Annotated in this window: 47 protein-coding genes (1 of these 47 running past the window's edge); 27 read left to right on the forward strand and 20 right to left on the reverse strand. The window is 61.5% G+C overall.

Going from position 1 to position 57671, the window contains the following annotated elements; genetic code table 11:
* Positions 1 to 175 precede the first annotated feature (175 nt).
* From Q0792_RS19535 to Q0792_RS19565, 7 genes are all read right to left on the reverse strand, one after another.
* Complete coding sequence (locus Q0792_RS19535) at positions 176 to 1132, reverse strand: glycosyltransferase (RefSeq protein ID WP_298845043.1); 957 nt, start codon at positions 1130 to 1132, stop codon at positions 176 to 178.
* The gene (locus Q0792_RS19540; protein ID WP_298845046.1) at positions 1129 to 1974 is read right to left on the reverse strand and encodes a sulfotransferase; all 846 of its coding nucleotides are present in this window, start codon (positions 1972 to 1974) and stop codon (positions 1129 to 1131) included. Before Q0792_RS19540 ends, Q0792_RS19535 begins: the two co-directional genes overlap by 4 nt.
* On the reverse strand, positions 1971 to 2939 hold the full coding sequence (locus tag Q0792_RS19545; RefSeq protein WP_298845051.1) for a glycosyltransferase family 2 protein: 969 nt from the start codon (positions 2937 to 2939) through the stop codon (positions 1971 to 1973). The genes Q0792_RS19540 and Q0792_RS19545 overlap by 4 nt, the downstream gene beginning before the upstream one ends.
* A 5-nt stretch (positions 2940 to 2944) precedes the next feature.
* Positions 2945 to 4432 (reverse strand): hypothetical protein, encoded by a 1488-nt coding sequence (locus tag Q0792_RS19550; RefSeq protein ID WP_298845054.1) that lies wholly within the window; start codon positions 4430 to 4432, stop codon positions 2945 to 2947.
* A 54-nt stretch (positions 4433 to 4486) separates the two neighbouring features.
* On the reverse strand, positions 4487 to 5272 hold the full coding sequence (locus Q0792_RS19555) for a WecB/TagA/CpsF family glycosyltransferase (RefSeq protein WP_298845057.1): 786 nt from the start codon (positions 5270 to 5272) through the stop codon (positions 4487 to 4489).
* A gap of 127 nt (positions 5273 to 5399) precedes the next feature.
* Positions 5400 to 6470, reverse strand: coding sequence for a glycosyltransferase family 4 protein (locus tag Q0792_RS19560; RefSeq protein ID WP_298845060.1), 1071 nt, complete (start codon positions 6468 to 6470; stop codon positions 5400 to 5402).
* Between the two features lie 109 nt (positions 6471 to 6579).
* On the reverse strand, positions 6580 to 7269 hold the full coding sequence (locus Q0792_RS19565) for a hypothetical protein (protein ID WP_298845062.1): 690 nt from the start codon (positions 7267 to 7269) through the stop codon (positions 6580 to 6582).
* A gap of 376 nt (positions 7270 to 7645) precedes the next feature.
* On the opposite strand from Q0792_RS19565, the gene Q0792_RS19570 reads away from it, so the two are divergent.
* The 4 genes from Q0792_RS19570 (at position 7646) to Q0792_RS19585 (ending at position 12312) form a co-directional block, all read left to right on the forward strand.
* Positions 7646 to 7906, forward strand: coding sequence for a hypothetical protein (locus Q0792_RS19570; RefSeq protein WP_298845065.1), 261 nt, complete (start codon positions 7646 to 7648; stop codon positions 7904 to 7906).
* The gene (locus tag Q0792_RS19575) at positions 7906 to 8979 is read left to right on the forward strand and encodes a hypothetical protein (RefSeq protein ID WP_298845068.1); all 1074 of its coding nucleotides are present in this window, start codon (positions 7906 to 7908) and stop codon (positions 8977 to 8979) included. Before Q0792_RS19570 ends, Q0792_RS19575 begins: the two co-directional genes overlap by 1 nt.
* A complete protein-coding gene (locus Q0792_RS19580) occupies positions 8979 to 10982 on the forward strand; it encodes a PKD domain-containing protein (protein WP_298845071.1) in 2004 nt (667 codons plus the stop codon). Before Q0792_RS19575 ends, Q0792_RS19580 begins: the two co-directional genes overlap by 1 nt.
* A 70-nt stretch (positions 10983 to 11052) precedes the next feature.
* Positions 11053 to 12312 carry a glycosyltransferase gene (locus Q0792_RS19585; protein WP_298845074.1) on the forward strand — a complete coding sequence of 420 codons (1260 nt, stop codon included), beginning with the start codon at positions 11053 to 11055 and terminating at the stop codon, positions 12310 to 12312.
* A 4-nt stretch (positions 12313 to 12316) separates the two neighbouring features.
* Here the strand turns inward: Q0792_RS19585 and Q0792_RS19590 are convergent, their stop codons facing one another.
* Positions 12317 to 13324: an acyltransferase gene (locus tag Q0792_RS19590; protein WP_298845076.1), complete on the reverse strand. Its 1008-nt coding sequence runs from the start codon at positions 13322 to 13324 to the stop codon at positions 12317 to 12319.
* Positions 13321 to 14253 carry a glycosyltransferase gene (locus Q0792_RS19595; RefSeq protein ID WP_298845079.1) on the reverse strand — a complete coding sequence of 311 codons (933 nt, stop codon included), beginning with the start codon at positions 14251 to 14253 and terminating at the stop codon, positions 13321 to 13323. The genes Q0792_RS19590 and Q0792_RS19595 overlap by 4 nt, the downstream gene beginning before the upstream one ends.
* A 230-nt stretch (positions 14254 to 14483) precedes the next feature.
* Between Q0792_RS19595 and Q0792_RS19600 the strand changes: the two genes are divergently transcribed.
* From Q0792_RS19600 to Q0792_RS19640, 9 genes are all read left to right on the forward strand, one after another.
* Positions 14484 to 15803: a nucleotide sugar dehydrogenase gene (locus Q0792_RS19600; protein ID WP_298845081.1), complete on the forward strand. Its 1320-nt coding sequence runs from the start codon at positions 14484 to 14486 to the stop codon at positions 15801 to 15803.
* Positions 15804 to 15945: 142 nt separating this feature from the next.
* Positions 15946 to 16788 carry a 2OG-Fe(II) oxygenase gene (locus Q0792_RS19605; protein WP_298845083.1) on the forward strand — a complete coding sequence of 281 codons (843 nt, stop codon included), beginning with the start codon at positions 15946 to 15948 and terminating at the stop codon, positions 16786 to 16788.
* 122 nt (positions 16789 to 16910) lie between these two features.
* Positions 16911 to 18515 carry a VPLPA-CTERM-specific exosortase XrtD gene (gene xrtD, locus Q0792_RS19610; protein WP_298845086.1) on the forward strand — a complete coding sequence of 535 codons (1605 nt, stop codon included), beginning with the start codon at positions 16911 to 16913 and terminating at the stop codon, positions 18513 to 18515.
* A 103-nt stretch (positions 18516 to 18618) separates the two neighbouring features.
* On the forward strand, positions 18619 to 19962 hold the full coding sequence (locus tag Q0792_RS19615; RefSeq protein ID WP_298845089.1) for an oligosaccharide flippase family protein: 1344 nt from the start codon (positions 18619 to 18621) through the stop codon (positions 19960 to 19962).
* Between the two features lie 6 nt (positions 19963 to 19968).
* Entirely contained in the window at positions 19969 to 20781 is an 813-nt protein-coding gene (locus Q0792_RS19620; RefSeq protein WP_298845091.1) for a sulfotransferase, read from the forward strand.
* Positions 20759 to 21718, forward strand: a complete 960-nt coding sequence (locus Q0792_RS19625; RefSeq protein WP_298845094.1) for a glycosyltransferase — start codon at positions 20759 to 20761, stop codon at positions 21716 to 21718. Before Q0792_RS19620 ends, Q0792_RS19625 begins: the two co-directional genes overlap by 23 nt.
* Positions 21718 to 22656, forward strand: a complete 939-nt coding sequence (locus Q0792_RS19630) for a glycosyltransferase (protein WP_298845096.1) — start codon at positions 21718 to 21720, stop codon at positions 22654 to 22656. The genes Q0792_RS19625 and Q0792_RS19630 overlap by 1 nt, the downstream gene beginning before the upstream one ends.
* A complete protein-coding gene (locus tag Q0792_RS19635) occupies positions 22653 to 23573 on the forward strand; it encodes a glycosyltransferase (RefSeq protein ID WP_298845099.1) in 921 nt (306 codons plus the stop codon). Before Q0792_RS19630 ends, Q0792_RS19635 begins: the two co-directional genes overlap by 4 nt.
* Before the next feature lie 2 nt (positions 23574 to 23575).
* Positions 23576 to 24472, forward strand: coding sequence for a glycosyltransferase (locus Q0792_RS19640; protein ID WP_298845102.1), 897 nt, complete (start codon positions 23576 to 23578; stop codon positions 24470 to 24472).
* A 109-nt stretch (positions 24473 to 24581) separates the two neighbouring features.
* Here the strand turns inward: Q0792_RS19640 and Q0792_RS19645 are convergent, their stop codons facing one another.
* Positions 24582 to 25577 (reverse strand): replication initiator protein A, encoded by a 996-nt coding sequence (locus Q0792_RS19645; RefSeq protein WP_298845105.1) that lies wholly within the window; start codon positions 25575 to 25577, stop codon positions 24582 to 24584.
* A gap of 483 nt (positions 25578 to 26060) precedes the next feature.
* Here Q0792_RS19645 and Q0792_RS19650 point away from each other — a divergent pair, with 483 nt between their 5' ends.
* Both Q0792_RS19650 and Q0792_RS19655 read left to right on the forward strand, forming a co-directional pair.
* A complete protein-coding gene (locus tag Q0792_RS19650; RefSeq protein ID WP_298845108.1) occupies positions 26061 to 27518 on the forward strand; it encodes an AAA family ATPase in 1458 nt (485 codons plus the stop codon).
* A 12-nt stretch (positions 27519 to 27530) separates the two neighbouring features.
* Positions 27531 to 28526, forward strand: a complete 996-nt coding sequence (locus Q0792_RS19655) for a ParB N-terminal domain-containing protein (protein WP_298845112.1) — start codon at positions 27531 to 27533, stop codon at positions 28524 to 28526.
* Between the two features lie 85 nt (positions 28527 to 28611).
* Here the strand turns inward: Q0792_RS19655 and Q0792_RS19660 are convergent, their stop codons facing one another.
* Positions 28612 to 31836, reverse strand: coding sequence for a right-handed parallel beta-helix repeat-containing protein (locus Q0792_RS19660; protein WP_298845115.1), 3225 nt, complete (start codon positions 31834 to 31836; stop codon positions 28612 to 28614).
* A 503-nt stretch (positions 31837 to 32339) separates the two neighbouring features.
* Positions 32340 to 33767, reverse strand: a complete 1428-nt coding sequence (locus Q0792_RS19665; RefSeq protein ID WP_298845118.1) for a mannose-1-phosphate guanylyltransferase/mannose-6-phosphate isomerase — start codon at positions 33765 to 33767, stop codon at positions 32340 to 32342.
* 218 nt (positions 33768 to 33985) lie between these two features.
* Here Q0792_RS19665 and Q0792_RS19670 point away from each other — a divergent pair, with 218 nt between their 5' ends.
* Positions 33986 to 35671 carry a PQQ-dependent sugar dehydrogenase gene (locus tag Q0792_RS19670; protein ID WP_298845121.1) on the forward strand — a complete coding sequence of 562 codons (1686 nt, stop codon included), beginning with the start codon at positions 33986 to 33988 and terminating at the stop codon, positions 35669 to 35671.
* A gap of 79 nt (positions 35672 to 35750) precedes the next feature.
* On the opposite strand, the gene Q0792_RS19675 is transcribed toward Q0792_RS19670, so the two are convergent.
* The gene (locus Q0792_RS19675) at positions 35751 to 37079 is read right to left on the reverse strand and encodes a UDP-glucose/GDP-mannose dehydrogenase family protein (RefSeq protein WP_298845124.1); all 1329 of its coding nucleotides are present in this window, start codon (positions 37077 to 37079) and stop codon (positions 35751 to 35753) included.
* Positions 37080 to 37236: 157 nt separating this feature from the next.
* Here Q0792_RS19675 and Q0792_RS19680 point away from each other — a divergent pair, with 157 nt between their 5' ends.
* Entirely contained in the window at positions 37237 to 38181 is a 945-nt protein-coding gene (locus tag Q0792_RS19680; protein WP_298845127.1) for a phosphotransferase, read from the forward strand.
* 12 nt (positions 38182 to 38193) lie between these two features.
* Here Q0792_RS19680 and Q0792_RS19685 read toward each other — a convergent pair whose 3' ends face one another.
* Positions 38194 to 39036, reverse strand: a complete 843-nt coding sequence (locus Q0792_RS19685) for a sulfotransferase domain-containing protein (RefSeq protein WP_298845130.1) — start codon at positions 39034 to 39036, stop codon at positions 38194 to 38196.
* Between the two features lie 180 nt (positions 39037 to 39216).
* On the opposite strand from Q0792_RS19685, the gene Q0792_RS19690 reads away from it, so the two are divergent.
* From Q0792_RS19690 to rfbC, 3 genes are all read left to right on the forward strand, one after another.
* On the forward strand, positions 39217 to 40185 hold the full coding sequence (locus tag Q0792_RS19690) for an FkbM family methyltransferase (RefSeq protein WP_298845133.1): 969 nt from the start codon (positions 39217 to 39219) through the stop codon (positions 40183 to 40185).
* A 44-nt stretch (positions 40186 to 40229) separates the two neighbouring features.
* Positions 40230 to 41255 carry an NAD-dependent epimerase/dehydratase family protein gene (locus Q0792_RS19695; RefSeq protein ID WP_298845135.1) on the forward strand — a complete coding sequence of 342 codons (1026 nt, stop codon included), beginning with the start codon at positions 40230 to 40232 and terminating at the stop codon, positions 41253 to 41255.
* 88 nt (positions 41256 to 41343) lie between these two features.
* Positions 41344 to 41907, forward strand: a complete 564-nt coding sequence (gene rfbC / locus Q0792_RS19700; protein ID WP_298845181.1) for a dTDP-4-dehydrorhamnose 3,5-epimerase — start codon at positions 41344 to 41346, stop codon at positions 41905 to 41907.
* A gap of 12 nt (positions 41908 to 41919) precedes the next feature.
* Here the strand turns inward: rfbC and Q0792_RS19705 are convergent, their stop codons facing one another.
* On the reverse strand, positions 41920 to 44040 hold the full coding sequence (locus Q0792_RS19705) for an HAD-IIIC family phosphatase (protein ID WP_298845139.1): 2121 nt from the start codon (positions 44038 to 44040) through the stop codon (positions 41920 to 41922).
* A 131-nt stretch (positions 44041 to 44171) separates the two neighbouring features.
* On the reverse strand, positions 44172 to 44774 hold the full coding sequence (locus Q0792_RS19710) for a class I SAM-dependent methyltransferase (RefSeq protein WP_298845142.1): 603 nt from the start codon (positions 44772 to 44774) through the stop codon (positions 44172 to 44174).
* A gap of 457 nt (positions 44775 to 45231) precedes the next feature.
* Between Q0792_RS19710 and rfbB the strand changes: the two genes are divergently transcribed.
* The 3 genes from rfbB to rfbA are packed head-to-tail and all read left to right on the forward strand — an operon-like array spanning position 45232 to position 47996.
* A complete protein-coding gene (gene rfbB / locus Q0792_RS19715; protein ID WP_298845145.1) occupies positions 45232 to 46272 on the forward strand; it encodes a dTDP-glucose 4,6-dehydratase in 1041 nt (346 codons plus the stop codon).
* A complete protein-coding gene (gene rfbD / locus Q0792_RS19720; RefSeq protein WP_298845148.1) occupies positions 46269 to 47117 on the forward strand; it encodes a dTDP-4-dehydrorhamnose reductase in 849 nt (282 codons plus the stop codon). Before rfbB ends, rfbD begins: the two co-directional genes overlap by 4 nt.
* 15 nt (positions 47118 to 47132) lie before the next feature.
* On the forward strand, positions 47133 to 47996 hold the full coding sequence (rfbA, locus tag Q0792_RS19725; RefSeq protein ID WP_298845150.1) for a glucose-1-phosphate thymidylyltransferase RfbA: 864 nt from the start codon (positions 47133 to 47135) through the stop codon (positions 47994 to 47996).
* A gap of 120 nt (positions 47997 to 48116) precedes the next feature.
* Here rfbA and Q0792_RS19730 read toward each other — a convergent pair whose 3' ends face one another.
* The 4 genes from Q0792_RS19730 to Q0792_RS19745 all read right to left on the reverse strand — a co-directional run bounded on the left by Q0792_RS19730 (position 48117) and on the right by Q0792_RS19745 (position 52057).
* Positions 48117 to 48485 (reverse strand): hypothetical protein, encoded by a 369-nt coding sequence (locus Q0792_RS19730; protein WP_298845153.1) that lies wholly within the window; start codon positions 48483 to 48485, stop codon positions 48117 to 48119.
* Between the two features lie 235 nt (positions 48486 to 48720).
* A complete protein-coding gene (locus tag Q0792_RS19735; RefSeq protein ID WP_298845156.1) occupies positions 48721 to 49572 on the reverse strand; it encodes a CpsD/CapB family tyrosine-protein kinase in 852 nt (283 codons plus the stop codon).
* 59 nt (positions 49573 to 49631) lie between these two features.
* Entirely contained in the window at positions 49632 to 51161 is a 1530-nt protein-coding gene (locus tag Q0792_RS19740; RefSeq protein WP_298845159.1) for a hypothetical protein, read from the reverse strand.
* The gene (locus tag Q0792_RS19745; RefSeq protein WP_298845164.1) at positions 51158 to 52057 is read right to left on the reverse strand and encodes an AAA family ATPase; all 900 of its coding nucleotides are present in this window, start codon (positions 52055 to 52057) and stop codon (positions 51158 to 51160) included. Before Q0792_RS19745 ends, Q0792_RS19740 begins: the two co-directional genes overlap by 4 nt.
* Positions 52058 to 52572: 515 nt before the next feature.
* Between Q0792_RS19745 and Q0792_RS19750 the strand changes: the two genes are divergently transcribed.
* The 4 genes from Q0792_RS19750 to Q0792_RS19765 all read left to right on the forward strand — a co-directional run.
* Positions 52573 to 53259, forward strand: a complete 687-nt coding sequence (locus tag Q0792_RS19750; protein ID WP_298845166.1) for a sugar transferase — start codon at positions 52573 to 52575, stop codon at positions 53257 to 53259.
* A 120-nt stretch (positions 53260 to 53379) separates the two neighbouring features.
* A complete protein-coding gene (locus tag Q0792_RS19755) occupies positions 53380 to 55836 on the forward strand; it encodes a tetratricopeptide repeat protein (protein ID WP_298845168.1) in 2457 nt (818 codons plus the stop codon).
* A gap of 137 nt (positions 55837 to 55973) precedes the next feature.
* Complete coding sequence (locus Q0792_RS19760; RefSeq protein ID WP_298845170.1) at positions 55974 to 56594, forward strand: polysaccharide biosynthesis/export family protein; 621 nt, start codon at positions 55974 to 55976, stop codon at positions 56592 to 56594.
* Positions 56595 to 56670: 76 nt separating this feature from the next.
* A protein-coding gene (locus Q0792_RS19765) for a hypothetical protein (RefSeq protein WP_298845173.1) crosses the window boundary here: on the forward strand, positions 56671 to 57671 show its 5' portion. The gene runs 313 nt beyond the window's last position; 1001 of the gene's 1314 nt are visible here — the first part of the coding sequence; it begins with the start codon at positions 56671 to 56673; its stop codon lies off the right edge, out of view.

Below are 57671 nucleotides of genomic sequence, written 5' to 3' on the forward strand. Positions count from 1 at the left end.
GGCCTGGCTGTCACCGCGTGATCTGAAAGATTTTGCGCAGAGCCTTCTGGGTGTGGTGACCTTTTCATCCAATATTCTGTTCTGAGCCGAGAGCGGATATTTCGGCGGAGCGGCAGAACTCAAGCCGCTCCTGTATCCCTGGAGCCTGGCGGACAGGGGTCCTGAAGGCAGAGTTTCAGCGGTATTCGATCAGTTTTTTACGGCGTCCTGTCAGACGGCCCATAGCATAGCTGAAGATACCGAGGGCCTCGGGCAGTTTGCTCAGGGTCAGAAAAAACGCCCGGTGCCAGGGCATGCCCCGCAGTCGCAGCCGGACCACCTGTGCAGGCCAGGCCAGCAGGACCAGCCAGAAAACCGGATGCACGAACAGACCCCCCAGCACAGCCACCAGCGGCACCCCTGCCCCCTGGATCAGCGCCCGCCGGGTCTGTGCCACATTGTGCCGCTCAGGCGGAGCACCATGCAGGGCGGCACCCTCAGCATAGGCATGTCCCCCCCGCCGGGTGCGTGTCCACCACTGGCTGAAACGGGTCATTGCAACATCATGCAGCGTCATTTCTGCATCAATACGCCAGATTTCCCAGCCGGCCTGCCGCAGCCGCACACAGAGCTCGGGCTCTTCGCCGGCGATCATGGCCGGGTTGAACCCGCCCACCGCCTGCAGCGCATCAGCACGCATCAGGGCATCGCCGCCGCAGGCGCGGGCCTGGCCCACGGGCGTGTCCCATTCATGATCTGTCAGCCGGTGATAGACCGACGCCTCTGGAAAGCGTTCGCGCCGCCGCCCGCAGACCACGGCTGCCTGTGGATGATCCTCCAGAAAAGCCGCAGCCCGGGTAATCCAGCCGGCATCGACCTCGCAGTCTCCGTCAACGAACTGTATCCGGTCGGGCGGGGGCGTCATCTGCAGGGCGCGGGCCAGACCCGCATTGCGCGCACGCGCAGCTGTAAAGGGCACATCCGTGTCCAGCAGCACCACATCGGCACCCGCGGCGCGGGCGGCTGTGACGCTGTCATCGGTTGAGCCTGAGTCCACATAGATCACCTGACGCACACCCTGCTGCAGCGAGGCAATGCAACGGATCAGCCGGTCCCCTTCATTGCGGCCGATGACAACGGCGGCAATGTTCATGAGGGCACGAAGGGATAGCAGAGCGTCAGCGCCGGGTGACCGGGAAAGATCCCCGCCAGAATATCGCGGTCAGCTGTATAGGTGGCCTCCAGCTGACTGCGCAGGCTGTCGGGCAGGTCCGGCCGGTTGCTGATCGTCCGCGCTTTGCGGATTCTGGTGCGCAGGGCCTTGGGTATCAGTCTGCGGCGCAGGAAGGTGGCCGGCGCACTGTCAACAAGCAGCCCGTGCAGCGGCAGGCGGCGCACCCGCTGGGCCGAGACATTCTGCTGCGCCTGATCAGGGTGAAAGACCGGCGGAGAGGCCAGGCCCAGGAAATCCCCGATGCGCGCCAGCTCCGCCTGCGGATCCGCCCGGAACTGTTCCAGGCTTGTCAGCATCAGCGCCTCCCGGCCAAAGGTCTCGGCAAAGGGGGTGATCTGCATGCCATACTGCCCGTAGGCCGTGATTTCCGGCAGATCAGCAAAGGCCCGGGTGATATCCGCAGAGGTCCGTTCGGTGCTCCATTCGTGGATATACTGTGAGACGGCGCGATCAACCGGGTTGCGGATCATATAGATCAGTTTCACGTCCGGTGCGGCAGCATGCAGCCGTGCAACCGTATCGGGCCAGGTTGGCAGTTTGGTATAATGGGTGCTGGCCTCGCCGGTCAGATCCCCTGCGCCTGCCCCGGCAAAAAGGGCCGCATACCAGTCGGGGCCTTTTGCAAAGATGTCATCGTCCGAGAAATAGTTCGGTTCTTTGGGGTCTGTCATAAAGACCCCGTCCTGGGCTGCCAGCTGGACCTGCAGTGTAGAGGTGCCGCATTTCATCGCGCCGATGATGATGAAACCGGGATCTGTCATGCCTGTTCTCCCGGAGCATTGCGCGGGCCCAGCGGATCGCGGGCGTTGATCCAGATATCACGGGCCTCGGCCTCAGCCACACCGGGTGCCGGGCGGCCTGTCAGCCGCCGGGCATGGGCGATCACGCGCCCCAGATGCCACATGACATTCGCCAGGATCAGCCCGGCATGGCCGTGCGCCTGATAGAGAAACCGGCTGCGCGAGCTGTAAAAATAGGCCGGCAGCCGCTTCTTCGCCGCGGCCATTGCCTTGACCGGGCCGGAGCCACCGCGAAAGTGCACGGCGCGGGCCAGGGGTGCCCGGGCAATGGGCCATCCGGCCCGGCGCGCGCGCAGACAATATTCCGCATCCTCGAAATAGAGAAAGTACCCCTCGTCCATCGGGCCGGTCTGCGCGATCATCTCCCGGCGCAGCAGGATACAGGCAAAGCTGGCCCATTCGATTGCTGTTTCCTCCGGCTCCGGTCCCAGCGAGACCTGGGCACCGCGGAAAAGACGCGAGACGAAACCGGTGCTGGCACTGCGCAGAAGTTCACTGACAGGTCCGGGAAACCGGAAACAGTTCGGCTGGATGACTTCATCCTCTCCCTCAAGGCGGGGAACAATCAGGCCGGCATCAGGATGGCTTTCGGCAACCTTCAGGATTTCGGTGAAAAAACCGGGCCGGAGCAGCGCATCGGAATTCAGCACCAGATACCAGTCCGCCTCACAGGCCGCGATCCCCTGGTTATGTCCGCCGGAAAATCCGGTATTGCTGTCCGAGCGCACCAGCTCTACCGGCGTCTGCCCGGGCCGGGCGTCGATCCAGGCGGCAATCTCCTCGGCCGATCCGTCTCCGGAGCAGTTGTCGACGACAACCACATGCACATCCAGGCCGCCGGCCACGTCAAGCACCGACCGGACACACTGCAGCGTCAGCGCAGCCGTACGGTAATTGATAATGGAAACGGCAATTCTGTGAGGCATGAGGCTCAGCTGTGTTTTCTGTGTCCTGCGCGCACCTTGCGGTCCGCAGGCTTCTGACGGGTATAGATGGTACCGGCGGGGCGCTGTCTGTCCGGTCCGGGTCTGCGCCGGGGCCGTTGCGCGGGATCAGCAGGCTGCGGTTGTGGTGTCTTTTCCGAAAGGCGCCCCAGTTCGAGCCGCCCGGCCAGTGCCCCGGCGATCATCCAGGTGACCGGCGACACCCCGGAGTTGGGAATGAGGTCGATAACGTTGGCGGCCATCATCAGACAGAGACCCGAGGTGACCAGGGTGAGCCCATAGGCCTGCTGGCGTCGCCAGAGCATCACGATCGGCAGAACCAGCAACCCGAAGATCGACAGATAGCCGGTCCAGCCGTAGGTCCCGATCAGGATCACCCAGAAACCATCCGTGGTGGACTGGTCGAGCCCGGTTTCGGGATCACGGTCCCGGTTCCGCGCCCAGAGGCCCCAGCCAAAGAAGGGCCGCTCATTGGCATGGGCCAGCAGTCTGTTCTCGTGATCAATCCGGTAGGCCAGAGAATCCGCACGGGTGGGATTGATCTGCTCCACGGTGCTGACGATTTCATTGACCGGCACCAGCCCGGCACCGCGCAGAACCGGATAACTCATGATGATCAGCGCCGCCGACAGCGCTGCCAGCATCTGCAGGCGCACATTCAGGAACAGCGCAATGGGAATGAACACCAGCGCGATGAGAAAGGATCCGAAGACCTTGGCCAGGAACAGGGTACCGAAGATCCACAGCCCCGCCAGGATCAGCTTTGGTTTATGGACCGCCTTCTCTGTCCGGAACAGAATGATTGTGCCAATCAGCGCACAGCACATGAAAATTCCCAGAAAGAGACCATGTTTCAGAAACACCAGGGGCCGCCAGCCGCCGGCGCGGAAGTGCTGCTGCCAGGAATGCGGGAAGAACCCGTAAACTGTCCTGTTGAGCTGCGGCGACATACGTACTTCATAGAGGGCCAGCGCTGCATAGAGGACGGTGGCAATGCACAGAATAATCAGCAGCATCCTGTGCTGATCGGGGTGCGCCAGCATCTTGCGGCCGATCAGAAAGGGCAGCAGCATCATGATAAAGGTCAGGGTCAGGGACAGCCCGTCATAGATCCGCATGGCGGGAATGGTCAGCCGGGAAAACACCAGCGGATCTGAATTGGTCAGGGTCGTCAGCATCGCCGAGACCGGCAGAATAAATATGATCGCCCGAAAGACCGGATCCCCCGGCAGCCAGCCCTTCAGGATAACGCTGTCGCGCTTGCCCCACCCGGCCGCGATCAGCAGGACAGCCATGCCGGTGGCGATGGTTTCCTTGTTGATCTCGGGCAGGACCGGCAGATCAACGCCGGTCCGCTCCGGTAACAGCAGATAACCTGCGGTGACAGTGATCACTGCGGCAAAGGCGGCGCTGTACCGGCTGAACAGCCATGCTGCAACAGCGGGCCAGCAGAAGAGGGCCAGATAGGGAACCATCTCAGCCCCCCTCTGCGGTTTTCACCGCACGGATGATGCAGAGAGCGCAGCCCATCACGTGCCGGAGGCTCCGGTGCTGAACCGGCTCTGCAGCGCATGCATGAAAAGACCCGGCAGGATCGCAATGCAGGCGCCATACCGGCGGGCCAGCCGGCGCGGGTTGCCCATCAGCCGCCACAGCCATTCTCCTGCAAACCGGCGCACCAGGGCAGGCGCGCGTTTCTGGGTGCCTGCAATGAAATCCAGGCCTGCGCCGATGGACAGAAACCCGGTCTGTGGCTGCGCGGCAAAGGCCCGGGCGGCAAAGATTTCCTGCTTGGGTGCGCCCAGGGCAAGAAAACAGATGCGGGCACCGGAGGCCCCTATTTCCGCGATATAGTCATCCGCCAGCGGCCCTGTGGGATCAAACCCCATGGGCGGCGCCGTCGCAGAGACGATCTGCAGACCGGGGTAGCGGTCGCTGAGTTTGCGGGCAGTGGCCGCGAGCGTTGCGTCAGTACTGCCCAGAAGCGCCACCGGATATCCCAGGCGGGCGGCCATCGCGCAGACCGGATCAATCAGTTCAGACCCCGGAACCAGTCCGACCGGCCGGCCGGCCAGCCGCGACAGCCAGACAATCGGGCGTCCATCAGCCGTGATGTGTGTGTGCTGCGCATAGGCGGCGTGAAACCCGGGCTGCTGGCGCAGTTTGACAACGTGATCCAGGTTCAGCGTTGCGACTGAAAATCCGGATCCTTCCTCAAGCCGCGCCTGCATATCCTGCAGCAGGGCCTGCGCCGACGGTACCGTGACGCGGATTTCCCCGTTCTCTTTCAGGTGATTGGTCCTGGCCCAGTTCATCGTTAACTCGCTTTATACACCCGCAGACGGCCGTTCCTCACAGACCTCTGCCCTGCTCATACAATATACCAGCCTTTTTGACCAAAAAGATGGCGAAAGCGTGGATGTTCACGCAGTTTTGCCCGTTTCAGGCCGGTTTTTCCAGGTAGGCCAGCAGCCGTTTTGTTGCATCCGGCCACTGATGCCGCTGTGCGGTATCAGTGGCGGCCTGCGAATATCCCTGCCATACATCCTCTGACATCTGCGCAAACCGCAGAATTTCCGCTGTAAAGGCTTTGGTGTCTGTTGCCGCAATCACGCCGTTCGTGCCATCCACCAGGTCTCTGGCGGCCCCCGCTGTTGTGGTCAGCACCGGGGTCCGGCAGGCCATCGCCTCCAGCAGCGGCAGGCCGAAACCCTCCTCGATGCTGGTCAGCAGCCACAGATCGCAGTCGGCATAGACATCCGCCAGCGCCTGTTGCGGAGGATCGATCCGGATATCTGCCCAGTCCGGCAGATTGTCCTCCGGTCGCGGCGGGCTGCCACACAGGATCACGACCTTTATGTCCGGCTGTTTCCGGCGCGCGGCGGCCAGGGCATCCAGCGCCAGCTGTGTGTTTTTGCGGGGTGCACGGCTGAACAGAAACCCCACCGTCAGCCGTGCATTGCGCGTTCGTGGCGGGGCATGAAAAAGCCCCGTGTCCACCGCATTCGGTAACAGGGCGATGTCTTTCGTGCCGTGGGTTTCGTTTATTTTATCAATGATATAGCTCGATACTGCCATCTTCTGCAGTGGCAGATCATAGGTTGCTATAACCCGCTCGGCGGGCAGGTATGGGAATACCTCATAGTCCTGAATAAGGTAATATCCGCGGCCTTTTTCGGGGGGCAGCGCAGCGGCCCATTCGGCCGTTTCCCACCATGTTGCAATGACCACATCTGCGTCGGGTACATCGCCGGCCGTTATCGGACGTATGCTGTCCAGCACGATATGCCGGTCACCCAGAAAATCCAGCAGTGGTGTGGGCTGTTTTACCTTGCTGTTCCAGCCATGACCGCGCAGCAGCGCCTTCAGCTTCTTGCGCAGGGGCTCCGGGCGTGCGGGCTGGGACATCACTGTGACGTCATGTCCCTGCTCGCTCAGGTGCCGGGCATAGGTCGCCATCACCCGGGTCCCGCCCCGGTTGGATACGAACGGGTTCAGAAAAGTAATTCTCATGTGAATCTCCCGCAGGGCGTCTGGCCGCCTGTCGGATAGCTTCCTGCAGCGCAGGGCGCAACAAGCCTGTGCAGGTATTGCTTAACTGTGGCAGCAGGGAAGACCGGTATCAGCCGCGGTTCACCAGACGCAGGGCCTTGTGCAGCCTCGGCGCAAACCCCGCGCCCTCAATGCCGTGCCGGTCGAGCCATTCGGCATGAGCGCCGATCACCCGCAGCGGGAATCCGCCCTGCACGCCGGCAATCCGCGCCGCGGCAAGCCTGTGCGAAGCGGCCAGGGCCTTGAGCACGGATCCGTCGCGGTCAATGATGACACTGCCCATGCCGGCCGTGGCGAATTCACTTTCCTTTCCGGAAATATAGCCGTGCTGTTCCATGCTCAGAATGATCTCCAGATAGCAGTCATAGATGCACTGTACGATCTGATCCTCGCGCTCGATCACATAGTTCTTGTGCCGGAACACACCATAATCGCGCAGACTGCCGAGGACCTGCGCATAGGTCCGGCTCCGGGTCAGATCATTGCGGTGATCCGAAACATCTTTCATCCGCATATATATCGGCGTCTGTTCCAGTGGCGCGCGCAGAATATCCTCTTCTGCGATCCGGAACTCCCGCATCTCATAGATTACCCGTTCCAGTACCGGCAGGAGCGGCCTGGGCACTATGCCACTGTCACGCAGTTGCTGGCGGCGCCGGCGGGAGGGGAAAATCCGGGTCTCGAAGCGGATCTCACAGGGGTTGACCGTAATGCACAGGCCTTCCTCGCCCAGCGAGCGTCTCAGTCTCCATTCCTGCATGAGCCTACCCCTCTGTTACTGCACCCGGCCAGGCCGGGTAAAATACCGCTGCATCCGCAGCACACCGCAACCGGTCTCCGGATGTCACAAAACATTTACAAAAGGTAAACCACCGGCCCGCCTCCGGCAAGTTTTTGCGGCACCGATGGTTACTGCCCGCAGTCCGGTAGTGCGGGACACGGCGTAATCCGGGGTCCGGGGTCACCAGGCAGGGCGGCAGATCTTAACAGAGGATGAACGCCCCGCACCCCTGTTTCACTGAACATTGTGGAATCTGGCCGATTTTTTTCGCAACAGCCAGGCCATCTTCCCGCCCCGGAAAGGCGGCGCAGAGGCATGGATCAGCCGTGTTCAGACCATATCCAGGAGACTTCCCATGTCAGACCGCTTCAGCTCATACTCCATTGGCCTCGAGAGCCCGGCCATCAACCTCCATGAGGTTACCCCCGATGACGGCGCTGATCTGCCGCAGGTCAGCCGGGCGCTGAATGTGGCTGGCGGCGGCACCGTCCGTGTCACCACAGTTGCGGGCGACACAGCAACTGTGACCGTTGCAGCAGGGATTCCCTTCCCGGTCCGTGTCCGCCGCATCTGGGCCACCGGCACCTCCGCCACCGGCATCGTTGCGATGTCATAATGCTCAGTCTGTCCATTACGCAGGTTGTACCGGCAGATACGAGCGGGATCGCTCCCCCGCCGCCTCCGCCGCCGCCTCCCCCGCCGCCGCCGCCTCCCCCGCCTGCTGATTTCAATCTCAGCCAGGGCAGCGGAGAGCCGGTCATTACAGTCTCTGATGGCACAATCACGATCGTGGTCGCCGATCCCCTGATCTATGCGGGCAGCTATGAGGTAGCGGTCAGCGCCTTTGACACCGTGGATGCTGTGAACCTCGTGTTGCCGGCTCTGTCGGGCATTGCAGCGCCAGGAGAGGTTCTGACGATCACGCCGGGCCTGTGGCTGCTGAACGAAAGCGCCTCCGGTGCCGTGACCTATGAGATCGCCCGGGACGGGGCGGTAACCGGCCCCGCCGCGCCGCCGGCCTATACGGTGGTTCAGGCAGATGTGCAGAGCAGTATCAGCATCATCGAAACCGTGGCCGGACAGTCGGCAGAAAGCGCCTCTGTCCTGATCCCCGGGATCGACAGTTTCGAGGGACCTGACCAGCTGCTCACCAGCTATACCGGCCCTTCCGGCAGCAGCTGGACAGAATTCGATACGGCCGGCAACAGCTATATCCTGAACGGCAGCGTCACCAGTAACATCCGCTATGGCCGCAGCTTTGTGATCCGGGATGACACCGTCGGGATCGCCGACTGCCGGCTGACCGCAAATATTCAGGAGCTGAACTCCGGCGCCTCCTTCCCTGCGCATGCCGGGATCGTACTGCGGTATACTGATCCGTCGAACTACTACCTTGTGCGCCACAACCGGCCCAACCTGGAATGGCGGCTCATCCGTGTCACGGGGTCATCCTTCACCACTCTGGACAGTTGGACGGACAGCTTCCTGACCGGCCAGGTCCGCAATGTCGCCTTCGAGATCACCGGCAGCGCGCTGCAGGTCGTCATCGACGGTGTCCCGCGTATGTCGGCCACGGATACCGACCACACCACCGGCGGCGCGGGTCTGTATTTTTACGGCAACAATAACGCTCCCCCGGTAACTGATGGTCCTGTCATCCAGGACTTCGGCTTTGAGGATCTGACATAATGCCCAGCTTCAAGTTCACGGGCCTCAGCCCGTTTGACTACTACAGCATGCAGATTGGCAACGGCAGCACTGCCCTGGAGGCCCGCGGGTACCAGGGCATTGTGCCCGGCAGCGGGGCCATTACGATTTCGGTCCGGCGCGGTACGCTGCAGGTCGCCCCTGAAGGGGTCGGTTTTACGGCTACCATTGACGGCGAGAAGGGCGGCCCCGGTCCGGCAGATGTCGATTTCGGCGACGGCAATGTCTATGACCCGCGGTTTCACGAACTGATCTACCGGTGGGATTTCGGGGATACACCGCGTGGATTCACCCATGTGGAGAACCTGCCGGCGGCATGGAATGACACCAGTATCGCCTACGGGCCGGTCGTGCAGCATACCTACCGGACCCCCGGCACCTATACGGTGACCCTGTCAGTCTTCAACCCGCGCACCGGGGACACCCATACACAGACCACCGGGGTCTCCGTGGGAGATCCGGAAACAGTCTTTGCGGGCAGCAACACTCTCTTTGTCGATCCGGCCGGTGTGCATGCAAATGCGCCGGCCGGTGCCGCACTCTACACAGACTTTGACACAGCCTTTGCCGCCGCCACCGGCGGGAACCGGCGGGTGATGCTGGAAGATGGTGCGGCCGCCACCTGTACCTCCCATTATGTCGGCGGTGCTTATGGCTCGGTACATCTGTGCGCCGTGCCGGGCGCTGTCACCCGCCCGGTTATTACCTGGGTCCCGGGCGGTACGCGCGCGGAAATGTTCCGTGTCCGCGATGGTGGGGCCGGCAGGGACCTGTCCGTCAGCGGTCTGCGTTTCCAGGGGCCCTACGACTCGACCACCGAAACCGGGCCGGTGGATGTGGACTGTTTTCAGATTGAGGCCAACCCCCACCGCTATCTCCACCTGCACGACTGTATCTTTGACGGTTTTCAGGACGCGTGCATCAGCACCTCGACGGAAAGCAACGGCCAGACACGGATGATCAATGACTGCCTGGTCACCAACTGGCGCAACTTTGCCATCGGGTGCTTCTCAAAAAGCAATGACCGCACGGACACCTCGAAATTCCTCGCGATCGTCGGCTGCAATCTGGCCCAGCACGTGGATGCACTTGCCGGCAACGGCGACAAGGCCAACAACAATACCCACGGTCCGGTCCGGATCGGTGACGGGGACACCTGCGCCATTCTGCAGAACGATATGTTCAGCCGGTGCGGTTGGTCAGCCGGCGAATCCGGCTTCATCGCGATCCAGCCCTGCCTGCGCCTCAACAGCCGGGGCAAACCCGGTCAGCGCTCCAATGTTTCCATGAACACGATGGAAGGTGGTGACAGCGTTCTTACCGCCTCTGTGGCGACAAATGGTGATGATGCCGGTGATGCGGGCAATATCCTGATCGATATGAACCTGCTGATCGGCGATCACATGACGCAGCGGTTCGTCGATTTCTCTGCCGGGAGTGCTACGGTGCGTAACTGTATCGGCATCAACCCTGACACGGCCACGCTGGGAGACGGCTCTTTCGGCGATCCCGTGGCCTTTGTCGCAGGGTATAAAATTTCCGCCACCACAGATGCCGGCAGGGCCTCACCGGTTTTCATATACAATAATACCTTTGTGAATCTGATGACGGATGCGGCCACCAATGACGACGCCGATATGCTCATCAAGTCTCCGGTGACACTGACCATGATCGAGGACAACAACGTGCTGCACCAGCCGAACCTCGGCCAGCCGGAGACACAGGATGCGCCCTTTACGGTGGCAGAAATTCCCGCCGCCGACGGAACAACCCCCGTCATGCCACGCAGCAAGGGGTTCACGGATCACAACAATCCGACGGTTGTGCCCGGCACCGGTTCACCGGCGGACACGGTCAGGACCTATATACCGGCCACCGGCTCCGGTGCTCTGGCCGCCGCCACCGGTCCGCGCCGCGCACCGCGTGACTTCTTTACGGTCAGCCGTGCGGCAACACCCAGCAGGGGTGCCGTGGAGGGGGCCTGACCAGCGCTTTACGCGCCGCGCAGGGGTGCATAAAGAGGGGGCAGACCACAGACCCTGAACGGAACCCCGCATGCATCAGGACAGCGCCAGCCCGCATATTGCGTATCTGACCGGAGAATATCCGGCGGTATCGCATACCTTTATCCTGCGCGAGATCGAACAGCTGCGTGCGCAGGGGCTGGAAGTCTCCACCTGTTCCGTACGCCGGACCGATGCCACCCAGGCACGGGGGCCTGCCGAAAAAGAGGCCGCGGCCACCACATTCTATATTCTCGCCGCCGCCCGCCGGCCGGCAGTTCTGGCACGGGCCCTGATGGGTGCACTGACCCGGCCTGCGCGCCTCGGTGCCGCGGCAAAGCTGGCCTGGGACACCCGTCCGCCCGGGCTGAAAGCGGCTCTGTATCAGCTGTTTTATCTCATCGAGGCCATGATCCTCGTACAGCACCTGCAGGCGCGCGGCGTAACCCATCTGCACAATCACTTCGCCAATTCGAGCTGTTCGGTGGCCATGCTGGCCAGCACCCTGTCCGGCATTCCCTTCAGCTTCACGCTGCACGGGCCCGCGATCTTCTTTGAACCGCGCCGCTGGCGTATTGACGCAAAGATCGCACGCGCCTCCTTTGTCGCCTGTATCAGTCATTTCTGCCGCAGCCAGGGCATGATCTTCTCTGATCCTGCTCACTGGCACAAACTGCGCATTGTGCACTGTGCCATCACACCGGAACGCTATGGCCCTGCGGCAGACAGCCCGCCGGGCCGGGACATCGTCTTTGTCGGGCGCCTCGCAGCCGTCAAAGGGGTCCGCGTTCTGCTGGAAGCCTTTGCGCAGGTCCGCCCTGCCCACCCCGATGCCCGGCTGGTGCTGGTGGGGGATGGTGCGGAACGGACGGATATCGAAGCGCATGCACGCGCCCTGGGCTGTGCAGAGGCGGTGCGGTTCACCGGATACCTGTCACAGGACGAGGTCGCCGATGAGCTGTCACGGGCGGACATCTTTGCCCTGCCCAGTTTTGCCGAAGGCGTGCCTGTGGTGCTGATGGAAGCCATGGCCAGCCACCTGCCCGTGCTGGCCACACGGATCGCCGGCATTCCCGAACTGGTGCAGGACGGCGAAAGTGGTTTTGTGGTGCCACCCGGCGATGTGGCAGCCTTTGCCGCTGCCCTTTCCGCGCTGCTGGCGGATCCTGCACAGCGTCAGAGCATGGGCAGGAAGGGCCGTGCCCGGGTTGAGGCGGATTATAATCTGCCTGTCGAGGGTGCCTGGATGGAACAGCTGCTGCGCGGGACAGCCCCCGGGGGCGCGCTGCGCCCCGCTGACCCCGCGTCCTGACCGTTTACTGTCCTGTCGGTTCTGCTGCAGCTTTCTTTGCTGTCAGGCGCCGGGCCAGCTGTGTGAAATAGCGCTCCAGCGTGAAGGTGCTGATATGCGCCAGCGCAAAGAACAGCACAAAAGAGATCGGCCGCTTGATCAGGTAGAGGGTCCATTTGTCCCCCTCGCCCAGCCAGCCGAGTGCTGTGAGCGGGTGCCAGACGTAAAGCGCATAGGAAATTGCGGCGATATAGGCCAGCACAGGCAGACGACAGATCTGCCGGATAAAGCCTTCGGGCATGAACAGAATGCTGCCAACCAGTGCCATCGCGAAATAGGGCCGCAGATATGCCATATCCCCGCCCAGCTGGGTGTGGCTCGACAGGAACCACAGGGGCAGGAAGATCCAGAAGCCCCTGCCCCACCAGTGTGCGATCCGTTCAAATCCCGGCCGGTGCAGGTTCAGCCAGAACAGCGCCAGCAGGCTGCCGGACAGGATCTCATCGACCCGCAGATGCGTGTTGATGCTCTTGTAGGCGCCGATGTCCACCCGGGCCCACATGACAAGAATGGCCGCCACCGGCACCAGCCAGAACCCGCGGCGTCCGAAAATCCAGATGGCCAGACCGATCGCAATATAGAAATGCATCTCGACACAGAGCGACCACAGATGTCCGATCCCTTTGAACCCCAGGGCGGTGTAATTCATGTACAGCAGCATGATCGCCTGGAATGTGTCCCAGCGCTGGTACATCAGCCCGGCGACCACAAAGCTGAAGAACGCCATCAGCGGCACGATCCGCGCGATCCGGCGGGTAAAAAACGTCCCTATATCGGGGGATTCATACAGAAACCGGGTGATCAGAAAACCGGACAGGCAGAAGAACAGGCTCATGCCCATCAGGCCGGTGGCAGAGTTGAGTTCCCAGTGCGACGGCCCGACAGGCAGAAGATGCGTGGCAATCACCAGCAGAATGCTGGCCGCGCGCACCCCGTCGAGTTCCGGCAGATACCCGGTTCTGGTCTCTGTCATGGATCTGCCCGCTGCAGCAGATGGGCCCGTTCTGCCTCGATCTCGGCCACGGCACGGGCCTTGCCGGCAACCAGCGCCCGGCGCTGGTAGGCGCGGATAAAGCGCCGCAGTTCCGGGTCATCATATTGTTTGTCGCCCCGCAGCATGGCGCCGAAAAACCCCTGCAGCGTTGCCAGCCCGCCCAGCACATAAGGAGGGTGGCGCATCTTGTTGATCGCCGTGGCAATGAAATAGAGCGGATCAGAGCCCATGAAATACTGCCCCGTGCCATGCCGGCGGCGGCCGGTATAGATGCTGACCTGGCTGGACCCCATGGGACGCAGGTGCTCGAACTGCAGTTCGTCGTCGTCCCAGCTCACGGCAGTCCAGCCAAGCTGGCGCGCCTTGTGGCAGTCGATTCCGTCCCACATCACCTCGCGGACAAAGCCACCGATGTCCTCGAAACAGGCTCTGCGAAAGAACTTTGAGGCGCCCACCGACATCTCATCGCCGATCTTCTCACTGACCCGGCGGCCGGCATCATCGATGAAATAGGCCTTGCCGGAACAGGTGCCGACGCGCGGGTCAGCCTCCATCCGGTTCATCAGCCCGGCGAAATACCCCGGGGGCAGATCCAGATCGAGGTCGAGTTTGCACAGATAGGTGAAGTCTCCCAGGTTCACCGTATCCAGACCGAAGTAAAAGGCCTCGATCACACCCGGACCCACAGCGCGGTGCCCGCGGTCGGGTTTGTCGAGCACGCGGATCCAGTCGTGCTCAGCCGCATATTCCGCCAGAATATCGCCGGTGGCATCCGTGGAGCCGTCGTTGACGATGACCCAGAGTGTGGGGCGTTCGGTCTGGGCCACCATGCTGTCCAGGGTGCGGCGCATGAAATCCGCCTCATTCCTGCAGGGGGAAATCACAACAAAAGCACGGGGATCAGACATAACGGACGACCTTCAGGATACAGAACACATAATAGGATACGGGGCTTTGTGCAGAGGGCACATCTTTTTTGCAAGGGTGGCCTGCCTGCAGGCCTGAATCTGTTCATCATTCCGACATAGTCTTGCTAAATGACGGGATTATTGCCAAACGCACTATGGTGACGGGAGGCGCATACGGTCTGTCGGCCCGTGTGTTTTACTGAGTCCCAAAGGTATTAAAGGACAATCCGATGTCTCTGATGAAAGCCATAGAGAACCAGACCGCCCGTGTCGGCGTGATCGGGCTGGGCTATGTGGGCCTGCCCCTGGCTGTTACCGCCGCGACCCGCGGATTTGCCGTGACCGGGTTTGATGTGGACCCGCGCAAGATGGAACAGCTCTCTGCCGGCGCCAGCTATATCGGCGCGGTGAGCGACGAGGCCCTGGGCGCTGTGGTCAGCGCGGCGCGCTTTGACTGGACCACGGATTTCGCGCGCCTTGCGGAATGTGATGTGATCATCATCTGCGTGCCGACCCCGCTGACAGCCCAGAAAGAGCCTGATCTGTCTTATGTAGAGACAACCACACGCGCGATTGCCGCGCATATGGCACCGCAGACCCTGGTGGTGCTGGAATCCACGACCTTTCCCGGCACGACCGATGATGTGCTGACACCGCTGCTGGCGGCCAGCGGCCTGAAGATGGGCGAAGAGGTCTTTGTCGGCTTCTCGCCCGAGCGCGAGGATCCGGGCAATACATCCTTCAATACCGCCACCATCCCGAAAATCGTCGCCGGCGACGGCGATCTGGCCGGTGATCTGGTCGCGGCCTTCTATGAGCGGGTCGTCGACAAGGTGGTCCGTGTCAGCTCCACCCGCACCGCTGAGGCAGTGAAAATCACCGAGAACGTCTTCCGGGCGGTCAATATCGCCATGGTCAACGAGCTCAAGCTGGTCTTTGACGAGATGGATATCGACGTCTGGGAGGTGATCGACGGAGCGGCCACCAAGCCCTTTGGCTTTATGCCCTTTTATCCGGGCCCCGGCCTGGGCGGACACTGTATTCCGATCGACCCCTTCTATCTGTCCTGGAAGGCCCGCGAATATGAAGTGCCTACGCGCTTTATCGAGCTGGCGGGCGAGATCAACACCGCCATGCCGCACCATGTCATCGACCGCACCCGCGAAGTGCTCGACCGCGCCTGTGGCAAGGGTCTGAGCCGGGCGCGTATCCTGCTGGTCGGCGTGGCCTACAAGAAAAACGTCTCTGATATGCGCGAAAGCCCCTCGATGAAACTGATGCAGCTGCTGGATGAGGCCGGCGCCGAAGTGGCCTATCTCGACCCGCATGTGCCGGAAATTCCGCCGATGCGCGAATACGGACAGTTCACGGCCCGTGCCGCCCTGGATCCCGGGGCTGTGACAGAGGCCGCTTTTGACGCGGTGCTTATTGCCACGGACCACGATGCCATTGATTACGCCGCCCTGCTGGAGCTTGGCTGCCCCGTCATAGATACCCGCAATGCCATTGCCCGCCGCAACCTCTCTCTGGCGCAGGTGACCAAGGTTTAACCGTACCCCGGCAAAGCAGACAAATTTCCGACAAATACGTATATTAACATCAGACCGACGATCAGAGCCCGAATCCATAAGACCAGACCGCTTTTCAGAGCGTGATACGAGACAGACTGTGCAATCCGCCCGGAGATACCATATGACCCAGACGCCTGCTTATCCGATTGATGCCGAAACGCTGCTGACCCCGACAGATGCGGCCCGTGCGCTGGGAAAAAGCCATGCCGGGGTCTATCAGAGCGGCGAGCCTTATCATCACATCTGCATTGATAACTTTCTGCCCGAAAGCATTCTGGAGCGGGTCTGCCGCGACCTTGAGAACATGCCTGCCGCCGAAGCCAGTTTCAGCCGCGCGCAGGAAAACCTGAAGTCCTCCTATATTCCCGAGCGGCTGCCAGAGTTCACCAGGAACCTGTTTTATGCCTTCAACTCGCGCCCCTTCATCCTCTTTCTCGAAGAGATGACGGGCATCAGGGGGCTGATCCCGGACCCTTATTATAACGGGGCCGGTATCCACAAAACGCTCAACGGTGGTCATCTGGACATTCATGCGGATTTCAACCTGCACAAGCAGATGGGTGTGGAGCGGCGCCTGAATGTCCTGATTTACCTGAATAAAAACTGGCAGGAAGACTGGGGCGGCTCGTTCGAGATCTGGGACAACGACATGACCCGCAAGATGGCGAGCTTTGTACCGACCTTTAACCGCATGGTCTGTTTCTCCACCGGCTCGGACACCTTCCATGGCAATCCCGAACCGGTGAACCATCCCGATGGCGAGGCCCGCCAGTCCATCGCGCTGTATTATTACACCGCCACCTGGGACGATACCCGCAAAGAACACACGACGCTCTTCCGGCCCCGGCCGGGATCGGCAGATCAGACTGACCGGCTGGTGGCGCGCCGTGCCATGGTCAAGGATATCCTGCCCCCGGCGATTTACCGCAGAATAGGCAGCAAGCTGCGGCGGCTGGGCCTCTGAGCGGATAAAGTTTTTGTCAGGATGAACAGTTAACGTAGCGAAAACCGATAAATTACGGCATAGTCCCGCGGGAAGGTTCCGTTCAGTATCTGGTTCACGAGTTTTTCAGAAAGGACCTGAAGATGTCTTCCATTGACAGCAGTGCCCGGCAGCCGCTCTTCATCGGGCAGTTCATGACCTGGGGCATGTTCTGGTTTCTGGTCGCCACAGCAGGCGCGTGTCTTTTCTTTATCGAGGGGCTTGATGCCCTGCTCGAGGCCTGGCAGCTGCCCGAATACAGCCACGGCCCGCTCATTCCTGTGCTGTCCGGTCTGCTCTTTCTGCGCCAGCTCAAAGAGGTGCCCGTCAATCCGGGACCCGTCCGCGACCGCTGGGCCGGGGTCACTGTCCTGCTGGCCGCGATTGCCTTCGGGACCCTCGGCAAGCTGTCCAACATCAACGACATCGTTGCCTATGCCACGATCCTCTGGGTCGGGGGCATCCTGCTGATCAGCTTTGGCTGGAAGACAGGCAAACACTTCTGGCCGCCGGTGCTGCACCTTGTCTACATGCTGCCGCTGCCGGGCGTGCTCTATTACAAAATGTCGACCTGGCTGCAGTTCATCTCGTCTGAGCTGGGTGTCTGGTTCCTGAAACTGCTCTCTGTCCCGGTGTTTCTGGACGGCAACATCATCGATCTGGGTGTGCTGAAACTGCATGTGGCCGAGGCCTGCTCGGGGCTGCGCTATCTGTTCCCGATCCTCAGCTTCTCCTACATTTTCGCCGTACTCTACAAAGGCCCGATGTGGCACAAGGCGGTGCTGCTGCTCGCGGCTGCTCCGATCACCGTGCTGATGAATTCGGTACGGATCGCCGTGGCCGGCCTGCTGGCGGACCGGTTCGGGGTCGGCTGGCTCGAGGGTTTCACCCACTTCTTTGAAGGCTGGGTCATCTTTATCACCTGTATCATCCTGCTGTTCCTGCTGGCGCGCGTCATGCTGTTCTTCCAGCCTGTGAAGATGTCCGTGGTTGATGCGCTTGATCTGGATACCGACGGGCTCGGCACCCAGGCCATGCGGATAAAATACCTGCGTCCCTCCACAGCGATGATCACCGCGGCAGTACTGACCCTGGCGGCCTTCTTTGCCTACCAGGCCGTGCCCGAGCGCGGACAGGAGGCCATTGACCGGGACAGCTTTGTGCTCTTCCCGCGGCAACTGGGGGAATGGCGTCAGGAGGGACCGCCGACCACCCTCAGCAGCGGCGTGCTCGAAACCCTGGCAGCGGATGACTATCATCAGGTCTCACTGGTCAGCCCGGATCACGCAGCCCCGGTCGGGCTGTTCATGGCCTGGTACGAGGATCAGAGCCAGGGTGGCGTACACTCGCCCGAAATCTGCCTGCCCGGCGCGGGCTGGGAAATTGCCTGGCTGGAACGGACCGACATCACCGAGCGGCTCGGCAGCGACAGCTATTTTGAGATCAACCGCGCGATCATCCAGAAGGGCGAGGCCCGGATGATGGTGTTCTACTGGTTCGAACAGAAAGGGCGCCACATCGCCTGGGATTTCGAAGCCAAGTTCTGGCTGATGATCGACGGGATCCGGACCGGCCGGACTGACGGTGCTCTGGTGCGCCTGACAACCATGATCCGGCCGGATGAAAGCGATGCCGAAGCAGAGGCCCGGCTCTTCAGCGTGCTGGAGCAGGTCGAAAAGCCCCTGCCCCGCTTTATTCCGAACCTGTAACCTGTCTGAAACCATAAGCTGTAACGGTTCGGTTTCCCTCATCTGCGGTGCCCGGGGAAATCCCGGGCTCTGCAGAAATAAAGTCTGACGCAGAAAGTCACTGATGCCCGCACTCTCCACCTTTCTGGCAAATTTCTCCGGGTCAGACCTGAGGTCAAAGGTGCTCCGGGGCTCTGCCCTGACCACCATTGGTTTCGGCACCCAGAGCGTACTGCGGCTGGGATCCAGTCTGCTGCTGACGCGTCTGCTGGCGCCGGAGGTCTTCGGGCTGCTGTCGCTGGCGATGGTCGTGCTGGCCGGTCTGACCCTGCTCAGTGATATCGGCACCCGTGATGCGGTGATCCGCAGCAAACGCGGGGAGGACGAGGCCTTTCTGCAGACGGCCTGGACCATTCAGGTACTCCGCGGCTGTGCGATCGGGCTGGTTGCCTGTATCGTCGCCTGGCCTGCGGCCTGGGCTTATGATCAGCCTGATCTCTTTCCGCTGATCTGCGTGCTGAGCCTGACCGTGGTTATCAAAGGGTTCAAATCAATCAGCGTCGTGACCATGAACCGCAAGCTGATCCTGGGACGGATCATCACAATCGAGATCGCGGTCCAGGTCGTTACCATCGGCATCACGGTCTTTGCAGCCTGGATGCTGCGGTCCGTCTGGGCCCTGGCCATCGGCCAGATATCCGGTGTGCTGCTGCATCTGGTGCTGAGTTACACGGTCTTTCCGCGCTTTCCCCACCGCTTCCGTCTGGAGCGGGAAACGGTGAGCGAAATCCTGGTCTTCGGGCGGTGGATTCTGCTGGCCACTCTGTTCGGATATTTTGGCGGGCGCGGGATCGGAGCCATTCAGGGCTTTCTGCTGCCGATCGAAGTGATCGGTTTTCTGGGGATCGCCAGCAAACTGGCCTGGACACCGGGCATGCTGGTCAATCAGGTCCTCTCCAAAGCGGCCTATCCGGGGATATCGGAGGTGGCCCGCCAGCGGCCGGAAAACCTGCGGGGCGTGCTGCGGCGTGTCCGCAAGCTGCTGTTTGTCGGGACTGTGCCCCTGTTCTGCCTGCTGTCTTTTATGGCGCAGCCGATTGTCGATTTCCTCTATGACCCGCGCTATGCGATGGCCGGAACATTCATGTCCCTGCTGGCGCTGAATACCGGCATCAGCGTCCTGAGCATGCCCTACCAGAGCGTTATGCTGGCGGTAGGGGAAAGCCGGGCACATGCCTTTGTGATGGGCGTCTCTGCCGCGCTCCGGATCATCGGGGTGTTCGTGGGGTTCTATCTGGGCGGGGTGATCGGCATCCTGGCAGCCGTGGGTGTCGCTACTGTGCTGGTTCACTTTATCTCGCTGAACTTTGCCCTGCGGCGTGGCTATGCCGGCCTGCGGCTGGACAGCATTGCGCTTGCCCTGTTAATCGCTATGTATCTTTATGTTCTTCAAACTATTTCTCTCTGAGCAGCGATGACTGGTTCCCGCACTCCTTCCCCGGAACTGTGTATTCTGGCCGGCGCCCCGCGCAGCGGAACCACCTGGATCCAGCGTCTGCTGCAGGCCCATAATGATATCTGCGGCGGCGAGGAGAGCCACTTCTTTGAGGGGTTCTCGCCTGCGCTGCGCATGGCTGATATCCAGGCGCGGGACAGCCGCAGCATCGGCCCGCTGACCTATGTGTCACGCGACACCTATGACGATCTCTTTCGCGGGGTATGGCAGGGGCTGTTCGCAGATCTCTTTGCTTCGGCACCTGCCGCCCGCATCCACCTGGAAAAGACCCCTTCAAACTGTCTCTATCTCGACGAGATCACGCGGCTTTTCCCCGAGGCAAAGATCATTTTTATCTGCCGGGATTCGCGGGCGGTGACCTCTTCAGTGGTGCATGCCAGCGCCTCATGGGGAAAAAACTGGGCACCGTCGACCTGGAAAGGGGCCGCTATTCTGTGGCAGCGCCACTGCGCAGCTGTGCTGAGATGGCGACAGCAGAATCCTGACCACCCTTTTCTGATGCTGAAATACGAGGATGCCATAGCCGATACCGAAGGCACCCTGCAACGTATCCTGGATTTCCTGATGCCGGGCGAAGAGCACCGGACCGGCGAGATCCTGGAGGCCTGGCGGGCCGGTCAGTCTGATCAGAAAGAACCGCAGGGTTTTGCCCGCGTGCGGGGGACCGATGGCTGGAAAGAGGATATGACGCTCCGGGGGAAGCTGGTCACCTGGCGCTATACGCGCAAAACCATGAGGGAACTCGGGTATGATATCTCGCCCTTCTCATGACGCCCCCCGCGTCTCTGTCATTCTGCCGGTCTATAACGCTGAACCCTACCTCGCCGAAGCGGTGCAGAGTATTCTTGACCAGAGCTTCACCGATTTTGAATTTCTGATCCATGACGATGGCTCGACCGACGGCTCGCTGGCAATCCTGCAGGATTTTGCGGCGCGCGACGCGCGGATCCGCGTCACCTCGGGGCCGAACCAGGGCGTGGGCGTGGTCCCCGGCCTGCTGATTGCCGATGCACGCGGCGCGCTGATCGCCCGGATGGACGCGGATGATGTGTGCCTGCCGCAGCGCCTGGAAAAGCAGGTGGCCTTTCTGGAGGCGCACCCGGATCATGTCATGGTGGCCGGATGGGGCCTGACGATGGATGCCGAAGGGCGCTTTATCGCGCCCGGAAAACTGCCGGTGACCCATGAAGACATCGACGGGCGGCACCTGCGCGGCCTCACGACCATTCTGCAATCGGCCGTGACCATGCGCACAAAGGCCCTGCAGGCCGCTGGTGGCTATAACCCCGAATTTCCGAATGCCGAGGATCTGGAGCTCTGGCTGCGCCTGGCAGAAGTGGGGAAAATCGCAAACCTGCCGGAAGTCGTCATCCGGATCCGCATTCATGATCAGAGCCTCAGCGCCGTAAAGCAACAGCAGCAGGCAGACTACTGTCGCCGCGCCTGCGAGGCTGCCTGGGCCCGGCGGGGGATCACGTCCCCCTTCGATCACAAACCCTGGCGGATGGAAGACACCCGCACCTCGCGGCGGGACTTCTTTCTCAAATACGGCTGGGACGCCTGGAACTGGGGCTACCGCGACACCTGGCGGCACTATGCGCTCCAAGCGGTCACCACCGATCCGCTCTCGGTCAAAGCCTGGAAACTGCTGGTCTTTGGTGCCCTGCGCCGCCCGCCCCCCGGCAAATACGTGCTGGAGGAACAGTAATGGCCCCGCGCGTTTCCGTCCTGCTGCCTGTCTATAACGCAGAGACCTGGCTCGGCGCAGCCATGGACAGCATCCTGGCGCAGAGCTTTACCGATTTTGAGCTACTGGTGCATGACGACGGCTCGACCGACGGCTCGCTGGCCATTCTGCAGGACTATGCCGCGCGGGATACGCGCGTGGTACTTACATCAGAGCCTAACAAAGGGCTTATCGCGACCCTGAACCAGCTGATCGACGCCGCGCAGGGCGATCTGATCGCCCGCATGGACGCCGATGACATCGCCCTGCCGGAGCGTTTCGCCAAACAGGTCGCATGGCTCGATCAGAACCCCGATTATGTACTCCTGGGCGGGGCGATCATCTTTATCGATGAGGCCGGGCGCCATATTGCACCCGAATTTCCGCCCCGGGATCACGAAACCCTGGATGACTACAGCCTGCGTGGCACCGGCGCGATCTGCCATCCGGCCGTGATGATGCGCACCGAAACGGTGCGTCAGGTCGGTGGTTATGACATGCGCCGCGACACCGCCGAGGATCTGGACCTGTGGCTGCGCATGGCCGAAGCAGGCCGCCTCGCCAGCCTGCCGGATATCGTGCTGAAATACCGCCTGCATGATCAGAGCATCAGCGGTAAAAACAACGACCGGCAGCGTGAATGCATCCGCGAGATCTGCGCCGATGCCTGCGCGCGCCGTGGTGTAACGGCCAGCTTTGACTATCAGGACTGGCGGATGACAGAGGACCGGGCCTCGCGGCGGGACTTCTACCTCAAATACGGCTGGGACGCCTGGAACTGGGGCTACCGCGACACCTGGCGGCACTATGCGCTCAAGGCGGTCACCACCGATCCGCTCTCGGTCAAAGCCTGGAAACTGCTGGTCTTTGGCGCGATACGCCGCCCGCCGCCGGGCCGCTGTACGCTGGAGGAATCATGAGCCCCCGCGTCTCTGTTCTGCTGCCCGTCTATAACGCCGCGCCCTACCTGGCCCAGGCGGTGCAGAGCGTGCTTGATCAGACCTTCACCGATTTTGAGCTGCTGGCCCATGATGACGGGTCAACCGACGGCTCGCTGGCGATCCTGCAGGATTTCGCGGCGCGCGATGCGCGTGTGGTGGTCACATCAGAGCCTAATAAGGGGCTTATCGCCACGCTCAACGGGCTGATTGACCGGGCACAGGCAGAGCTGCTGGCGCGGATGGATGCCGATGACATCTGCCTGCCCGACCGTTTTGAAAAACAGGTCGCATGGATGCAGGACCATCCGGAAACTGTGATGCTGGGCGGTGCCACGCTGCTGATCGACAGCGCGGCGCGGCCCATCGGGATCAACGTATCGCCCACGGATCATGACGCAATTGACGCCAGGAACCTGCGCGGGATTACCGCCATTGATCACCCCACGGTTATGATGCGCAAATCCGCAGTGGCCTCAGTCGACGGGTATGATCCCGCATGTGAAACCGCAGAGGATATCGATCTGTGGCTGCGGCTGGCCGAGATCGGACAGCTGGCCACCATGGAAGATGTGCTGCTGAAATACCGTATCCATGACCAGAGCATCAGCGCCCGGCAGCAGGACCTGCAGGCCGACACATGCCGCCGCGCCTGTGAAGCCGCCTGGGCCCGGCGCGGGATCGACGGACGCTTTGAATACAAACCATGGCGGATGGAGAATACCCGCGCCTCGCGGCGGGATTATTTCATACAGTATGGCTGGCGCGCATGGGGCGCAGGTTTCCGCGGCACCTGGCGGCACTATGCCCTGAAAGCACTGATGACAGACCCGGCTTCGGCGGCCGCCTGGAAGCTGCTTGTCTTCGGTCTCCTCCGCCGGCCTGACCGGGACAGCTGACCATGACTGCAGCCATTCCCCTCTCGGTCCTGTTGCCGGTCTATAACGTTGGTCCCTATCTGGCAGATACGCTCGACAGCCTGCTGAACCAGACCTTCGCCGATTTTGAGCTGCTCGCACATGACGACGGCTCCACAGATAATTCCCTGGAAATACTGCACGATTATGCGGCACGTGACCCGCGCCTGAAAATTACGACAGGCTCCAACCAGGGCATCGTGAAAACGCTGAACCAGCTCGCCGGTGCAGCACAGAGCGATCTGCTGGCCCGCATCGACGGGGATGACATCTGTCGGGCGGACCGGTTTGAAAAGCAGGTCGCTTTTCTGAAAGCCCATCCGGAGACCGGCGTTCTGGGAAGCTTTGTGACCTGCATCGACAGTGAAAACCGCCCGATATGCGATTTCACGCCGCCTCAGCATCACGATGAAATAGATAACGCTCACATAAAAAGCGGCGGACCCTGTATCTGGCATCCGGCGGTGATGATGCGGGCGCAGGCGCTGAAGGCCGCCGGTGGCTACAGTACGGATTACCCCCACACAGAGGATTATGCGCTCTGGCTGCGTATGGGTGAAATTACCCGGCTTGCAAATTTCCCCGAACCGCTCGTGTGCTACCGGCTGCATCTGGAGAGCGTGAGCGTGACAAAGCGCGATATTCAGGTGAATTCCGCCGCCCGCGCCTGGAAAGACGCCTGTGACCGGCGTGGCATATCGCCTGAGCCCCCCTCTCCCCGGCATGCGCCAGAAGAGACTGAAGTCATGCAGAAGTGGGCCTGGTGGGCGATTTCTGCCGGCCACCGGGACACCGCGCGCCACTATGCGATGCAGGTCTTCAGGCGGCAGCCATTCGCTCTGTCTTCACTCAGACTTCTGCGCGGGGCGTGGCGCCTCTGAGCGTCGTACGGAAAACCTGAATCACTTAACGCTGCCTGAAATCACAGATTCCAGCGCGTTAAGTGATGTCCGATGTTTCAGGGTTTTCGTCAGACGCTATGATCCACCCTCACCCGGACCGCCGCGCCAGCCAGCCCAGAAAGGCCTTATCGGGGTTGCGCAGGGGTTTGCGGCCCGTATCGGCCCAGAAACCCTGCCATTCGGCCACCAGCGCATAGACGTCATATCCCGGCAGCGCGCGGCGGGCCTCCTCCAGCGTTTCCGGTGCGAGCAGCGGCGCGTCCGCGGTATCAATGACCGTACTGCGCGGGGAAAAGGCGATGATGTCCCCGGGCTCCTCCACAAGCTGATAATCAGGGATCGTATCGGCGCGGATGATCTCGCGCAGCATAGCGCGGAACACCCGGCGCGGGCTGGCGGAGCCGGATTTCTTCAGCAGCACCTCGACCGAGGCACGCCATTCCGGCTGCCGGCCGCAGTGTTTGCGCGCCAGTTCATAGATCCGCCGCTCCAGCGGTTTGCGCAGGGAAAAATAGTCTCTGTTCAGGGTCAGAACCGATTTCGACAGCACCGCGCGATAGAGCCACTCCGACAGGGTCACGCTGACACTGACCATCCGGCCTGCGCGGGTGCGGCGCACGATCTCCCAGCTCTCGATGAGGCCGAAACCTGTGGTGGTCTCGATGGGGTCGTCCTTTGGCCCGGTGGTGATATTGGTGGTGATGCGGGTGCCTGCCAGGCGCTCGAAAGCCTCGCGCAGGCGGCGGTAACTGTCGCCCGAGGTCTCGCGTCCTGTGGCCCGCAGCAGATCATGCGCCGTCAGTGTCAGGGTCCGGGCCACGGGGCGTCCGGCATTCAGCGCCGCCATCAGCTGTGAGATACAGAAGATCAGGATATCCGCATCAAAGATCGTCGCGCGCCCCTTTACGCTGGGCGTCACGGTGATCTCATGGCCGTTATGGGCATAGCTCAGGATGCGCCGGTCCGGCCGGGTGGAAAGCGAAAAGAGCGGATGCTCCATGCTCGCCAGGTCGTGTTTCGGGCTCACGGCCAGAAAATCACAGACAAAGAAATCTGCCGTACCTGCGGTCACGCCCGTGCTCATGGGCACGTCCTGCGGGGCCACGCCCGCACCGCGAAAAATGTGATCATTGCCTGTCTCTGCCCGTTTGCTGCCCGTCCCGCGTGGCCCTTTGCGGGCTCTGATGCGGGTTCGTCGTTTCAGTGACACCCACGCTAGGCGAGCCACCCGATTCCGTCCAGCGGCATGTGGATAATTATCGGGGGATCGGAATCGCTGCTTCGGGGGATCAGAGTCGTTTTATCGTGGGTTCAGAGTCAGGCAGGCTCCGGAAAACTCCCGAAAGCTCTTTGATTTCAGCAGGTTTGACTTGGATACCCAGACCTGTAACGTACTTATAACCCATATATAACAGGCATATGTTGCCTGCGCGCCGCACCAGCGACAGCGAAAGCCCTGAAAAGGCGGGTATTTTCCTTAGAAAAAAGAGGTGAAGTGATCATTCTCTTGGCGTGTAACACCTTTTGTGGTATCTGGGGGAAAACATATAACATCGGAGCGCGGTTCATGAGCAGTACCGGACTTCCCCCTTATTTCAACATCTCCCCGGATGCGGCGCTGTCGTCGCTTGGCGCCCCTTCGGGTACGGATCAGTTCAGCGCAATTGCTGCGGCCTGCCTGAACGGACGTACTGATCTGGCCAGCCGGGGCATGGACGAGACGGGCCAGAAATCCCTGCGGCTTTTCTCCACCTGGGAGATTACCAGGTATCTGATCCCCGTAGCTCCTGCCCATTTCCGGCGCGTGCTGCGCAACAACCCTGATCTGCCTCAGGGCCGCGCAGAGACCGAAGGCGGGGCAAAATGGTTCACCCTCGATGAGGTGCTGCGGCTGCGGGCGCATTTCGGGGCCGAAGGGTCCAGAGCCAAGGAATACCTGCCCTACCGTCCCGAAGGCGCGCCTGCAAAGATTGTCGCTGTGGCCAACTTCAAGGGCGGGGTGGGCAAGACCTCAACCTGTGCCCATCTGGCCATGTCAGCGGCGCTTGATGGCTACAGGGTGCTGGTGATTGATCTGGACAGCCAGGGATCCATGTCGTCGATTTTCGGGGCCCGGGTACAGGATGAATGGCAGACGGTCTTTCCGCTGCTGGCGCGCCACTATGCACAGCATGTGATGGCAGACAACCAGCGCCGGGCGGACCGGGGCGAGGCGCCGCAGCCGCTCGATGAGACGCTCTCAGAGGCACTGAAGGTCAGCACGGGCGATGTCATTCAGAAAACCCACTGGCCCAACATTGATCTGATCGGCGCGCAGCTGAACCTTTACTGGTCAGAATTCCAGATTCCCGTCTGGCGGATGGCCGCGCGCGGCTGGAAGCTCTGGGACGCGCTCACAGAGGTGCTGGCGGCCGATGGGGTGCTGGATGACTATGACCTCATCTTCCTCGATACACCCCCTGCCCTTGGCTATCTGACAATCAACGGTCTGGCGGCTGCAGACATCCTGCTGGTGCCGCTGGGGGCGTCCTTTGTGGAGTTCGACAGCACGGGGCGGTTTTTCGACATGCTGCATGCGACGTTTTCCTCGATTGAGGAGAGCGAGAACCTGGCGGCCCGCGCGCTCGGGCGCGAGGGACTGCGGTTTGAGTGGGATGCGGTGCGCACGGTGATCACCCGGTATGACGGCGCGCAGCAGGCCGAGATGGCCGCGCTGATGCAGGCCTATATGGGGCCGGTGCTGTCGCCTTACCGTCAGGATTTCACGGCCCTCATCGGGCAGGCCGGCGAGAGCGTGAACGGTATTTACGAGGCGGATTACCGTGATTTCAACCGCGAGACCTATGTGCGGGGGCGTGCGACCTTCGATGAAACCTATGCGGGGTTCAAACAGCTGCTGCTGGGGGCCTGGCGTCGCGATGAAATCGCGCAGACAAAAGAGTCTGATGAGATCGCGCAGGCAGGGAAATCTGACGGGGCCGCAGAAGAACCCGGAGCTGTCATCCCCACGGAAGCGGCGGAATAAGGAGGCGGGACAATGGCAAAACGCAAACGGCTGAGCCCGCCGGATCCGGCTCAAAACCCTGTTACAGGGACACATATGGGGCCAGGCGGCATGATGGGCATGCGTCGCCCCCCTGCCCCGATCGCGGATATGGCCGGTGCCGCGTCGGCCACGGCGGCGCTGGAGGATCTGGCGCAGGAGATGCAGGACGCGCGCGCGCAGGGCCGGATGATTGTTCAGGTGCCGCTGGATCAGGTTGCCGAAGACTATCTGGTGCGTGACCGTACCGCGATGGATGCCGACGAGCTGCAGGCGCTGGTCACCAGCCTTGAGGCGCGGGGCCAGCAGGCGCCCATCGAGGTCGTCTCGCTGGGTTCTGACCGGTACGGGCTGATCTCGGGCTGGCGGCGTCTGACGGCGCTGAAACAGCTGCGGGACACGACCGGCGAGGACCGGTTTGCCCGCGTGGCCTGTCTGCTCCGTGCCCCTGAGGCGGCGGCCGGGGCCTATGTGGCCATGGTTGAGGAAAACGAGATCCGGGCGGACCTGAGTTTTTACGAACGGGCCCATATCGCAGCGCGTGCCGCCGAACAGGGCGCATTCGACAGCGCCCGGGACGCTGTCAAAGCCCTCTTTGCCGCGGTCAGCCCGTCCAAACGCTCCAAGATTCACAGCTTTGGGGTTGTTTTCGCACATCTCGATGATGTGCTGCGGTTCGCGCGGGACATCCCCGAGCATCTGGGCCTGCGTCTGGCCCGGGCGCTGGAGACAGAGGAAGGCTTTGCCGCCCGTCTGAGCGCAGACCTGCGCCGGGCCGCCCCTGAGAGTGCCGCAGAGGAGCGTCAGCTGCTGGAAGCGGCCCTGAATGGCAGTAAGGCGCCGCCAGAAACTGCAGCACCTGCGCAGCCGCCTGTCGCACCCGGTGTCTGGCTCAGGGCCGGCAAGGGGCGTCTGACGTTGTCAGGCGCGGGGGTGGATGCCGCCCTGCAGGAGGATCTCAGAGCCTGGCTGGCCGCGCGCAGACTCTGAAATCAGTCTCTGTGCAGCATAAACGTAAAAAGGCCCCGGTTTTCGCATGCGAAAAAACCGGGGCCTTCTGTTTGTCTGTACGGGGTCAGGCTGCTTCGCTGATATCGAGCAGTTCTTCGTCCGTTGTTTCCAGAGCCGGTGCGGCCTCGTCATAGACCGGTTGCCCGTCTGTGAGGGCGGCCCAGAGATCTGCTGCGGCCTGCGCATCATCGGCATCACCGATGGCGTCATAGCTGACATCACCGCTGCCACCTGTGAGGTTCAGGGTGACTTTGTCGGTCTCGTAATCAACAGTGATCTCTGCCTTCTGATCTGACCGCAGGCCATGGACCCTGATTTCGCCGAAGCCGCCGATGATCTCATCCGCCTCGATCAGTGTGTATTCCCCGCCTGCATTCTGCAGGCCGGACAGGTCCAGATGCAGGTTGGCCATACCGAGATTTACGCCGGACTGAATGTTGGTGTCCTGCGTACCGTAAAAGCCACTGCGGAACTCGCTGATGGTGCCCAGCGAGCCATCCTGAGCGGAGAAGCCCAGCACTGCGCCGTCCTCGAACCGCAGCACGGCTGTGTCGCCGTCTGTGCCGTCAAAGCCGGTGCGGGTGTTCTCGCCGCCGATCACAAGCCGGCTGGCGCCGCCCAGATCGAAGTTGCCGCCCTGGCTGGCCAGAATGGCCTGACCGTCCGTGATGGTCAGATCAACGTTGCCGCTGAAATCACCGGTATTGGCAAAACGGCCCCCGCGGACGTCAATGTCGAGCAGGTCGTCATCGGTGTAGCCATCGGTCCAGAACTGACCGGCACCGTCCACAGAAAGCATCGCACCGCTTTCACCGGCGGTCATTTCGCCCTCTACTGACAGATATCCATGCCCGACATGCAGGCGTCCGCCACTGCCGAAATCAAACTGGTCAATGACAGTTGTGCCGCCATAGTTGACCCAGTTTCCGGCCAGCCGCACGCTGTCACCGTCATCCATACCGGGCAGGGTGTCCTGATCCCAGTTCAGACGGTTGTCCCAGCGGATGCCGCCGCCCAGGTCGTTCGGCACAAAGGTGAAGGTCTGTGCACCGGCGCCAGGGTCCTCAACGCCGACCCCGAAGCCTTCCCGGAAGTAGGCCGCAATCAGATCGGCATCGGTCTGACCGGGCAGGGCAGAACCCAGATCCTTGCGCAGGTGATCTGCCAGATCCGCGATGGTTGCATCCGGTTTGTCGAGCAGGGCAGCCGCATAGAGCTGGATCGTTGTCTGATCGGCAATCGCCGTGTTGACGTTCTGGGTGTTTTTGTCGTTGGTATCCCCCTGCTCGAACGTCCGGCGGCTGTCCCAGTTATACGTGATGGTATCATCGTAATAGGCGGGCCGCTCCTCGATCAGGGCGTCGTGGTTCCAGTATTTGTAGTCCAGCTCGTCCGGGTTATTCGGATCGGCCAGGTGGGCCACGATATTCTCGTGTATGGTCGACAGCTGCCCGGCATTGTGCATGCCCTGTGTGAGCGCGCCGGTATAGGGCGCTTCCTTGTGCGCACCGGAGGTGGTCACATTGCCTGTCACCAGCGAGAAATTCCCCGTCAGGGTGCCATCGTCGTTCTGTTCGCCTCCCAGAAAGCTCAGTGCTGCGTTGTTATCGATGAACACATTGTCCTCGATAAAGCCACCTGGGCGGACCTGGGCCCCAAAGGATGCCGCACGCATCGAGATATTGTCGCGGAAGGTCACATCGAGGTTGTTGTGCTGGATATAGACGTTCTGGCTGTACTGGCTGGGCGGCTGGCCGCCCTCACCGGACAGATCCTCGCGATAGTCGTCTGCCCAGCCGTTGTGATCGAAAAGGTTGTTCTCAATCAGAACGCCTGTGGAGCTTTTGATATAGAACCCCTGCATCCGGTCAGAGTGCTGCCACCATTCATCGCGTCCGTCCTGCGGCGCCTCGTGGGCGATATCGAGGATGTTGGAATCGCGCAGGGTAAAGCCGTCCACGTGCTGAACCGACAGAAGCCGCGTGCCATCCATGGTGACACCGTCCAGCAGGAGGTTCTCACCATAAATCACGTTAAGACCGTCCTTGAAATTTACATCCGAAATCACGACGTTGCTGATCGGTTCATTGAAGGCGCTGGTATGTGCCGTCAGGACGGGGGCCTCCCCCTCGCCATATGAGGTGATATAGACAGGATGCAGTTCATCCTCGCCCTGCATCCCGCGGACCAGGAGGTTCTTGGTGCTTTCGTAGGTGTAACCGCGCTCAAACAGCGCCCAGTGCGAGTTGGGCGTGTCGTTTTCCAGTTGCAGATTGGTCCAGAGTTCCGTGCCGGCCCACTGGTTCAGCGCCATTTCCGGCGTGCTGCCGTATTCGGGGTGCGCTTTGAGCCATTCAAAGGTCACATCCTCGAATTCCATGCCCTCCAGAGCCGCAATATCGCGTTTGCTCAGCGCACTCTCGCTCTCGGAGATATAGACTTTCCGGTGATTCTCGCCGGTTTCGACGACAATGTCTCCATCTTCGTCGGTGCGCATCATGAAGGCATCGCCCTCACCCCAGCCACCCTGCTGTCTGACGGACCGCACGTTGAGATCCTGCGTCAGGATCTCCGAACTGCCGTCCTCGTAGGTCGCTTCATAGCTGAAGGACAACGCGCCCTCGTGGTCTGTGCCGGTCAGAACCAGGGCAAAGGTATTGTCCGGGTTGACTGTGACATTGCCGTGGGCAGGGCCGTCGATAATTCTGAGAGCAGAGATGCCATTTGCCTCTGCGCCGGGGTCGAGTGTGGCAACCCGGCCTTCCCGGACCTCAATGACGGATCCTGCATCTGTGGCGTCGAGAACGCTGCCCTGATCGGGGCCGTCTGTCTGCGAAACCGGTTCCGGTGCGGGCTGCGGATCAGGGGTGTCGGCTGGCGGCACCTCGACGACGACCGGGTTGTCCTGTCCTGAATCCTGCTGATCCTGACCGGGGTTCTGCGGGTCCTGTCCTGAATCCTGCTGATCGGGGTTCTGCGGGTCCTGGTCCTGTCCGGGGTCCTGTGAGCTCTGCTCAGAACCCTGATCAGGGACCTGTGGCGCCTGGGCTTCCAGGACCGGCTCCGGGTCAGGGGCGGGCTGTTCAGCCACGGGGCTGGCGTCAGGTGTCTCGTTCTGCTCAGCCTGTTCCGGCTGGTCTGCCACCGGAGGCGTCTGCACCGGCTGTTTGTTGCCCGGTTTTTTTCCGGGGGGAACGTAGACGAGGTTCTCTTCATCCTCTTCGCCGCCTGCAGCCATTCCGGCCACAGCGACGCCTCCCATCAGGAGGCCCATCAATGCGCCAAACATCAGAAGCCTCCCTGCAGTGTGCAGCGGGCCGTTGCCGGCATTTCTGCGTGGGAATTCGTACATGCATTACCCTCTGGCGCTGAAAACTCTGCTGTAAACATACAGCACGCCGATACTCTTTGAACAACGATCGTCAACATTGTGATATCTGTCATTTCATTCTTCCATCCGGCGCCGGGCAGCATGAGCCGGCGGGTGTGAGCAGTGTCTGATTTTAGATCGCCTGACTGTGTTCAATTTGTGGAAAATTGAGGCAATAATGGCTGCTTTGCCCAAATAATTAATGCAGCGGAGAAGGGAATTAAGGATGTCGTGACCACACGTAAAAGTGGCACTTTTACGCTGATCAGAGCCGATTCATGAGCGGCATTATGCTTAGGGTTGTGCGCGCGGGTCACGCGACGGGCAAAATTCTGCCATATTCCGGGGGGCGGGCGTTTCTGCGCCGATAACGCATTGTCAGCGTCTGCGAAACCACCGACGTCTGAAAGACACAATAGGGATCAGTCCCGGGCGTAGACATCCTCATAGCGGATGATGTCATCCTCGCCCAGATAACTGCCGGTCTGTACCTCGATCAGGACCATCGGCACCTTGCCGGGGTTTTCCATCCGGTGGGTCGCGCCCAGCGGGATATAGACAGACTGGTTTTCGCTGACCAGCTGCTCGGTCTCGCCGATGGTTACCCGTGCGGTCCCTTCCACGACAATCCAGTGTTCCGCCCGGTGATGGTGGCTCTGCAGGGACAGGGCGGCACCGGGGTGCACGACGATGCGCTTGACCTGAAAGCGATCCCCCATGGCGAGGCTCTCAAACCAGCCCCAGGGGCGGTGATCGCGTGGAAATGTCTCGGCCTGAAGGGCGTTTTTCTCCTTCAGCGCGCTGACGGCCAGCCGGACCTCCTGCGCCCGGGACTTATCCGCCACCAGAACCGCATCCGGCATGGCTACGGCGATGATATTGTCCAGCCCGATGCCGACAACCGCCTGATCTTCTGCCTCGCTGCGCAACAGCGTGTCCCGGCAGTCAATTGCCGTCGCAGGGCCACCCAGAGACACGCCCTGTGCATCCGGGCCCATCTCGCGCCAGACTGCATCCCAGCCGCCCAGGTCGGACCAGCCGCCCTGATAGGGCACAACCATCAGGTTGCCGGCCTTTTCCATAACCGCGTAGTCAATCGAGATATCCTCGGCCTCAGCCCAGGGGCCGGGGGCCAGCCGCAGAAAGCCCAGATCAGGCCGGGCTTCTGTGACGGCACGGGAGACCGGATCCATCAGACCGGGCGCATGGGTGCGGAAGGCATCGGTAATGGCGGCGGCCGAGAACAGGAAGATGCCCGCGTTCCACAGGTAATGTCCTTCGGCCAGCATGGCTTTCGCCGTATCAGGGTCCGGTTTCTCCACAAAACGGCGCAGTGGCACCGGATCGGATGATGTGGCGGAGCCATCGGGCTCCAGATAGCCATAGCCGGTTTCAGGGCGGTCCGGCGTGATCCCGAAGGTGACCAGCTGGCCGTCGCGGGCGGCAGGGCCGGCGCGCTCGACCGCCGCGCGGAAGGCCGCGGCATCAGGGATCACATGGTCCGAGGCGGCCACCAGCATCAGGGCACCGGGGTCCTGTTCTGCAAGATGCAGGGCGGCGGCGAGAACAGCGGGGGCTGTATTGCGCCCCTCGGGCTCGATCAGGATCGCTGCCGGATCCAGCCCGCTTGCAGCCAGCTGTTCAGTGACGATAAAGCGGAAATCCGAATTGGTGACGATCACAGGGTTTGCAAAGGCCGGCCCGGACAACCGTTCTGCAGAGGCCTGAAACAGGCTTTTTTCGCCTATCAGAGACGAAAACTGCTTGGGATAGCTTTTGCGGGACAGGGGCCACAGCCGCGATCCGGAGCCGCCGGCGAGAAGAACGGGGTAAATCCTGGAGTCAGACATCCGGGGGCCTTTCGGAACAATTGGGAACAGGCTGTATCACTGGCACGGTCATAGGCCTCTTTGGCTGCTTTTTGCAATGATATTGAGGCAGGACTTTGACCCTGTGCGGTTCCTCCGCGCAGGGGCTGCCCGGTCCTCTCGACATGACCTGACGCCTGCACCAGGGGTTATGTGTTTTGTCCCGAACCCGTGTCTGTAAGCCCGAAAGAGGTCCTGGTATGCGCAGTATTGTAAAGGTTGGTCTGGTTGGTGTGCTGTGCGGCGTGACGATGGCAGCAGGGGCCGCACTGGCGCATTTTGATACGGCCCCCTACAAGCTGGCGAAAAAGGCCGTGCGGGTGGTCGTTCCCAGGGACGCTGCTGCTCCGAAAACTGCAGAAGACGTGCCGGAGGTTCAGGCAGATGACCTGGATCAGGCAACGTTCCCATCTATTCTGCCCGAGCTGAAATCAGAAGCGGTGACAATTCCGGCGACCCGGTCGGGGACCGGCGGAGCGCTGACGCCGGCAGAGGATGGGGTCATTCTGCTGACCCACGACGGTCTGATGTATCACGCCACCGGGCCGGATGATGTGACCGGGCTGAAAATCGAACTCCCCGAAAATGGCTTTCTGGATTACCAGGAGGACGCTGTGGGGCGTTTCAGCGATCTTGAGCATTTACTGGGCAATTTCCGCTATAATGACATCCTGATGATTCAGCGGGCCGGGGGGCGGGAGCTTTATGCCTCTTTCACCCGCTATTTCCAGGAAGACGCCTGTTTTGTGAACGCCATTGCACGTCTGAGCCTGCCTGACGGCAGCGTGCGAGATGCGTCGGTGCCTGCGTCGGACTGGGAGACCGTATTCGAGACCGCTCCCTGTCTGCCGCTGAAACCACACCGCCTGGCGCTGGAAGGACATATGGCCGGCGGTCGTATGGCCTTTGACGGAGACCAGACGATCTACATGGGCTCGGGGGATTATCATTTCGACGGCAGTATCCACAGTCCGGACCTCGTGATTTCAAACGACGACAGTTATGAGTACGGCAAGGTCATGGCGCTGAACATCGAGACGCTGGAAACCCTTATGCTGTCCCGGGGGAACCGCAACATGCAGGGCCTGGCTCTGCTGGACGGCGCACTCTATGTGGTCGAACACGGCGCCCGGGGCGGGGATGAACTGAACCGGATCGAGGAAGGGGGGCACTATGGCTGGCCTTATGTTTCTCTGGGGTCGGATTATAACAAACAACCACAGCCGGGCATCACAACGCGGGGCCGTCACGACGGCTATGAGAAGCCGGTGTTTTCCTGGCTTCCCTCGGTTGCAATCTCGAGCCTGAAACCGATGTCCGGCGTGCATGAGGACTGGGACGGTGATCTGCTGATGGGGTCTTTAAAGGCCCGGAGCCTTTTCCGGATCCGTATAGAGGGTGACCGGGTGCTTTTTGCCGAGCAGATCCCCGTAGGGCAGCGGGTGCGCTACGCACAGCCGCTGGAAGGCCAGCTTGTGCTGTGGACGGACGACCGCAAGCTGATGTTCATTACCCCGGATCGTTTTTCTGAAGTGGACCCGGTGGTGAAAGCACTGAAAGCGCAGGGTATGTCTGCCGAAGAGGCCGGTCGTCTGGCCGGAAATTTTGTTGCCTGCCGCGAATGCCATTCGGTCAGCCCGGATGACAGCTATTCCGCGCCAACGCTGGCAAATATCTTCGGGGCCCCGATCGCCACGGGGGCCTATTCAGAGTATTCGGATGCCTTGCGGGCGAAAGGCGGGGTCTGGGACCGGGAGGCGCTGACCACCTTCCTGACAGATCCGGAGAGTTTTGCGTCAGGCACCAGCATGCCCGGGCCGGAGCTGTCGCCCGGGGCCATCAGTGAAACCATTATGGTGCTGGAAGCGCTGAGCGCCCCGAACTGATCTGCCGCCGCGCAGGACATATGCCCGGCGCGGTCAGGAGCAGAGGTACTTTGTCAGAACGCCTTTACAGAGACTGATATCAGTCCGGAAGGCCTTCGCGGCCGACCGAAATATAGCTGGTAAATCCGGCCTCCCGGGCCTGTGCGGGGCTGTAGATATTACGCAGATCTGCCATGGCAGGCGTCTGCATATTTTCGGCAATCCGGGTCAGGTCCAGCGCGCGGAACTCATTCCATTCTGTCAGCAGGACCAGCGCATCCGCCCCGGCAGCGGCCTCGTAGGGGTCTTTGATCCAGTCCACCCCCGGCAGCAGGTCGCGGCCTTCGCGGTACCCCTGCGGATCCACCACACGGACCCGGGCCCCGTTGCCAACCAGGGCGGGCACGATGGTGAGCGAGGGAGCCTCGCGCATGTCATCGGTATTGGGTTTGAAGGTCACGCCCAGCACCGCAATGGTCCGGCCGTTCACCGACCCGCCGCAGAGATCGAACACCCGGTCTGTCATCCGGCGCTTGATCTCCTCATTGACCTTGATCACTGTTTCGGTGAGCTGCATTGGCATGCCATGTTCCTGACCGATGCGTGCCAGCGCCCGGGTGTCCTTGGGAAAACATGACCCGCCATAGCCAGGGCCGGCATGCAGGAATTTGTTGCCGATCCGGTTATCAAGCCCCATGCCGCGCGAAACCTGTTTCACATCCGCGCCGGTACGCTCGCACAGCGCCGCTATCTCATTGATAAACGTAATCTTTGTCGCCAGAAACGCGTTGGCCGCGTATTTGATCATCTCGGCACTTTCCAGATCGGTTGTCATGATCGGAAAGTCCCGCAGATAGAGCGGCCGGTAGATCGCCTGCATCACCTCAGCCGCCCGGTCTGTTTCCACGCCAACCACCACACGGTCAGGGCGCATGAAGTCGTCAATTGCAGCACCTTCGCGCAAAAACTCCGGATTAGAGACGATATCAAACCCATCCGGTGCCAGATCCGGGCGGGTTCCGGCGATGATATCGCGGATCTGCCGGTTGGTGCCGACCGGGACGGTGGATTTCGTCACAATCACCGTATAGCCGGTGAGGGCCCGTGCGATCTCTTCGGCAGCTGCGAAGACATAGGTCAGGTCCGCGTGGCCGTCCCCCCGCCGTGTGGGCGTGCCCACGGCAATAAAGACAGCCTCTGCACCGGCAACGGCAGTGGCCAGATCCCCGGTGAAATGCAGCCGTTCCGCTGCGGTGTTGCTGGCCAGCAGGTCCTCCAGGCCGGGCTCATAGAGCGGGACCTCGCCTCTCTGGAGCGCCTCAACCCGCGCCGCATTGCTGTCGACACAGGTCACCTCGTGCCCGAAATCTGAAAAGCAGACACCGGAGACAAGCCCGACATAGCCTGTGCCTACCATGGTGATGCGCATATCTGTCTCCGTTCTGCTGTCGCGGTGATGCTTGCAGGGCAGGGGGATGTCAACGCCCTGCGGCCTGGTCAGAACCGGTGGAATAATGGCTGGCAGAAGCGACGGCAGGGAGATACGTTCCGCCCGGAACCCGGCCCTCCGGCCGGGGAAGCCAGTGATGAAAGAGCCGATTGTGACCTCTCCCGATAATCTCAGCCCTGTCGATGCGCCGCCCGGTCTGCCGGCGCTTGCCGCCGCGCTGTCTGCGGGGCTGGGGCAGGACCTGACAGCGGCAGCCATCCACCCTTTGCAGGATGCCGCACACAAGGCAGAGGTGGCCGATGCCACCCTGAAATACCGTGTCAGCCTGCCGGGTGAGGCACCGGGCTTTCTGCTGGTCTCCGGGGCGGGCAATCCGGATATGATGGGCCGGGCGGTCCGCAACATAGCACTGTGCCGGGCACAGCTGTCTGCCGCGGTCGCAGCCCCGGTTCTGCCGCCCCTGACAGATGGTGTGGTAGCGGGGCGCCATTTTGCCCTGTGGTCTGCGCGCCCCGATTTTCTGGCCGGGGGACGGGTCCTGAGGGTGATCCGGCGCCGGCAGTATACCGGGCGTATCTGTGACTGGCTTGTCGCCCTGGCGGCCGAAACCCGCAAAAAGGCCAATACAGAGACTGTTTCGGGGGATCTGGGTACAATTGCCGGTGACGCCGGACTGCCTGATGCGATCCGCGGGACCGCGCATCAGGCGCTGGACCGGCTGCGGGCGGGCACCTGGGTGCCGGAACATTGCTTTCAGCATGGTGATTTCTGGAGCGGCAACGTTCTGCGGCCGCTGCGGGGCGAAGCAGTGCCCTTTCATGTGATCGACTGGGCGGGGCTGAGCGCCGAGGGCTATCCGTTTATTGATATGGCCCGCATGCTGATGTCGCTGCGCAGCCCGGCGCGTGTCGCGACCCGTCATGTGGCCGCCCTGCAGGAGGTAATGGCCTGCAGCAGAGAAGATTCCCTGGCCTATGTTCTGGCCGCGCTCGGCCATACCGGCCAGCGGCTGGAACACTTCCCGCCTGATCGCTACCGCGCGCTGGTGGGTCAGGTCTGCGGGTTCATGAAAGCGCTCTGAACCTGGCCTGTGTCAGGTGTATTTTTTCAGACCGTACCAGAGCTCCCTGACCTGCGGAAACTGCTCTGCCACGGCGTCATAGGTCGGCCTGTAGGTCTCAAAGCAAAGCTTTACGGCTTCGGGATCCGGTGCTTCCCGGTAGTCGGTTTTGAAAATCTGCGTTTCCAGGTGGTCCTGGTCGAGCGGGATCCCCAGGAACGCCTCAAGCCGGGTGATGGTCTCGGGCCGGAACAGTTCCTCATAGATCAGCACCATGGTCTCTTCGGCCGGCAGGGCCTCGCCGAGCGCGCGCAGTGTCTGCTCATAGGCGGTGCGCAGCCGGGCGTCGTCCGACACCACATAGTCGCGAAAAGCCTCGGTCCGTTCTGCCCCCAGCCGGACACCCTCCATGACCTCTCCCGTGCCCTGGTTGCGGTGCATGTTGAAGGCGGAGAGACAGCGCTTTACGGGATCGCGCATGATGAAGACGCAGCGGAATGTCATGCCCCGGGCCACAATGCCCGCCCGGATCCGGCGCAGTGTTGCGACATCAAGCGCTGAATACGCAGGGGTGATGTCTGCGGTAAGCGTTTTGCCGTCTGCAGCCAGCAGGCGGTCAAAATAGCTGAAATAGCGGGTCGGCAGGTTTTCCATCAGCCAGACGCGCAGATCCTGCCGGCGGTGTTTGCGCTGCCCGAAACGGATGTCGCGGAGCCGCCGCCGCAACGGCCGGAAGACGGGTACCGTGCGCACGTCCCAGATATGGTATTCCTTGGTGAAACCCGGGGCGAACTGCTCTGACTGCTCCAGCAGTGAATAGAGCCAGCTTGTTCCGGCTTTCTGGGCACCGACACCCAGCAGGAAAGTGCGTTTCATAGACCTGGTATGCCTTTCTTGGGGATGCGGTGACTGCCGTCGCGGGCGTGCCTAGCATGTCGTCTGCACAGAGTCATCACATCCGCCACGATCCGGCCGGCCGCAATTTCTGTGCTGTCCATTCTGCGCGGACCGCGCTAGCCTCTGTTCTGCTGCATCTGCAGGGGGGTACCGGACGTCATGATCCTGTCATCGCATATCAGAAGGCTGATCCCTGACTTTGCGAAAGCGCCGCTGCGCCGGGTGCACAGGGGCCTGAGGGCTGCGGCCGGTGGCGGGGCGCTGTCGCCTTTTGCCCACCATGTCCGGCTGCAGGCCTATGGTGCGGAGTTCCGGTTTCCGGCCCGGTTCCGGTTTCACCGGAAGGTTGCCCGGGTTCCCCCGTCGCCAACCTGGAAATCCACCTTCTTTGGGGCGCTGTGCCGGGACGAACGGTCACTGTTTCTCGATATTGGGGCCAATAACGGGCAGACCCTGCTGGAATTCGCCGCCAGCCCCGCGCCGCAGCGCTATATCGGGTTTGAGCCCAATCCGGTCTGCGCGGGTTACTGCAATGATCTGATCCTGGCCAATGATCTGGACGCGGCCGTCTATGCCTGTGCGCTGGCCGATACCGCAGGGGCGGTCAGTCTGCTGGTCAATCCGGACGTGGCCCATGATACCGGTGCATCGATCATGGCCGGCCTGCGCCCGGGCCGTGAGCTGCGCGGGGTCCCGGTGGTGCATCTGCCTCTGGCCTCGTTCCGGGGCATGATCGATTACAGCGACATTGCGATGGTGAAAATCGATGTGGAGGGCGCGGAGCTGATGGTGCTGGAAGGCGCGGAGGATCTGCTGGCGGAGGGAGATGCGGTGATCATCTGCGAAGTGCTCCGGCCCGATGACCGGTCTGATCCGGAGGCGATTGCGGCGCAGGGCCGCAGACTGCAGGCGCTGGTGGAGAAACACGGCTACGGGATCTATGCCATCGTGAAGGCCACCGAGGAGGACCGTCTGCTGCGGCTGGAACCGGTGACGGCATTTCCGTCGGAGCGCTGGACACGGGAAACCGCCACCCTGAACGATTATCTCTTTGCCCGGCCGCACCATCTGGACCTGTTCAGGTCTGTGACGCAGAATGGTATCGGCTTTTCTGTCTCCACCGGCTGAGCCGGGGCAGGGCGACGCCGGACGGACAGCAGGAACAACAACATATGAGCAGAATCTTCATCACCGGCGCCGCAGGGTTCATCGGGTTTCACCTGGCGCGGCGCCTGCTGGCGGCCGGGCATGAGGTGCACGGCTATGACGGGATGACCGATTACTATGACCCGCAGCTCAAACGCGACCGGCTGGCCCTGCTGGAGGCTGCGGCAGGCTTTGCCATGACCGAAGGCCTGCTGGAGGACCGGGACAGCCTGGATGCAGCGGTGGATGGTTTCGCACCGGAGGTGATCATCCATCTGGCCGGGCAGGCGGGCGTGCGCTACAGCCTGGAAAACCCCCGGGCCTACCTCGACAGCAATGTTACCGGCAGTTTCAACGTGCTGGAGGCCGCGCACCGGACCGGGGTGCGTCACCTGATGATGGCATCGACCTCATCAGTTTACGGCGCAAACACCCAAATGCCTTTTACAGAGACTGATAAGGCCGATACCCAGATGACGATCTATGCGGCCACCAAGAAGGCAACCGAGAACATCGGACATGTCTGCGCACATCTGTGGCAGCTGCCGGTGACGATGTTCCGCTTCTTTACGGTCTATGGTCCCTGGGGACGGCCGGATATGGCCCCGATCCTGTTCGCCAGTGCCATCACCGAAGGGCGGCCGATCAACGTGTTCAATCACGGGGACATGTACCGCGACTTTACCTATGTGGAGGATCTGGTGGAGGGTATTGACCGGCTGATGGAGGCCGTTCCGCCTGTGCCGGAGCGTGGGCTTCCGCCCGTGCCGGGTGACAGTCTGTCACCTGTTGCGCCTTTCCGGGTGGTCAATATCGGGAATGCAGACAAGGTGCGGCTGCTCGATTTCATCGCCGCGCTGGAGCAGGGGCTGGGACGTCGTGCAGAGCGCAACATGATGGACATGCAGCCCGGTGATGTGCCGGCCACCTGGGCCGATGTGTCCCTGCTGCGGCAGCTGACCGGTTTTTCCCCGAAGACAGATATCACAACGGGGACGGCGGCTTTTGCGGCGTGGTTTCTGGAGTACTATGGTCATGGCTCTGCGTCCTGAGGCCTGCCTTTGACGGTGACAGGGCCCCGGTGCCTTGATAGGAGATCGGCGCGGGAAACGGTGATCCTGTGGCATGAGGGCAAAGACAGTGCAGATTGAGCAGACAGAGCTGCCGGGCGTCGTGGTGCTGACCCCGAAACGTTTCGGGGATGCGCGGGGCTTTTTCAGCGAAAGCTGGAGCCGGCGCAATCTGGCAGAGGCCGGGCTGGACCATGACTGGGTGCAGGACAATCATTCGCTCTCGATGCAGCCCGGCACCGTACGGGGGCTGCATTTTCAGGCCCCGCCTCATGCCCAGGCCAAGCTGGTACGCTGCGGGCGCGGCGCGTTTTTCGATGTGGTGGTCGATGTCCGGCGCGGCTCGCCCACCTACGGGCAGTGGACGGGGGCCGAGCTGAGCTTTGAGAACGGACGCCAGCTGCTGGTGCCCGAGGGCTTTCTGCATGGTTTTGTGACACGGGTTCCGGAGACCGAGATCATCTATAAATGTTCAGACTACTATGCGCCGGAATGTGACGGTGCCGTGCGGTTTGACAGTGTCGGTATAGACTGGGGGCTTGGCGGTCTCGAACCGGTGCTCTCTGAAAAGGACGCGGCCGCAACAGCCTTCGCGGATTTCGACAGCCCGTTTACCTGGCAGCCGGAGGCCTGATTCCGGACCTGTTCAGCCGGCCGAGACGGACAGCCAGCCCGGATCTTCCGGGGCAGGGTCCCCGGCTTTCCAGACCCACTGTGCATCCTGCTCTGAAAACCCGTTTTCCGCATAGGTGTCGCGGCAGGGAGCATTGACCTGGGTTGGTACGTGGCGCCCGACGAGCTGTGTGGCCCCCAGATCGGTGACGGCTGTCCTGACAGCATTCAGCAGCGCTGTTTCCACACCATAGCCAAAGACCCGGCAGCTCAGCACAAAGACCGGAATATGCAGCGCGTCGCCTTCTTTCGTCGCTACCAGCACTGAAATGATCCCCATGTCTCCGAAATTATCCGACATAGACGCGATATAAACCCGGGCATCGTCAGCAGCCTGCCACCCGCTCATCTGCGGAAAGGTGACCCGCGCGGCGTTCATGTTGAACTGGTTGGTTCTGTTCACCAGCTCGGTGGCGCGTTTGAGATCCTTTTTTGTGGCTTCCCGGATCTGCAGCTTCAGACCGAGTTTGCCAAAGAGGGCCGCCTTGTCTTCTCCGCCGCCCGTGCTCGTGGCCTCAAAGGCCTGGCGTTTGGCCCGGTCGAGATACATCTGCGTGCGGTCCATATCAGGATTGGCATCCAGCATCTGTTCCCACATCGCGAACATCGCCCAGGTGTGGCTGTCCTCGGCGTCCAGCACCTGCATCAGGGGATGGTGTTCTGCAGCCATTGCCCGCTCGTCCGCGCGGTCGTCGATAAAGACAAAATCCTTGCTCCTGAGATTCAGGCTCTGCTCCATATCGCTGAAAGCCGTCACCTTCGGCGCCCAGGAAATATGGCTGTAGACAAAGTCATCCTCTGACAGCACGCCGCCCGTCCAGTGGACATTCGCAGGATCATTCTTGGAGGCGATGGACAGCACCACACCCTTGGCCTTGAGCTTTCTGAGCAGCTCCTGACGATCCCGGAAATGGTCGACGGCACCTTCGCCGATCACCCCGTCCCAGAGTGTGTTGTCGAGATCGCAGACCACCATCTTCTTTTTCAGCAGAAGGGCCGCGGTCTGGATGATCAGCGCATAATCCTCTGCAATGGCCGCGCCCAGCCGGGCGGGATGCTGCAGCGCCTGACGGTAGAGATACCGGCCGAGATCCTTTTCCGGATGCTGCCCGAGGTATTTCAGCTCGTCGATCTTGTGCAGATGCGGGAAGGTTTCCCCGTTCAGACGCGTGATCAGCGCATCAATGCCTTCGTCAATCCTGTGCCGGATCCAGTGGCGCATCCGTTCCGAGACAACCCGTGTCAGCGCCTCGCGCGCGGTGCCGGTATGGCGGGACACTGCAACGGTGTTGTGGATGAAAACCGGGACGGCAAAGGTCTGCGCCAGGGTCTCGGCCACCTGGGTGACCTCCTCCAGCAGGTCAGCCACAACCGCGCGCTGTTTCGCTCTTGGCATGAGCGCATTGCGCAGCCGGTACAGGGTGCCGGAATGCAGCCCGTTCTCGTAGGTAAAGGGGCTGTAGAATACCAGGTCGAAAGGCTTGTCTCCCAGCGCTTTCAGCCTCTCCACTGCCCCGGCCGGGTTCTTGTCGGTCACGAAATGGGGCAGGATGGAAATGTCGTGCCGGCCCAGGGCGTCGGCCAGGAAAGCCACCACGTCAAGGTGCAGGCAGTCGCCTACCAGCAACACCCGAAGTTCCTGCGTGCCCTGGCCGGATACGCGCTGCAGAAGGTCTGCAAAGGCGTCGGAGACCGCAGCGCGCACAGCTTCGGGGGCAGTTGCCAGATGTTCGCCGATCAGCCGCGCGTCGTTTTCGATCAGCTGCCGGATGACGGTATTGCGCTCGGCGACGGTATGCGCAGGATCATAGGCCATCTTTGCGCGCTCGCCCAGATAGAGGGCGCGGTATGTTGCGTCACCCTCGCCGGCCCACCGGATGAGATAATCCACGAGACAATAATGTTCGCGTTCCGCAAACGCCTGTCCGCTGTCGTTCGTCGCGGCGATTTCCTCTGCGAACCTGGGAACCAGAACGGCGGTATCGATCAGGGCCAGGGCCAGGGCATGGCGGTGCGCCAGAAGGGTCTCCCCGATCCCGGCAGATCTGTCTGCGTCGCCAGAAACATCTGACACTGAAGCACTTTTCTCAATCATTACGACACCCCGGAACGGCAGGCCCCCGACGCACTCTATAGAGCTTTAGGTGACAGCAAAACAATACAAACCTGATCCCGGGCAGGTGCGCGTTTCCGGCAGCCGGGGGCTGTCTGCGGCTGCCGGGGTGGCTAGTCGCCCTGCGTGATCAGGCCCAGCCCGAATTTCCTGCCCTGCTTTGCCACGTATTCCCTTGCGGAGGGCTGCTGCACACGGAGTTCTTCCCAGAAACGGGCAACACCTTCTGCGTAGACAATATCGTGAAAGGCAATGATTCCACCCGGCCGCACGAGCCCGGCATACATCTCGTAGTCCTGCTTCACGCCCTCATAGGTGTGATCACCGTCAATCAGCATGAAATCAATCTGCCGCCCCTTCAGCAGGTCTTTCAGGCCCTCCAGGGTTTCGGGCCGGTGCGAGTCCTCGCGCATCAGGTGCATGGTCTGCCCGGGCAGCGCGAAGGCCTCGTAGAGCTCTTTGCGGGCGTCCGGATAGCCGCCGCCAAAAGGACCACCTGGCAGATCGAGACTGATCACGGTTGCCGCTTTGTCCGCCACGCGCGTCAGCATGAACAGTGTTGCACCGCCTGCTGTGCCGATTTCCAGCACGACCCCGGGATTCAGCGTTCTGACTTCCTCAAGGACCGGTAACAGCTCTTCTCTGGACTGAATGCAGTAGAGCACCGACATGTTCGCCCGCGTGGCGTAGCGGTAAATCTCGTCGACACTCTCCATGGGCCCCGCGGACCGGATCCTCTGAACGTAGGTTTTAAAGAAAGCCCTGTGAAACAGGCTCCGGAAATTGTGCAATGATCTGCGCAGTATATTCAACTCGGAACCTTCTTCACTATGAACCCGTATCAGAGCCGGGATAAGGGATGTTTGGCCGTTTTCCAACAGAACATTAGAGGTGCCGGTTACATTTTGTCCACGCTGCCCGCGCATAAATCCGGGCGTGTATTCCCCGCCAGCGCCTATACAAAGACTATTCAGTAAAATATGCCCTTGTGCGAATGGCCTGAAACAGCGATGCGGACGACAGGATGCAGGGTCACATAAGTATACACCACAGGGCCAGAGGCGTGTTGCTCGGGGAAAGGCCTGCACCTGTGAAGACCGGAAGCCGGGGACAGCATCCCCGTTTTGCTGAAGTCCGGTGCGGTGTTACGGGCAGATGGGAGATCCGGGAAGAATGAAATTACTGATCACAGGGGGGGCGGGGTTTATCGGATCGGCCGTCGTGCGGCTTGCGGTGGCGCGTGGCCATGCGGTTGTGAACCTCGATGCGCTGACCTATGCGGCCTGTCCCGAGAATGTGGCCTCTGTGGCCGACAGCCCGCTCTATACTTTTGAGCAGGCCGATATCCGCGACCGCGGCGCGCTCGACCGGATTTTTGCCGCCCATAAACCCGATGCGGTGATGCATCTGGCCGCAGAATCCCACGTGGACCGGTCGATCGACGGCCCCGGCGATTTCATCGAGACCAATATCACCGGGACCTATCAGCTGCTGGAGGCTGCCCGCAGTTACTGGACAGCGCAGGGCAGGCCGGAAAGCTTCCGCTTTCATCATATCTCGACCGATGAGGTGTTCGGTTCGCTGGGTGAGACCGGACAGTTCACTGAAGAGACCCCCTATGATCCGCGCTCGCCCTATTCGGCGTCCAAGGCCGCAAGCGATCATCTGGTGCGCGCCTGGGCGGAAACCTATGGGCTGCCGGTGGTGCTGACCAACTGCTCGAACAATTACGGCCCCTATCATTTCCCTGAAAAGCTGATCCCGGTGGTCATTCTGAATGCGCTGGCCGGCAAAGACATCCCCGTCTACGGCGCAGGCGAGAACGTGCGCGACTGGCTCTATGTCGAGGACCACGCGGATGCGTTGCTGACGGTACTGGAAAAAGGGCAGGTGGGGCGCAGCTATAATATCGGTGGCGAGAACGAGGCGAAAAACATCGATATCGTGCGCATGATCTGCCGTATTCTTGAAGAGAAACGCCCTAAAAACAGTCCCTACGAGGACCAGATCACCTTTGTGACGGACCGCCCGGGCCATGACATGCGCTATGCGATTGACCCGTCGCGCATTGCCGGAGAGCTGGGCTGGCGGCCCTCGGTCACGCTGGAGGAGGGGCTGGAAAAAACCGTCCAGTGGTATCTCGATAATGAGGACTGGTGGCGTGCCCTGCAGAACCGCCAGGGCGTGGGCGACCGCCTGGGTGTGAAGGCGTGAAAGTTCTGGTTTTTGGCAAAACCGGGCAGGTGGCCACGGAACTGGCGCGTTTTGACGGGGTAACCTGTCTGGGACGCGATCAGGCGGATCTGACAGACCCCGGCGCCTGCGAGGCGGTGATTGCAGACACGGATGCGGATGCTGTGATCAATGCCGCCGCCTATACGGCCGTGGACAGGGCCGAGGACGACCGCGACACTGCAATGATTGTGAACGCCATGGCCCCCACAGCGATGGCCGCCGCCGCTGCTGCGCGGGGGCTGCCCTTTGTGCATATCTCGACCGACTATGTCTTTGACGGCTCCGGTGACCGCCCCTGGCAGCCCGGGGATGCGACCGGTCCGCTGGGTGTCTATGGCGCCAGTAAACTGGGCGGCGAGCGTGGGGTGGCCGGGGCCGGGGGCATCCATGCGATCCTGCGCACCTCCTGGGTCTTTTCGGCCCATGGCGCGAATTTTGTGAAAACCATGCTGCGGCTGGGGGCAGAGCGCGATGCCCTGAGCATCGTCGCTGACCAGATCGGCGGGCCGACGCCTGCGCGCGATATTGCTGCGGCCGCGATGCAGATGGCCGGGGCGCTGCGGGGCGATAAGGAACTCTTTGGGACCTATCATTTCGCAGGGGCACCCGCGGTCAGCTGGGCAGATTTCGCGCGGGAGATTTTTGCCCTGGCAGGTCTTGATGTCGTGGTCACGGATATCCCGACCGCGGACTATCCCACACCCGCGGCGCGTCCGCTCAATTCCCGGCTGGACTGCTCTGCGACGACCCGGGCCTTTGGCCTTGCCGCCCCTGACTGGCGGGCAGGTCTGGCAGATGTGATTTCCGAGCTGAACAGAGCCTGATAAAGGAGTTTTTCGATGCAACGCAAAGGGATCATCCTGGCCGGCGGGTCCGGCACACGGCTCTATCCGATCACGCTGGGGGTCTCCAAACAGCTGCTGCCGATCTATGACAAGCCGATGATCTATTACCCGCTGTCAGTGCTGATGCTGGCAGGGATCCGCGAGATTGCGATGATCACCACGCCTGAGGACCAGCACCAGTTTCAGCGCATGCTGGGGGACGGATCGCAGTGGGGTGTCAGCCTGACGTATATCGAACAGCCCTCGCCTGACGGGCTGGCCCAGGCATTTATTCTGGCCGAGGACTTTCTGGCGGGCGCACCCTCGGCACTGGTGCTGGGGGACAATATCTTTTTCGGTCAGGGTCTGCCCGATCTCATGGCCGAGGCCGATGCGCGCGGCACCGGCGCCACGGTGTTCGGCTATCAGGTGGCCGACCCCGAACGCTATGGTGTGGTGGATTTCGAGGACGACGGCACCGTGCGCGGGATCATCGAAAAACCGCAGGTGCCGCCCTCCAACCACGCGGTCACGGGGCTTTATTTTGTCGATGGCACAGCCCCGGCAAAGGCGCGCACCGTGAAGCCATCAGCCCGCGGCGAGGTAGAGATTACCACGCTGCTGGAGATGTATCTGGCCGAGGGCAGCCTGAAGGTACAGCGTATGGGGCGGGGCTATGCCTGGCTTGATACCGGCACGCACGGCAGTCTGCTGGATGCGGGCAACTTTGTGCGCACCATCGAAAAGCGCCAGGGCCAGCAGATCGGCAGCCCCGAGGAGATTGCGTTCGAGCTGGGCTGGATCAGCCGTGATGATTTGCAGCGTGAGGCGAAAAAATACGCCAAGAACGACTATGGTGCCTATCTCAGCAGGCTCTGAACGGGTTTCAGTGTCAGCGCCCCGGGCAGCGCGGTCTGTGCCGGGCCGGAGCTGCCACCGGGGAAACAGGCGTTCTGTCAGTGGGGTGACAGAACGCTTACATGTCAGACGGCGGCTGGCTTATTCAGCCGGGACCGTCGCATCATCGGATCTGTGCAGTGCAACGACTGCGATGACAGTTGCGCCGAGAACCCAGTAGTACGCAGCATCAAGGCCCGCAAATCCAAACAGGAAGGGCGCTGCAACGAATGCCGCGCCGACCATACCATCAACCGCGAGGTGCAGCCTGTAGGGCAGCACGCGGAACAAACCGGTTTCATGGTCTGTCAGCAGGGTGAGGATCAGCGCCGCGATGCCCGTAATGACGGACAGAGTGAAAGCCAGCGGGTGCGTCGTCCCCAGGCCAAGCACGAATGGCATCACAATGAGACCGGCGGCAACCGGGTAGTCGATATAGGCATGCAGTTTCTGTGTCATGAATCCGGGCATTGGAGTTCCTTTGAAATGATGGGTGAGCCGGGGGTGTTCAGCTGCGGTGTGTATCTTTGATATAGACTTAGGAACTGATTGGTACAAAACACAACAGCGTGATTTGGTACCCTTCAGTTCCTAATTATCGGTGATGTGAACAGGTATTCTCAGCCCCGGAGCGGTTACACCGGGAGTAGATCTGTAATCTATGTTATGTTAATTTACGCCTGTGACGTGGCGGTACCGGCACATGTCACTCGCTGTAGGAATAGCCGCCGTATCCGCCGTAGGACATATCGTCATCACCGCCAACGTTGCTGCCGTTGAGCACCACACCCAGGACATTGGTGTGTTCGGCGATCTCGTGTTCGGCGGCATCAAACTGGCCATAGCGGGTCTGGTTGGCCCGGGCCACGATCAGGGCGCAGTCAACATTGTTGAGGAAGGCGCGTGTGTCGTCACTGACGAGCACCGGTGGCAGGTCAAAGATCATCAGGTCCGGATTGTATGTGTCCTGGATTTCGTCCAGCCGGGCCTGGGTTTCATCACCCAGCAGGATGGTCGTCGGGTCGCTCGCGGCCTGATTGGTCAGCGACAGGATCACATTGGAGCCGACGCGCATGGCCTGCTCACTGAACGGGACATCACCGAGCAGCACATCGCTGAGGTTGTGGGGGTTGTTCAGACCCAGCGTTTTGCTCGCATGGGGCCGCCGCAGGTCGAGATCAAAGAGCATCGCGCGCAGGTCTTTCTGGCGGCCAAGTCCAAGCGCCAGGTTGCAGGCGATGGTGGTCTTGCCGCTGCCCGGTGTGGCAGAGGTGATCGCCAGCCGGGTCCAGTTGTTCTGGCGCATCTGCAGCAGGATCTTGGTGCGCAGGATGTCAAAGGGCGTTGCGGCTTTGCCGGCCCTGAGCGTCACGACACGGTTTTTCTCCAGTGTTGCATCCGACGGCTGGCAGACCGGGATACTCTCCCACAGGCTGTCCAGCGTGGCGCTGCCCGGTGCTGCCCGGCGCGCCGGTGTCTGCCGGGCCGGCGCTTTTTCAGGCCCGGTCCCCTGCCGTTTCTGGCGGGCTTTTTCGATGGCTGTCTGCAGTTTTTCCATGTCTCAGTCCCGGGCTGACGCGTGCATGCGTAAAAGATCGTACAGGCAAGAAGTTACTATCATGAAAAGCCGAGCTTTCCGGCGATCTTGGAAGCCAGAAGCTCCAGTGGCATGTACTGGCTGTCAATGACCCACAGGGCCAGTGGCACACCGACCAGCACCGCAACAAAGGCGGTGATCAGCGCGCCGCGCCGGACCCAGCGGTGGGTCTGTGATTCCATGAACGGGATGGTTGCCAGCGGGGTTACCCCGAACCGGCTGATGATTTCCGAGGGCCGCCGGATGGACCGGTTGAGCAGTTCCAGCAGCACAAAGAAGCCCACGGCCAGACCCGCGCCGGCGGCAACCCCGGCGGCGATGAGTTTTGTCCGGTTCGGCCCCGATGGCCGGTTGGGTACATTGGCGCCTTCCAGCACCGAGACCCGCTGACCCTTGGAGGTGACCTCGATCCGTTCGCCCATCTGTGCTTCGCTCAGATTGCGCACGGCGGCGTTGTACAGGGCCTGGGTGTTGGCATAGTCGCGGTTCAGCGCGCCCAGGGCGATGCTGTTGGAGGGAGTTGCCTCGATGCTGGCGCGCAGTTCCTCAAGCTCGCCGGATGTTTCGGTGACCGAACGGGTCAGATCCGCCATGCGGGTATCCAGTTCGGCCAGGCTCACATCCAGTACCGAAGCCTGCTGGGTCCCGTCGCCGCTGCTGCTCAGCTGCGCCGAAACGGTGGTTTCCAGCTGGTTCATCCGGTTCCGCAGCAGCCGCACCCGCGGGTGGGTGTCGGAATAGACCGCCAGGGCCTGGTCCAGCTCGCGGCGCAGACGCTCAAGCTGCTGGGCTTCGGGTGTGAGCGCAGCGGCCCCCGAGCCAAGCCGGCCGGTATTTTCGAAAAGCGTGATGATCTGCTGGCGCTGTTCGCCCAGCGAGGCGCGTTCACGCTCCAGCCGCGACAGCCGCTCCTGCAGCAGTGACTGCCGGTTCTGGCGATAGGCCAGATCATCGGGCAGCGCGTTCTTGTGCTGGTTCTTGAAGCTGACAATCCGGGCGCTCTGGGTGTCGAGTTCAACCCCCAGACGCTCCACCTCCTGTTCAAAGAAATCCAGCGTGCCTTCGGCGCGGTCCAGCCGGAACCGGGCGCTGGCATCGAGAATCAGCGTGACATATTCATTCACCACGGCCGCCGCGACGCGCGGATTTTCATTTTCAAATGAAATGGTCATGATCAGAGCCTGTTCCCGTCCGCCGGAACGGCGGATCTTTGTGGTCGCCCGCATCCGGTCGACGACATCATCCGGCTCCATCTGCCGGATGTTCGGGAAGACGCTGAATTCATTGGCGATATCGATCAGGTTCGCACGGGTCAGCAGCTGTTGCTGGATGACGGAAAGCTGTTCGTTTGCGCCGGTCCGGATTGTGGAGGCGGCCATGGAATCGGGGATCTGCGGCCGTTCCACCAGCAGTCTGGCGGAGGTCGAGTAGACATCGGGCAGCCGGACAGCCACCGCCGCACCGATACCGGCACAGATCAGAAACAGGGCTGTCATGACCGGCAGCCGGCGGATCAGGAGTCGGAGATAGAATTTGATGTCCAGGTTCATTCTGCTGCCTTACCAGGGTAGGGATTGTTACCAACAAGATAGTCACGGTCGAGAAACAGCGGCGGATCCTTGACCGGGTTGAAAAAGACGCCGTCCCGGATCAGTTCGTTGATCAGGGGGCTGCCGACACGGTCCCGTTCGGCACCGGCAGCATAGACCAGCGCCAGATCGCACAGTTTGTTCACCAGACGCGGCACGCCGCCTGTTTCGGCATAGATACGGCTGAGAGCAGGCCGGGTAAACTCCTCGCCGCTCCCGCCGGCGTGAACAAGCCGGTGCGTGATGTAGCGGATCGTCGTGGCCCGGTCCATCGGGTCCAGATGATAGGCCGCCGCCACCCGCTGGGCGAACTGGCGCAGTTCCGGGCGCTCGATCATATGGCGCAGCTCGGGCTGGCCTACCAGGATCAGCTGCATCAGCTCATCCTTGTTGGAATTGATGTTGGTCAGCAGCCGCAGCTCCTCGAGCGCCTCGATGCTGAGGTTCTGCGCCTCGTCGATGACCAGCACCACGTGGCGGCCTTCGGCATATTCGTTGATGGCGAAATCCTGGAGTGTCTGGTGCAGCTCGACGTAATCGGCATGAGGGTCATGCGAGATGTTCAGCGCATTGAGCACCCAGCGCAGCAGATCGCCACGCCCGCCCTGGGCATTGGAGATCAGCCCGATCACGGTGTCCTCGTCCAGCGATCCGAGCAGCTTCTGGATCAGGGTCGTTTTCCCCGCGCCGACGGCCCCGGTGATCACCGTCAGCGGTGAGCGGGTCAGCACGCCATACTCCAGCACCGAATAGGCCCGCCGGTGGGCAGGAGACCAGAACAGAAAATCCGGGTCCGGCAACAGCGTGAAGGGGCGCTCCCGCATGCCGTAGTAGGTGGTATAAAGATCCATACTCATACAGTGTTCAGTTTTTTCCCGTATCGGGGGCTGTCCGGGCGTATCTGCCGTCCGGGGTATATATAAGGGCGCAGAGCCTGTTGTGCACGTCAACTATGGCCGCGATTGGGCATGACTGTTACCTCCGGGCGACAGGCGCTGCAAAAACAGCACTCTGCACGGTTCGATTCGCAGATGCATCGTGAATGCGATGGTTTTGTTGTCAGATTAAGGACAAACCATGAAAAAGAGAGGTTTTTGTTGATGTACTCCCGGACAAACACAATCCACAGTTGAATCTGTGCGCGCATACGGATGACAGCCAGAGGTCCTGTTGTTGCGAAAACGCTGCATTTTCGGGCGTTTACCGGGGCAAACAGGAAAAAACCGCTTTTACCTCCCCAGATTCAGTTACCCAATTCGTGCAAAATTATATATAAGTTTAGTCAATGTCGTAACGTATGCTGCTGCTTTATTTTCTGCGGGACGACTCAGTGACCTGTTAAAGATTGCCTGCTCGGATTGGATATTCATTCATGACATTGCATTTAACGAACCTTTCCGGGGACGCGGAACTTGACGGGCAGATTGTCCGTCCTGCGCTGCCCGACGAAGGCTCGGTTTACCGCAACGGTATCAAACGCATCCTCGACACGCTTGTTATACTCGCCGCAGCGCCTGTTGTGCTGCCGCTGGTGCTGGTGATCGCGATGCTGGTGGCCCTCGATGGCCGCAACCCCTTTTACGCCCAGCAACGCATCGGCCGTGACGGACGCGTGTTCCGCATGTGGAAGCTGCGCACCATGGTGCCGGACGCGCATCAGATGCTGGAAGAGTATCTGAAGACCAACGCCGAGGCGCGTATCGAGTGGAACACCACCCAGAAGCTCAAGAAAGATCCGCGCATCACCCGGATCGGGGCGCTGCTGCGCAAGACCTCCGTCGACGAGCTGCCACAGCTGTGGAATGTGCTCTGGGGAGATATGTCGCTTGTCGGACCACGCCCGATGATGGTCGAGCAGCGTGACCTCTATGACGGCCACGGCTATTTCCGGTGCCGCCCGGGCATCACCGGCCTGTGGCAGGTCTCTGACCGCAATGACTGCCGGTTCTGCGACCGGGTGCATTATGACGACAGATATGCAGCCACGGTCAGCTTTACGGGCGACCTGCGTATCATGCTCCGCACCGTTGGCGTAATGCTGCGTGGCACCGGGTACTGATCCGGCCGCCGCGCGCCTGTCACGCCTTGAAACGGTCGTATTCTTTTGATCCCCTGTATACCTGTTGTATGATACGGGAACATTCTGTCCGGATGTTCCTGTGATCAGGTGCGCTTTACTATGAGGTTTACTGTGCCCCCTTTCCTGCCCCGTCGTCCCTTTGTGGCCCTTGCTTTTATTGCGGCTCTCGCGGCCTGCGACTCCCCCGAGGAGCGTGCTGAGGAATATTATGAAAACGCGCTCAGCCTGCTGGAAGACGGGGATACCGACCGGGCACTGATCGAGCTGCGCAACGTTTTCGAACTGGTGCCGGGACATCGTGAGGCGCGCACGACCTATGCCCGTGCGGTCATGAAGGAAGGCCGGACCAATGAGGCCTACCGCCAGTACCTGCGCCTTGTGGAGCAGTACCCTGATGATATCGAAGGCCGCCGGGTTCTGACAGAGATCGCCTTTCTGCGGGCGGACTGGCAGGAAGTGGACCGCCACGGGGATGTGGTCATTGAAAAGGCCATGGATGACCCGCGGGTACGCGCCATTGATATCGGCCGGCGCTACCGCGATGCGGTGCTGAATGAGGATCCGGCAGCCCGCAGGGCTGTTGTGGTCGAGGCCCAGACGCTGCTGGACACGCTGCCGGACAGTCAGATCCTGCGCCGTGTGCTGATTGACGGTTACCGGCTGGACAGCGAATACAGCAAAGTGCTGGAGCTGATCGACTCGCTGATCGCAGAAGACCCCGATGAGCAGGATCTCTATAACCAGCGCCTCGCCATTCTGGCCAGCATGGCGGATGAGGCTGCCATCGAGAAACAGCTGCTGGAAATGGTCGGGCGCTTCCCGCAGGACGACAACATCAAATCGACGCTGATCCGTTTCTATGTTGCCCGCGGCGAACAGGACAAGGCCGAGACCTTCCTGCGTGACATCTCTGATCCGGCGGATGAGGAGAACAACCATTTCCTGTCGCTGGTACAGTTTGTGGCCCAGACCCGCGGGACGGATGCGGCCCGCGAGGAACTGCAGCGCGGGATCGAGGTGAACCCGACCTCGGTGATCTATCCGATGGTACTGGCCGGATACGACTTTGCCGAAGGTGCGCGCGATGAGGCCATTGCGTCCATGCGCGCTCTGATTGACGGGGCCGCTGAGCCCACCGACCAGATCCGCCAGGCCAGGATTGCCCTGTCACGGATGCTGATCACCACCGGTAATGAGGTCGGTGCGCGGCGGCTGGTCGAGGAAGTCCTCGAAGAGGATGCAACAAACGTGGCTGCCCTGAAGATGCAGGCCGCCTGGCTGATTGATGCAGACGACACTGACGGGGCGATCACCAGCCTGCGGGCGGCTCTCGACCAGGAGCCGGAGGACGCCCAGGCGATGACGCTGATGGCCCAGGCCTATACGCGTGCGGGCAGTCATGAGCTGGCACGTGACTTCCTGGCGCTGGCGGTGGATGCCTCGGGCAACGCGCCGGCAGAATCCATCCGCTATGCCTCGCAGCTTATCGAGCAGGAGCGTTACCTGCCCGCAGAGGATATTCTGATCCCTGCCCTGCGTCTGGATCCGGGCAACATCGACCTGCTCTCGCTGCTGGGCCAGCTCTATCTGCGGATGGAGGACGAGCCGCGTGCGACCCAGATTGTGGACACGCTGCGCCGTCTCGATACGGAACGGTCCCGGGCAGAAGCCAACGAGATTGAGGTCAATCTGCTGAACCAGCAGGACGGTATTGAAGCGGCCTCGAGCTTCCTTGAGAATCTGGCCCAGGGCGAGGGCGCTTCGGTGGCCTCACAGCTGGCAGTACTGCAGGCCCGTCTGGCCAGTGGTGATGCGGATTCCGCCCGAAGCTACATAGACGACCTTGTGTCAGAGACCCCGGATAACCCGGTCCTGCGCTATGCGGCGGCCTCGACCCGTGCTGCGACAGGGGATCTTGATGGCGCGATCACCGGCTATCGCGATCTGCTGGCCGAGAATGCAGCCCGCCCGGCTGTCTGGCTGGAACTGGCGCGTGTGCTGCGGGCTGCCGGGCAGACTGATGCTGCGGCGGCGGTCATTGACGAGGGTCTGGAGGCCCAGCCCGATGCGCCGCGTCTGCTCTGGGCAAAAGCGACCCTGCTGGAGCGTGAAAACGATATTGATGGTGCGATCACCATCTACGAGGGCCTTTACGAGCGGCTGTCGAATTCCTCGGTCGTTGCCAACAACCTGGCGAGCCTGCTGGCCACATACCGGGCTGATGACGAAAGCCTCGACCGGGCCTGGCGCGTCGCCCGCCGTCTGCGCGATTCTGATCTGCCGCCCTTCCAGGACACCTATGGCTGGATTGCCTTCCGCAGAGGAGATGCCGAGGAGGCGCTGCGCTACATGGAGCCTGCGGCCCGGGGTCTGCCGCGCGATCCGATCGTTCAGTACCATCTGGCCCGCGTCTATGAGGAACTGGGCCAGGCAGAGCAGGCAATCAGCCAGTATCAGCGTGCGATCGAGCTTGCCGGTCCGGGCGATACACGTGCCCAGATCACCGATGCCCAGAAACGCATTCAGGCCCTCAGAGCAGCGCCTGCAGAGCAGTAAATTACCGGAAATATGCCGGTCCGCATCCGTTGCACCGGCACAACATTCCGGCTGTTTAGTGTCTCAGAGCGCCTTTCTGCTTTCGCTGAGCGCTCTGAACGCCCACAATGACGCAAGCATAAGCATGAAGGTACAGCATGATGCATATTTTTCGGGTTTTCAGCCTGCTCATCGCGGCGCTGGTCTTTACGGCCCCTGTCAGCGCGCAGGACAATTATCGTATCAAACCGGGAGACACTCTGAGCATCGAGGTTCTGGAGGATCCGCAGCTTAACCGCCAGGTGCTGGTGCTGCCGGACGGCCGGTTCAGCTTTCCCTATGCGGGCACGGTTCTTGCCGGCGGCCGCACGCTCAGCCAGGTGGAACGCGCAGTGACCACGGGTATCTCTTCCAACTTTGCAATCCCGCCAAACGTCTTTGTGGCGGTCCAGCGCCGGGCGCCGGAGCCGGAGGGGATTGCCCCCGGTGGTACGCTGCTGGAGCCGATTGTGATCTATTTTATCGGTGAGGTCAGCAGCCCCGGACAGCGCACGGTTGCCCAGGGCACCACACTGCTGCAGGCTCTGGCACAATCGGGTGGCTTCACACGGTTTGCCGCGCAGAAAAGAATTCAGCTGCGGCGGACTGACCCGGCCACCGGTGCGCAGAGTCTCTATCGTATCAATTATAAAGCACTGGCCGACGGTGCAGAGGCACAGAACATCCGCCTGCAGGACGGCGATGTGATCCTTGCACCGGAACGGCGCCTCTTCGAGTAGAAAAACATAAGGGCGGGGGCCTGGCAGGTTGAAAAATCGGGCACTGATGACGGCGCTGCTGTGTAGCTGCGCCGCTATGGCAGGGGCACAGCAGACGGGTGGTCTTGAGGCCACCCTTGATGTTTCCCAGTCCGTGGACTGGAATGACAACCCGGATCTGGAAGCCGGTGACGCCGACGGTGAACTTACGGCCCGTACGGGTCTGACCTTCGGGCTGTCGAGTGTCACCGAACGGGAACGGCTGCTTCTGAGGATCGGGGCGGATCTGGAATTCGGCGACCGTGATCCGCTGGATGAAAACACCGGCATCACAGATCCTGAGCTGCGCCTGCTGTATGACCGCACCGCCCGAAACGCCGCCTTCAACTTCGGACTGACCTATCGCGAGAGCGAGGTATCTGATTCCATTATCCAGGACCTGCTGACCAATCAGGATCTGATCATTGACAACGGGACACGCCGGGACACGCAGCTGACCTTCGGGCTTGATCTGGGCACGGAGGCGCCAGTGGGGCTGAGCCTGTCCGGCTTTGTGCGTGACAGGTCATTCTCCGACACCACGAACCCGGACCTCTTTGGTGTGGACGACCGGGGCCTTGAGGCCACGGCCCGCTTTCGGATTGATCCGCGTATCACGGCGACCCTGGGCGTGAACTGGCGCGATTTTGATGCCGATGGCGAAGAGACAGACCGGCTCACCACCGGATTTGCCGCCGGGCTGCAGCTGGCCGTGACCCAGCGTCTCAACCTTGGTCTGTCGCTGGGCCGCGACCGGGTAGAGATCGACGAATTCGTCGGGGGCGTACCGGTCAGCCGTGTCGAGAACGGCACATCTGTGGGGATCACGGCCGATCTTGATATGCCCAACGGCAGTGCCCGGGCCGATCTGCAGTCGAACATCGAGGAAAACGGCCGCCGGACCACCTTTCGGCTCGGGCGTGCGATTGCTCTCAGGGGAGGCGATCTGAGTTTCTCTGCCGGTCTGGTGGATTCCGAAGACCTGGATATGGCGCCGCTCTTCGGGGTGTCCTATTCGCACGAGCTGCAGCGTGGTTCGCTGTCGGTGTCCCTGCGCCA

It is taken from the genome of uncultured Roseobacter sp. (assembly GCF_947495025.1).
Lineage (GTDB): Bacteria > Pseudomonadota > Alphaproteobacteria > Rhodobacterales > Rhodobacteraceae > Roseobacter.

Excerpts from the sequence above, each read along its gene's own strand:
- Q0792_RS19535 (WP_298845043.1), bottom strand. The coding sequence starts at position 1,132 with ATGAACATTGCCGCCGTTGTCATCGGCCGCAATGAAGGGGACCGGCTG.
- Q0792_RS19540 (WP_298845046.1), bottom strand. The coding sequence starts at position 1,974 with ATGACAGATCCCGGTTTCATCATCATCGGCGCGATGAAATGCGGCACC.
- Q0792_RS19545 (WP_298845051.1), bottom strand. The coding sequence starts at position 2,939 with ATGCCTCACAGAATTGCCGTTTCCATTATCAATTACCGTACGGCTGCG.
- Q0792_RS19550 (WP_298845054.1), bottom strand. The coding sequence starts at position 4,432 with ATGGTTCCCTATCTGGCCCTCTTCTGCTGGCCCGCTGTTGCAGCATGG.
- Q0792_RS19555 (WP_298845057.1), bottom strand. The coding sequence starts at position 5,272 with ATGAACTGGGCCAGGACCAATCACCTGAAAGAGAACGGGGAAATCCGC.
- Q0792_RS19560 (WP_298845060.1), bottom strand. The coding sequence starts at position 6,470 with ATGAGAATTACTTTTCTGAACCCGTTCGTATCCAACCGGGGCGGGACC.
- Q0792_RS19565 (WP_298845062.1), bottom strand. The coding sequence starts at position 7,269 with ATGCAGGAATGGAGACTGAGACGCTCGCTGGGCGAGGAAGGCCTGTGC.
- Q0792_RS19570 (WP_298845065.1), top strand. The coding sequence starts at position 7,646 with ATGTCAGACCGCTTCAGCTCATACTCCATTGGCCTCGAGAGCCCGGCC.
- Q0792_RS19575 (WP_298845068.1), top strand. The coding sequence starts at position 7,906 with ATGCTCAGTCTGTCCATTACGCAGGTTGTACCGGCAGATACGAGCGGG.
- Q0792_RS19580 (WP_298845071.1), top strand. The coding sequence starts at position 8,979 with ATGCCCAGCTTCAAGTTCACGGGCCTCAGCCCGTTTGACTACTACAGC.
- Q0792_RS19585 (WP_298845074.1), top strand. The coding sequence starts at position 11,053 with ATGCATCAGGACAGCGCCAGCCCGCATATTGCGTATCTGACCGGAGAA.
- Q0792_RS19590 (WP_298845076.1), bottom strand. The coding sequence starts at position 13,324 with ATGACAGAGACCAGAACCGGGTATCTGCCGGAACTCGACGGGGTGCGC.
- Q0792_RS19595 (WP_298845079.1), bottom strand. The coding sequence starts at position 14,253 with ATGTCTGATCCCCGTGCTTTTGTTGTGATTTCCCCCTGCAGGAATGAG.
- Q0792_RS19600 (WP_298845081.1), top strand. The coding sequence starts at position 14,484 with ATGTCTCTGATGAAAGCCATAGAGAACCAGACCGCCCGTGTCGGCGTG.
- Q0792_RS19605 (WP_298845083.1), top strand. The coding sequence starts at position 15,946 with ATGACCCAGACGCCTGCTTATCCGATTGATGCCGAAACGCTGCTGACC.
- xrtD (WP_298845086.1), top strand. The coding sequence starts at position 16,911 with ATGTCTTCCATTGACAGCAGTGCCCGGCAGCCGCTCTTCATCGGGCAG.
- Q0792_RS19615 (WP_298845089.1), top strand. The coding sequence starts at position 18,619 with ATGCCCGCACTCTCCACCTTTCTGGCAAATTTCTCCGGGTCAGACCTG.
- Q0792_RS19620 (WP_298845091.1), top strand. The coding sequence starts at position 19,969 with ATGACTGGTTCCCGCACTCCTTCCCCGGAACTGTGTATTCTGGCCGGC.
- Q0792_RS19625 (WP_298845094.1), top strand. The coding sequence starts at position 20,759 with ATGATATCTCGCCCTTCTCATGACGCCCCCCGCGTCTCTGTCATTCTG.
- Q0792_RS19630 (WP_298845096.1), top strand. The coding sequence starts at position 21,718 with ATGGCCCCGCGCGTTTCCGTCCTGCTGCCTGTCTATAACGCAGAGACC.
- Q0792_RS19635 (WP_298845099.1), top strand. The coding sequence starts at position 22,653 with ATGAGCCCCCGCGTCTCTGTTCTGCTGCCCGTCTATAACGCCGCGCCC.
- Q0792_RS19640 (WP_298845102.1), top strand. The coding sequence starts at position 23,576 with ATGACTGCAGCCATTCCCCTCTCGGTCCTGTTGCCGGTCTATAACGTT.
- Q0792_RS19645 (WP_298845105.1), bottom strand. The coding sequence starts at position 25,577 with ATGAGCACGGGCGTGACCGCAGGTACGGCAGATTTCTTTGTCTGTGAT.
- Q0792_RS19650 (WP_298845108.1), top strand. The coding sequence starts at position 26,061 with ATGAGCAGTACCGGACTTCCCCCTTATTTCAACATCTCCCCGGATGCG.
- Q0792_RS19655 (WP_298845112.1), top strand. The coding sequence starts at position 27,531 with ATGGCAAAACGCAAACGGCTGAGCCCGCCGGATCCGGCTCAAAACCCT.
- Q0792_RS19660 (WP_298845115.1), bottom strand. The coding sequence starts at position 31,836 with ATGTTTGGCGCATTGATGGGCCTCCTGATGGGAGGCGTCGCTGTGGCC.
- Q0792_RS19665 (WP_298845118.1), bottom strand. The coding sequence starts at position 33,767 with ATGTCTGACTCCAGGATTTACCCCGTTCTTCTCGCCGGCGGCTCCGGA.
- Q0792_RS19670 (WP_298845121.1), top strand. The coding sequence starts at position 33,986 with ATGCGCAGTATTGTAAAGGTTGGTCTGGTTGGTGTGCTGTGCGGCGTG.
- Q0792_RS19675 (WP_298845124.1), bottom strand. The coding sequence starts at position 37,079 with ATGCGCATCACCATGGTAGGCACAGGCTATGTCGGGCTTGTCTCCGGT.
- Q0792_RS19680 (WP_298845127.1), top strand. The coding sequence starts at position 37,237 with ATGAAAGAGCCGATTGTGACCTCTCCCGATAATCTCAGCCCTGTCGAT.
- Q0792_RS19685 (WP_298845130.1), bottom strand. The coding sequence starts at position 39,036 with ATGAAACGCACTTTCCTGCTGGGTGTCGGTGCCCAGAAAGCCGGAACA.
- Q0792_RS19690 (WP_298845133.1), top strand. The coding sequence starts at position 39,217 with ATGATCCTGTCATCGCATATCAGAAGGCTGATCCCTGACTTTGCGAAA.
- Q0792_RS19695 (WP_298845135.1), top strand. The coding sequence starts at position 40,230 with ATGAGCAGAATCTTCATCACCGGCGCCGCAGGGTTCATCGGGTTTCAC.
- Q0792_RS19705 (WP_298845139.1), bottom strand. The coding sequence starts at position 44,040 with ATGATTGAGAAAAGTGCTTCAGTGTCAGATGTTTCTGGCGACGCAGAC.
- Q0792_RS19710 (WP_298845142.1), bottom strand. The coding sequence starts at position 44,774 with ATGGAGAGTGTCGACGAGATTTACCGCTACGCCACGCGGGCGAACATG.
- rfbB (WP_298845145.1), top strand. The coding sequence starts at position 45,232 with ATGAAATTACTGATCACAGGGGGGGCGGGGTTTATCGGATCGGCCGTC.
- rfbA (WP_298845150.1), top strand. The coding sequence starts at position 47,133 with ATGCAACGCAAAGGGATCATCCTGGCCGGCGGGTCCGGCACACGGCTC.
- Q0792_RS19730 (WP_298845153.1), bottom strand. The coding sequence starts at position 48,485 with ATGCCCGGATTCATGACACAGAAACTGCATGCCTATATCGACTACCCG.
- Q0792_RS19735 (WP_298845156.1), bottom strand. The coding sequence starts at position 49,572 with ATGGAAAAACTGCAGACAGCCATCGAAAAAGCCCGCCAGAAACGGCAG.
- Q0792_RS19740 (WP_298845159.1), bottom strand. The coding sequence starts at position 51,161 with ATGAACCTGGACATCAAATTCTATCTCCGACTCCTGATCCGCCGGCTG.
- Q0792_RS19745 (WP_298845164.1), bottom strand. The coding sequence starts at position 52,057 with ATGAGTATGGATCTTTATACCACCTACTACGGCATGCGGGAGCGCCCC.
- Q0792_RS19750 (WP_298845166.1), top strand. The coding sequence starts at position 52,573 with ATGACATTGCATTTAACGAACCTTTCCGGGGACGCGGAACTTGACGGG.
- Q0792_RS19755 (WP_298845168.1), top strand. The coding sequence starts at position 53,380 with ATGAGGTTTACTGTGCCCCCTTTCCTGCCCCGTCGTCCCTTTGTGGCC.
- Q0792_RS19760 (WP_298845170.1), top strand. The coding sequence starts at position 55,974 with ATGATGCATATTTTTCGGGTTTTCAGCCTGCTCATCGCGGCGCTGGTC.